Annotated in this window: 49 protein-coding genes and 1 pseudogene (1 of these 50 cut by a window edge); 19 read left to right on the top strand and 31 right to left on the bottom strand. The window is 70.7% G+C overall.

Going from position 1 to position 57,451, the window contains the following annotated elements:
* Together ACFO0C_RS32580 and ACFO0C_RS32575 are read right to left on the bottom strand one after the other, a co-directional pair.
* A protein-coding gene (locus ACFO0C_RS32580; protein ID WP_378070578.1) for a DUF4082 domain-containing protein crosses the window boundary here: on the bottom strand, window positions 1–512 show its beginning. 3,868 nt of this gene lie to the left of the window's left edge; the window shows 512 of its 4,380 coding nt (coding positions 1–512); it begins with the start codon at window positions 510–512; its stop codon lies beyond the left edge, outside the window.
* A 64-nt stretch (window positions 513–576) separates the two neighbouring features.
* Window positions 577–3,765, bottom strand: coding sequence for a N,N-dimethylformamidase beta subunit family domain-containing protein (locus ACFO0C_RS32575; RefSeq protein WP_378070577.1), 3,189 nt, complete (start codon window positions 3,763–3,765; stop codon window positions 577–579).
* A gap of 350 nt (window positions 3,766–4,115) precedes the next feature.
* On the opposite strand from ACFO0C_RS32575, the gene ACFO0C_RS32570 reads away from it, so the two are divergent.
* Window positions 4,116–5,060 (top strand): glycosyltransferase family 2 protein, encoded by a 945-nt coding sequence (locus tag ACFO0C_RS32570; protein WP_378070576.1) that lies wholly within the window; start codon window positions 4,116–4,118, stop codon window positions 5,058–5,060.
* A gap of 1 nt (window position 5,061) precedes the next feature.
* Here ACFO0C_RS32570 and ACFO0C_RS32565 read toward each other — a convergent pair whose 3' ends face one another.
* The 4 genes from ACFO0C_RS32565 to ACFO0C_RS32550 form a co-directional block, all read right to left on the bottom strand.
* Complete coding sequence (locus ACFO0C_RS32565; protein ID WP_378070575.1) at window positions 5,062–5,724, bottom strand: polysaccharide deacetylase family protein; 663 nt, start codon at window positions 5,722–5,724, stop codon at window positions 5,062–5,064.
* A 7-nt stretch (window positions 5,725–5,731) separates the two neighbouring features.
* The gene (locus tag ACFO0C_RS32560) at window positions 5,732–6,598 is read right to left on the bottom strand and encodes a glycosyltransferase (RefSeq protein ID WP_378070574.1); all 867 of its coding nucleotides are present in this window, start codon (window positions 6,596–6,598) and stop codon (window positions 5,732–5,734) included.
* Entirely contained in the window at window positions 6,595–7,881 is a 1,287-nt protein-coding gene (locus ACFO0C_RS32555) for a glycosyltransferase family 4 protein (protein WP_378070573.1), read from the bottom strand. The genes ACFO0C_RS32560 and ACFO0C_RS32555 overlap by 4 nt, the downstream gene beginning before the upstream one ends.
* A 256-nt stretch (window positions 7,882–8,137) precedes the next feature.
* Window positions 8,138–9,142, bottom strand: a complete 1,005-nt coding sequence (locus ACFO0C_RS32550) for a glycosyltransferase (protein WP_378070572.1) — start codon at window positions 9,140–9,142, stop codon at window positions 8,138–8,140.
* Between the two features lie 384 nt (window positions 9,143–9,526).
* Here ACFO0C_RS32550 and ACFO0C_RS32545 point away from each other — a divergent pair, with 384 nt between their 5' ends.
* The 5 genes from ACFO0C_RS32545 to ACFO0C_RS32525 all read left to right on the top strand — a co-directional run bounded on the left by ACFO0C_RS32545 (window position 9,527) and on the right by ACFO0C_RS32525 (window position 18,764).
* Window positions 9,527–10,486 carry a hypothetical protein gene (locus ACFO0C_RS32545; protein ID WP_378070571.1) on the top strand — a complete coding sequence of 320 codons (960 nt, stop codon included), beginning with the start codon at window positions 9,527–9,529 and terminating at the stop codon, window positions 10,484–10,486.
* Window positions 10,483–11,865, top strand: coding sequence for an O-antigen ligase family protein (locus ACFO0C_RS32540; protein ID WP_378070570.1), 1,383 nt, complete (start codon window positions 10,483–10,485; stop codon window positions 11,863–11,865). Before ACFO0C_RS32545 ends, ACFO0C_RS32540 begins: the two co-directional genes overlap by 4 nt.
* 237 nt (window positions 11,866–12,102) lie before the next feature.
* Window positions 12,103–15,954, top strand: coding sequence for a DUF4082 domain-containing protein (locus tag ACFO0C_RS32535; RefSeq protein ID WP_378070569.1), 3,852 nt, complete (start codon window positions 12,103–12,105; stop codon window positions 15,952–15,954).
* Window positions 15,955–16,071: 117 nt separating this feature from the next.
* On the top strand, window positions 16,072–17,295 hold the full coding sequence (locus ACFO0C_RS32530) for a glycosyltransferase family 4 protein (protein WP_378070568.1): 1,224 nt from the start codon (window positions 16,072–16,074) through the stop codon (window positions 17,293–17,295).
* Window positions 17,292–18,764, top strand: a complete 1,473-nt coding sequence (locus ACFO0C_RS32525) for a lipopolysaccharide biosynthesis protein (RefSeq protein WP_378070567.1) — start codon at window positions 17,292–17,294, stop codon at window positions 18,762–18,764. The genes ACFO0C_RS32530 and ACFO0C_RS32525 overlap by 4 nt, the downstream gene beginning before the upstream one ends.
* Before the next feature lie 74 nt (window positions 18,765–18,838).
* On the opposite strand, the gene ACFO0C_RS32520 is transcribed toward ACFO0C_RS32525, so the two are convergent.
* Window positions 18,839–19,963, bottom strand: coding sequence for a hypothetical protein (locus ACFO0C_RS32520; RefSeq protein ID WP_378070566.1), 1,125 nt, complete (start codon window positions 19,961–19,963; stop codon window positions 18,839–18,841).
* A 457-nt stretch (window positions 19,964–20,420) separates the two neighbouring features.
* Here ACFO0C_RS32520 and ACFO0C_RS32515 point away from each other — a divergent pair, with 457 nt between their 5' ends.
* From ACFO0C_RS32515 to ACFO0C_RS32495, 5 genes are read left to right on the top strand one after another with little or no spacing between them, the layout of a single operon-like run.
* Window positions 20,421–21,278 carry a hypothetical protein gene (locus tag ACFO0C_RS32515; protein WP_378070565.1) on the top strand — a complete coding sequence of 286 codons (858 nt, stop codon included), beginning with the start codon at window positions 20,421–20,423 and terminating at the stop codon, window positions 21,276–21,278.
* Between the two features lie 38 nt (window positions 21,279–21,316).
* Entirely contained in the window at window positions 21,317–22,882 is a 1,566-nt protein-coding gene (locus ACFO0C_RS32510) for an acyl-CoA ligase (AMP-forming), exosortase A system-associated (protein ID WP_378070564.1), read from the top strand.
* On the top strand, window positions 22,879–24,105 hold the full coding sequence (locus tag ACFO0C_RS32505; RefSeq protein ID WP_378070563.1) for a pyridoxal-dependent decarboxylase, exosortase A system-associated: 1,227 nt from the start codon (window positions 22,879–22,881) through the stop codon (window positions 24,103–24,105). Before ACFO0C_RS32510 ends, ACFO0C_RS32505 begins: the two co-directional genes overlap by 4 nt.
* Before the next feature lie 25 nt (window positions 24,106–24,130).
* Window positions 24,131–24,394: an acyl carrier protein gene (locus ACFO0C_RS32500; RefSeq protein ID WP_378070562.1), complete on the top strand. Its 264-nt coding sequence runs from the start codon at window positions 24,131–24,133 to the stop codon at window positions 24,392–24,394.
* 7 nt (window positions 24,395–24,401) lie between these two features.
* Window positions 24,402–25,322 (top strand): hypothetical protein, encoded by a 921-nt coding sequence (locus ACFO0C_RS32495; RefSeq protein ID WP_378070561.1) that lies wholly within the window; start codon window positions 24,402–24,404, stop codon window positions 25,320–25,322.
* On the opposite strand, the gene ACFO0C_RS32490 is transcribed toward ACFO0C_RS32495, so the two are convergent.
* The 7 genes from ACFO0C_RS32490 to ACFO0C_RS32460 are packed head-to-tail and all read right to left on the bottom strand — an operon-like array spanning window position 25,319 to window position 32,511.
* Window positions 25,319–26,335 carry a hypothetical protein gene (locus ACFO0C_RS32490; RefSeq protein WP_378070560.1) on the bottom strand — a complete coding sequence of 339 codons (1,017 nt, stop codon included), beginning with the start codon at window positions 26,333–26,335 and terminating at the stop codon, window positions 25,319–25,321. The genes ACFO0C_RS32495 and ACFO0C_RS32490 overlap by 4 nt on opposite strands.
* Window positions 26,332–27,582, bottom strand: a complete 1,251-nt coding sequence (locus ACFO0C_RS32485) for an MFS transporter (protein WP_378070559.1) — start codon at window positions 27,580–27,582, stop codon at window positions 26,332–26,334. The genes ACFO0C_RS32490 and ACFO0C_RS32485 overlap by 4 nt, the downstream gene beginning before the upstream one ends.
* A gap of 22 nt (window positions 27,583–27,604) precedes the next feature.
* Window positions 27,605–28,702 (bottom strand): DegT/DnrJ/EryC1/StrS family aminotransferase, encoded by a 1,098-nt coding sequence (locus tag ACFO0C_RS32480; RefSeq protein ID WP_378070558.1) that lies wholly within the window; start codon window positions 28,700–28,702, stop codon window positions 27,605–27,607.
* Entirely contained in the window at window positions 28,699–29,364 is a 666-nt protein-coding gene (locus tag ACFO0C_RS32475) for an acetyltransferase (RefSeq protein ID WP_378070557.1), read from the bottom strand. Before ACFO0C_RS32475 ends, ACFO0C_RS32480 begins: the two co-directional genes overlap by 4 nt.
* Complete coding sequence (locus ACFO0C_RS32470) at window positions 29,361–30,473, bottom strand: DegT/DnrJ/EryC1/StrS family aminotransferase (protein WP_378070556.1); 1,113 nt, start codon at window positions 30,471–30,473, stop codon at window positions 29,361–29,363. Before ACFO0C_RS32470 ends, ACFO0C_RS32475 begins: the two co-directional genes overlap by 4 nt.
* Before the next feature lie 8 nt (window positions 30,474–30,481).
* On the bottom strand, window positions 30,482–31,450 hold the full coding sequence (locus ACFO0C_RS32465; protein WP_378070555.1) for an NAD-dependent epimerase/dehydratase family protein: 969 nt from the start codon (window positions 31,448–31,450) through the stop codon (window positions 30,482–30,484).
* Window positions 31,447–32,511, bottom strand: coding sequence for a Gfo/Idh/MocA family protein (locus ACFO0C_RS32460; RefSeq protein ID WP_378070554.1), 1,065 nt, complete (start codon window positions 32,509–32,511; stop codon window positions 31,447–31,449). The genes ACFO0C_RS32465 and ACFO0C_RS32460 overlap by 4 nt, the downstream gene beginning before the upstream one ends.
* A gap of 299 nt (window positions 32,512–32,810) precedes the next feature.
* Between ACFO0C_RS32460 and ACFO0C_RS32455 the strand changes: the two genes are divergently transcribed.
* Entirely contained in the window at window positions 32,811–33,401 is a 591-nt protein-coding gene (locus ACFO0C_RS32455) for an acyltransferase (protein WP_378070553.1), read from the top strand.
* 15 nt (window positions 33,402–33,416) lie between these two features.
* Here ACFO0C_RS32455 and ACFO0C_RS32450 read toward each other — a convergent pair whose 3' ends face one another.
* The 5 genes from ACFO0C_RS32450 to ACFO0C_RS32430 all read right to left on the bottom strand — a co-directional run bounded on the left by ACFO0C_RS32450 (window position 33,417) and on the right by ACFO0C_RS32430 (window position 37,669).
* Entirely contained in the window at window positions 33,417–34,004 is a 588-nt protein-coding gene (locus ACFO0C_RS32450) for a GTP-binding protein (RefSeq protein WP_378070766.1), read from the bottom strand.
* On the bottom strand, window positions 33,985–34,323 hold the full coding sequence (locus ACFO0C_RS32445; RefSeq protein WP_378070765.1) for a DUF742 domain-containing protein: 339 nt from the start codon (window positions 34,321–34,323) through the stop codon (window positions 33,985–33,987). The genes ACFO0C_RS32450 and ACFO0C_RS32445 overlap by 20 nt, the downstream gene beginning before the upstream one ends.
* A complete protein-coding gene (locus ACFO0C_RS32440) occupies window positions 34,323–34,748 on the bottom strand; it encodes a roadblock/LC7 domain-containing protein (protein WP_109592918.1) in 426 nt (141 codons plus the stop codon). The genes ACFO0C_RS32445 and ACFO0C_RS32440 overlap by 1 nt, the downstream gene beginning before the upstream one ends.
* On the bottom strand, window positions 34,745–37,096 hold the full coding sequence (locus ACFO0C_RS32435; RefSeq protein WP_378070552.1) for a sensor histidine kinase: 2,352 nt from the start codon (window positions 37,094–37,096) through the stop codon (window positions 34,745–34,747). Before ACFO0C_RS32435 ends, ACFO0C_RS32440 begins: the two co-directional genes overlap by 4 nt.
* 147 nt (window positions 37,097–37,243) lie before the next feature.
* Window positions 37,244–37,669: a MarR family winged helix-turn-helix transcriptional regulator gene (locus ACFO0C_RS32430; RefSeq protein ID WP_378070551.1), complete on the bottom strand. Its 426-nt coding sequence runs from the start codon at window positions 37,667–37,669 to the stop codon at window positions 37,244–37,246.
* A 64-nt stretch (window positions 37,670–37,733) separates the two neighbouring features.
* Here ACFO0C_RS32430 and ACFO0C_RS32425 point away from each other — a divergent pair, with 64 nt between their 5' ends.
* Both ACFO0C_RS32425 and ACFO0C_RS32420 read left to right on the top strand, forming a co-directional pair.
* Complete coding sequence (locus ACFO0C_RS32425) at window positions 37,734–38,123, top strand: PPOX class F420-dependent oxidoreductase (RefSeq protein WP_378070550.1); 390 nt, start codon at window positions 37,734–37,736, stop codon at window positions 38,121–38,123.
* Between the two features lie 152 nt (window positions 38,124–38,275).
* Window positions 38,276–39,637: a M28 family peptidase gene (locus ACFO0C_RS32420; protein ID WP_378070549.1), complete on the top strand. Its 1,362-nt coding sequence runs from the start codon at window positions 38,276–38,278 to the stop codon at window positions 39,635–39,637.
* Between the two features lie 38 nt (window positions 39,638–39,675).
* Here the strand turns inward: ACFO0C_RS32420 and ACFO0C_RS32415 are convergent, their stop codons facing one another.
* Entirely contained in the window at window positions 39,676–40,644 is a 969-nt protein-coding gene (locus ACFO0C_RS32415) for an NAD-dependent epimerase/dehydratase family protein (RefSeq protein ID WP_378070548.1), read from the bottom strand.
* A 116-nt stretch (window positions 40,645–40,760) separates the two neighbouring features.
* Between ACFO0C_RS32415 and ACFO0C_RS32410 the strand changes: the two genes are divergently transcribed.
* Window positions 40,761–42,548: a phosphatidylglycerol lysyltransferase domain-containing protein gene (locus ACFO0C_RS32410; RefSeq protein ID WP_378070547.1), complete on the top strand. Its 1,788-nt coding sequence runs from the start codon at window positions 40,761–40,763 to the stop codon at window positions 42,546–42,548.
* Window positions 42,545–43,684 (top strand): alpha/beta hydrolase, encoded by a 1,140-nt coding sequence (locus tag ACFO0C_RS32405; protein WP_378070546.1) that lies wholly within the window; start codon window positions 42,545–42,547, stop codon window positions 43,682–43,684. Before ACFO0C_RS32410 ends, ACFO0C_RS32405 begins: the two co-directional genes overlap by 4 nt.
* Here ACFO0C_RS32405 and ACFO0C_RS32400 read toward each other — a convergent pair.
* From ACFO0C_RS32400 to ACFO0C_RS32380, 5 genes are all read right to left on the bottom strand, one after another.
* Window positions 43,671–44,471 carry a hypothetical protein gene (locus ACFO0C_RS32400; RefSeq protein ID WP_378070545.1) on the bottom strand — a complete coding sequence of 267 codons (801 nt, stop codon included), beginning with the start codon at window positions 44,469–44,471 and terminating at the stop codon, window positions 43,671–43,673. The two genes, ACFO0C_RS32405 and ACFO0C_RS32400, sit on opposite strands and share 14 nt — an antisense overlap.
* A gap of 10 nt (window positions 44,472–44,481) precedes the next feature.
* Window positions 44,482–45,576 carry a WXG100 family type VII secretion target gene (locus ACFO0C_RS32395; RefSeq protein WP_378070544.1) on the bottom strand — a complete coding sequence of 365 codons (1,095 nt, stop codon included), beginning with the start codon at window positions 45,574–45,576 and terminating at the stop codon, window positions 44,482–44,484.
* Complete coding sequence (locus ACFO0C_RS32390; protein ID WP_378070543.1) at window positions 45,576–45,857, bottom strand: hypothetical protein; 282 nt, start codon at window positions 45,855–45,857, stop codon at window positions 45,576–45,578. The genes ACFO0C_RS32395 and ACFO0C_RS32390 overlap by 1 nt, the downstream gene beginning before the upstream one ends.
* On the bottom strand, window positions 45,854–46,156 hold the full coding sequence (locus tag ACFO0C_RS32385) for an SAV_915 family protein (protein WP_378070542.1): 303 nt from the start codon (window positions 46,154–46,156) through the stop codon (window positions 45,854–45,856). The genes ACFO0C_RS32390 and ACFO0C_RS32385 overlap by 4 nt, the downstream gene beginning before the upstream one ends.
* Before the next feature lie 82 nt (window positions 46,157–46,238).
* The gene (locus ACFO0C_RS32380) at window positions 46,239–48,497 is read right to left on the bottom strand and encodes a DUF4132 domain-containing protein (RefSeq protein ID WP_378070541.1); all 2,259 of its coding nucleotides are present in this window, start codon (window positions 48,495–48,497) and stop codon (window positions 46,239–46,241) included.
* A 116-nt stretch (window positions 48,498–48,613) separates the two neighbouring features.
* Here ACFO0C_RS32380 and ACFO0C_RS32375 point away from each other — a divergent pair, with 116 nt between their 5' ends.
* Complete coding sequence (locus ACFO0C_RS32375; RefSeq protein WP_378070764.1) at window positions 48,614–49,564, top strand: endonuclease/exonuclease/phosphatase family protein; 951 nt, start codon at window positions 48,614–48,616, stop codon at window positions 49,562–49,564.
* A 249-nt stretch (window positions 49,565–49,813) separates the two neighbouring features.
* Here ACFO0C_RS32375 and ACFO0C_RS32370 read toward each other — a convergent pair.
* Both ACFO0C_RS32370 and ACFO0C_RS32365 read right to left on the bottom strand, forming a co-directional pair.
* Window positions 49,814–50,329 (bottom strand): annotated as a pseudogene (locus ACFO0C_RS32370) (carbohydrate-binding protein); the annotation flags it as partial.
* 479 nt (window positions 50,330–50,808) lie between these two features.
* Entirely contained in the window at window positions 50,809–51,432 is a 624-nt protein-coding gene (locus ACFO0C_RS32365) for a DUF4232 domain-containing protein (protein WP_378070540.1), read from the bottom strand.
* A 184-nt stretch (window positions 51,433–51,616) separates the two neighbouring features.
* Between ACFO0C_RS32365 and ACFO0C_RS32360 the strand changes: the two genes are divergently transcribed.
* Together ACFO0C_RS32360 and ACFO0C_RS32355 are read left to right on the top strand one after the other, a co-directional pair.
* Window positions 51,617–52,582: a glycoside hydrolase family 26 protein gene (locus tag ACFO0C_RS32360; protein WP_378070539.1), complete on the top strand. Its 966-nt coding sequence runs from the start codon at window positions 51,617–51,619 to the stop codon at window positions 52,580–52,582.
* Between the two features lie 49 nt (window positions 52,583–52,631).
* Complete coding sequence (locus ACFO0C_RS32355) at window positions 52,632–55,310, top strand: hypothetical protein (protein WP_378070538.1); 2,679 nt, start codon at window positions 52,632–52,634, stop codon at window positions 55,308–55,310.
* Window positions 55,311–55,359: 49 nt separating this feature from the next.
* On the opposite strand, the gene ACFO0C_RS32350 is transcribed toward ACFO0C_RS32355, so the two are convergent.
* From ACFO0C_RS32350 to ACFO0C_RS32335, 4 genes are all read right to left on the bottom strand, one after another.
* Window positions 55,360–55,695: a hypothetical protein gene (locus ACFO0C_RS32350; RefSeq protein ID WP_378070537.1), complete on the bottom strand. Its 336-nt coding sequence runs from the start codon at window positions 55,693–55,695 to the stop codon at window positions 55,360–55,362.
* On the bottom strand, window positions 55,692–56,174 hold the full coding sequence (locus ACFO0C_RS32345; protein WP_378070536.1) for a peptidoglycan-binding domain-containing protein: 483 nt from the start codon (window positions 56,172–56,174) through the stop codon (window positions 55,692–55,694). The genes ACFO0C_RS32350 and ACFO0C_RS32345 overlap by 4 nt, the downstream gene beginning before the upstream one ends.
* A gap of 62 nt (window positions 56,175–56,236) precedes the next feature.
* Window positions 56,237–56,854 (bottom strand): PilZ domain-containing protein, encoded by a 618-nt coding sequence (locus tag ACFO0C_RS32340; protein ID WP_378070535.1) that lies wholly within the window; start codon window positions 56,852–56,854, stop codon window positions 56,237–56,239.
* 37 nt (window positions 56,855–56,891) lie between these two features.
* The coding region (locus tag ACFO0C_RS32335; RefSeq protein WP_378070534.1) for a helix-turn-helix transcriptional regulator at window positions 56,892–57,451 on the bottom strand (560 nt) is incomplete at its 5' end.

Below are 57,451 nucleotides of genomic sequence, written 5' to 3'. Positions count from 1 at the left end.
ACGTCCACCCAGTAGTTGGCGCCCTCCCACGTGTTGGTGGGGAAGCCCCCGCCGGAGCCGTACCGGTAGACGCCGTTACCGCCGTCCTCCCCGTCGCGCAGCGCCCGCAGCGGTGCGTTCTCGACGCCGGCCGAGGTGAACGCCCCGGTGTCGCCCGCGTAGCGCCCGACCGGCGCGTAGTAGGAGGCGACGTACGTGGTGTTCGCGCTGATCGTGATCGGCGTGGCGAACGTGGCGGTCTGCCAGCCGGTGGCGGTCTCGCCGGTGAAGGTGACGGTGCCCAGGTTGGTGCCGGCCGCGCTCCAGAGGTTGCCCACGTGGGTGCCGGAGTTACCGGTGCCCTTGTAGAACCGCACGCCGGTGACCTGGCCCGCGACGTCCGACCGGAACTTGACACCCACCTCGACGGCCGAGGTGTCCGAGTCGGCCGGGGTCCCCGGCACCGAGGTGCCGAAGATGGTGCAGGGGCAGGTGGCGGCCGAGGCCGCCGTCGGGGAGACGACGGCGACCATGGCTGCTACCAGGACCAGACATAGGAGGAACGGACGTATTCGAGCTATGGACAAAGTGCGCTCCTCAGGTGCCTGGGGTGAACACGACGTCCACCCAGTAGTTGCTCGACTCGTAGCTGTTGGTGGGGAAGCCGCCCCCGCTGCCGTACCGGTAGACGCCGTTGGTGCCGTCCACGCCGTTGCGCAGCGCGTGCAGCGGACCGTTGTCGACACCGGCGGTCGCGAAGAACCCGCCGTCGAACGCGTACCGCCCGACCGGCGCGTAGTACGAGACGACGTAGGTGGTGTTCGCGGTGATGCTGACCGGTGTCGAGAAGGTGGCCTGCTGCCAGCCGGAGGCGCTCTCGCCGGTGAAGGTCACCGTGGCGAGCTGGGTGCCGGACGAGGACCACAGCCGGCCGAGGTGGGTACCGGTGTTCGCGGTGCCCTTGTAGAACCGCACGCCGGTGATCTGGCCGGCGACGTCCGAGCGGAACTTCATGCCGAGCTCGACCGCGGCGGTCTCCGAGTCACTGGCGGTGCCCGGGGTCGCGGTGGCCGGCCAGACCGAGCAGGGGCAGTTCGGCCCGGTCGGGGCCGCGGCCGTGGTGAACGTCCACGAGGTGCTGGTCATGGTGTTGCCTGCGGCGTCCTTGGCGCCACTGACCGTTGCGGTGTAGGTGGTGGAGGCGGCCAGCGCCGCCGACGGGGTGAAGGTGGCGGTCGTGGTGCCCGCGTTGTAGGCGGTGCTGCCGGCCACCGTGCCGGACGGGCCGGTCAGGGTGACGGCGGCCGTGGAGACGGCCTCGCTGAACGTCGCCGACACCGTGGTCGCACTGGCCACGCCGGTCGCCCCGGAGGCGGGGGAGCGGGTGGTGACGGTCGGCGCGGTGGTGTCCGGCGCGGTGTCGTTCGGGGTGAAGACGACGTCGACCCAGTAGTTCGCCGACTCCCACGACAGCGTCGGGAACCCGGTGCCGAACCGGTAGACGCCGTTGGCGCCGTCGACACCGTCACGCAGCGCGTGCAGCGGCCCGCTGTCCACGCCGCTCTCGGCGAAGTAACCGACGTCTCCGGCATAGCGGCCGTTCGGCGCGTAGTAGGACACGACGTAGGTGGCGCCCGCGGTGAGCGTCACCGGTGTGGCGAGGGTGGCCTGCTGCCAGCCCGTCGCGGTCTCGCCGGTGAAGGTCACGGTGGCCAACTGGGTGCCGGACGAGCTCCACAGCTTGCCGACGTGCGTACCACTGTTGCTCGGGCCCTTGTAGAAACGGATCGCGGTGACCTTGCCGGCCACGTCGGCCCGGAACTTCACGCCGACCTCGGTGCCGGTGCCGTCCGGGTCGCTGGGAACCGCTGGGACGTCCTCGGCGGTCCACAGGCTGCACGGGCAGACCCGCTGTCCCACCGTGATCGCGCGGGTCGCGGCGACGCCGATCCGGGCGCTGTCGTCGATCGCCCGGGCCCGGATCTCCAGGGGGCCGGAGCCGGTGGGTGTGAAGCTGAACGTCCAGGTGCCCCGCCCGGTGGCCGGTTTCCAGGTCGTCCCGCCGTCGGAGGAGACCTCCACGCCGCCGACCACGCCGCCGACGTCGGTGGCGGTGCCGGAGACGGTGACCCGCGAGCCGGACGACACCGTGGTTCCGGCGGCCGGGGCGGTGATGACCGCGGTCGGTGCGGTCGTGTCGGTGGAGGCGGTCGCGGCGGTCAGGCCGCTCTGGATGGTGGCCGGCTGCGCGCCCATGTCGGCGAACAGGTTGACCGTGGCCTGTTTCATCGGGGTGCTGGCCGCGCCGGACCCGCGGTCGTGGTTGCTGTCCAGGCCCCACGACCACTGGACGGTGCCGGCGCCGAAGACCAGGGCTCCGCTGGCCGCCCGGTACAGCGTCAGGTGGTGGGTGGCGCTGCCGGAGGTGTAGGACGAGCCGTGGTCGGTGAGGATCTCGACGCCGCTGGCCGTGGTGGTGGAGAGCTGGATAAGACCCTGCGGGCGGGCCGCGTTGACCAGGTCCTCGTCCCACTCGTACCCGACCGTGCCGGTGCCGAGGGTGGCGGTGGCGCCGGCCGCCTGGGTGGCGACCGTCGTGCCACGCCAGAGGCGCATCTTGCCGTCGGCCGCCGGGACCTCGAGGTTGACCGTGCCGGAGTTCACCTCGAAGGCCGTGCCGGTGAGGCTGTTCTCCGGGCGGCCGCCGTTCTTCGGCGGGCTGAACCGCGGGTCACGCCACGTGCCGGTCCATTCGGTGCTCGGGTCGATGACCGCGTTGGCGTGGGTCTCCTTGTAGCAGACCAGGGTGCGGTACGGCGTACCCGATCCGTCCACGCTGGTCTCCCAGCGGGTCTTCCAGAAGACCTCGTTGCCGCTGAAGAACGCCAGGTTCACGCCGGCGTCGCGGGCCGCCTCGACGTTGGCCCGCTGCTGGCCGGACCAGTACTCGTCGTGCCCGACCGACAGGAACGCCTTGTGGTTGCGCAGCAGCGAGCCGCGCCGGTCGCTGTCGATGCCGGAGAGGTAGCTGACGTCGTACCCGTTGGCCTCCAGGAACCGGACCATCGGGTACTCGGCGTTGAAGACCGCGTCCTCGGCACCGGTGCCGCGCGTGGTGATCGGCCGGTTGTAGGACACCTTGTAGGCGCGCCCGGCCGGGGAGCCCACGTAGAGGCTGTTCCCGCCGTACGTGTTGTACGCCTGCCAGGTCGTGTCGGACGTCTGGAACACCAGGTCGGAGCGGCTCGCGTCGTCACGGACGACGAACACGACGTGGCTGGCGCCGCTGGTGCCGTCGGTACGCACGAGGCGCGCGAAGTAGATGCCGGAGACCGCTGTCGACGGCACCGCCCACGACGCCGAGACGGCCCAGTTGCCGCAGTCCACGAGCCCGGTGGCCGGGACGGTGAGGCAGCTCGGCTGGGTCTGACGCCCGACCGGGTTGACCGTGGTGATCAGCCGGGCGCCGTTGCCGGCGTAGTAGCCCATCCGGTAGATGTCGAGCCGATACGACGTGGCCGTCGAGTTGATCTTGAAGTTGACCGTCTCGCCGACGTTGACGCTCATCTCCGTGGTGAAGCCCTGCAGTGCGGTGCTGCCCGAGCCCGAGACGTCCCACGTGGCCTTCGGGGTACCGGTCCTGGTGTTCTCGCACGCGACCGGATTGATCACCGGGGCGCAGGGATCGGCGGCCGAGGCCGGTGTCGCGGACGGCACGAACAGCGCCGCCGCGACGAGAGTGAGCACGAGCAGCGAGCGCCGTCGTAAGTATGTGAGATCTCGCAAGGAACACGCCTCCCTGCCGCGCGCCCCCGGCGTCACGGCCGTCGTCAACGCCGGTTCCGGCCCGGCGGAGCTGCAAAGATCCTCAGATAGGAGCACGACGATAGCTATCGACCCGCTGACACTCGAAGGGTCCGATGGGTCATTCGATCCTGTAGGCGGATGAGGCCCGATACCGACTTGATCCACCCGGCGGCCGAACGGCCTGCGCGTGCCGTCCTTTCGGGCATCCCGTTCCGGCCGGGGCGTACCGGGGTGACGGATTCCGACACTCGGCATGTCCGACCGGCGGTACCGGCTGTCCATGGCGGACGGCAGGATGATCGGCGTCCGTGTGACATGGGGAGGACAAGTTGGACAGCACGCCCGAAACCGTGGCGGTGGTCGTGGTCACGTACAACAGCGAGCGATTGCTACCAGATCTGATCGCATCGCTCGGACCAGGCCTGGAGGGCGTCGACTGGCAGTTGATCGTCGCGGACAACGCGTCCGCCGACGACTCGGTGGGCGCGGTGCGCAGGCTCGCGCCGGACGCCACAGTGGTCGAGATGGGCCGTAACGCCGGATATGCCGCCGGGATCAACGCGGGTATGGCGAAGGCCGGCCCGTTCACCGCGGTGCTGGTCCTGAACCCGGACGTCCGCCTGACGCCCGGCTGCATCGGCACCCTGCTCGGGGTGCTGCGCACCGAGGGGACCGGCATCGCGGTGCCGCTGCTGGAGGACGGTGACGGCGACCTCATCCACACGATGCGCCGTGAGCCGTCGGTGCGGCGGGTCGTCGGTGACGCGCTGATGGGCGCGGTCCGGGCCGGCCGGATTCCGGCGATGGGCGAGATGGTGACCGACGAGCGGCTCTACACGAGCGAGCGGGTCGCCGACTGGGCCGAGGGCTCGACCGTCCTGATCAGCGCCGAGTGCTGGAACCGGATCGCGCCGTGGGACGAGTCGTTCTTCCTCTACTCGGAGGAGACCGACTTCGCGCTGCGGGCCCGCGACGCCGGCCTGGCGACCCGGTTCACCCCGGCCGCGAAGGCGGTGCACCTGGAGGGCGACTCGAAGGTGTCGCCGGCCCTGTGGACGCTGCTGACGCTCAACAAGGTGCGGCTCTACCGGCGCCGGCACAACGCGCTGCTGGGTGCCGCGTTCTGGGCCGCGCTGCTGCTCCGGGAGGGCAGCCGTGCGGTGCTCGGCAAGGCTCCGAGCAAGCTCGCGGCGCGGGCCCTGCTGAGCCCGGCACGGCTGCGGGAGACGCCGGGGCCGGACACCGTCCAGCGCGACGCCGCCCGCAGCCGGTAGTTCAGCGGAGCCGCTTGACGACTCCGACGGCTTCCAGTTTCAGCCTGGTCAGCGCGCCGGGGCCCACCAGGGCCTCGGCGCGCAGCCCGTCCACGGTGTCCTCGCGGCGCAGGCTGTACCGCGGCTGCAACCAGTCCTCGGACCGGGCCCGCCGCCGGTCGCTGGTGAACACCCGCCGGTAGCCGAGCTTGCGCATCCGGGTGAGCAGTTCCCGGTCGTACCGGCCGAGCGGGCAGGCCGCCATGTCGACCGGCACACCGACGGCGTCGGCGATCCGCCGCCGGGCCGTCTCCAGCTCGTCGCGGCTGGTCTCGGCGTCCATGCCCCGCCACGGCCGGTGCCACATGCCGTGCGTACCGATGGTCATGCCGGCGCCGTGGAGCTTGCGCACGTCCTCCTCGCTGAGGCTGCCGGGCTTGCCGAACCGGGACGCGAGCACGTAGAACTCGGCGGTCAGGCCGCGCTCCAGCAGCGCCGGCAGACCGATCTCCAGATCCGAGGCGTTGCCGTCGTCGAAGCTGATCTTGACCGACGGCCACGTGCGGATCTCGTCGAGCACGGCGTGGAACAGCTCGACGCTGATCCAGTAGCGGTCCTCACCGAGCTCCAGCTGGCGCTGCGGCGTGCCGATGCCGTGGAAGCAGATGTTGATGACGTCGCTCATGACTTCCCTATCGCCTTGCCGCGGATTCGCTGTCGGAGAGCCGGGACGACTCGTCGCGTCCCCAGGCGGCGCCGCCGTCACCGGCCCGCTTGGCGGCCAGCGCGGCCCACACCGTGATGCCGACGTAGCAGGCCGCCGCGGGGGCCAGCCAGGGCCGGGGGAGGACCACGTCACGCAGCCAGGAACTGCGCGCGGCCGGGCGTACCGGCACGGTTATCTCCCCCCGGGCGGCCGCCGCCCGCATGGCGGCATTGCCGCCGCGGACCCGGATCAGGCGGCGGATCAGGTCACCGGTGCGCCGGGGGGTGGCGACCTTCGCGGCGTACGCGTCGACGTGCGCCTTCTCCTCGGGGGCGAACTGCGAGTCCAGGAACAGGTCGTCGGCGACCAGGGAGGGGAACTGCCCGAACCGCGACCGGCCCTCCCGCGACAGCGCCACCACACCCCGCCCGAACAGCCCGTCGCGCATCACCGGCAGCCGCCCGTGCACCGCGAAGTAGGCCCGCACCAGCAGCGGCCGGCCGGTGACGTCGAGCTCGCGCCCGACCGTCGCCGACGGCGTCCCGGACTCCAGCACCTCGGTCAGGGCCCGGACCGCCGCGGTGCTCAGCACGATGTCGGCGTCCAGATAGATCCGGGGGAAACCGACGGCTGCCGCGTCGCCGGCGTTGAGGGCGCCGGCTTTGCCCGGCTCGGGGAGATCCAGCACGCGTACGCCCGGACGGGCCCCGGCGACCGCGACGGTGTCGTCGGTGCACCCGTTGGCCACGACGGTCACGTCGAGCTCACCGGGCCGCGCGTCGGCCAGCAGCGTGTCGAGGCACCGCCCGATGACCGCTGCCTCGTTGTGGGCGGCGATGACGATACTGGTCACGGCTGGTCCACCCGGGTGGCGGCGTCGGAGCCGGTCCGCTGGCGCGGGATGCGCGGTGCGGCCGTGGTGTCCGGCGTCTTCGGCAGGCGCTTGGCCAGCAGACGCTGGAAGACCGAGGCGTACGGGCCGGACTGGTGCTCCCAGGACAGCATGCCGAGGAACCGGTCGCGGCCGAGCTTGCGCATCTGCTGCCGCCGCTCCGGGTCGTCGAGCAGCTCGTTGACGACCGCGGCGAACTCCGCGGGCGCTCCGGTCGGCACGTAGGCGCCGGCCTCGTCCAGGGTGCGCCGGGTCTCGATGCCGTCGGCGGCCACGACCGGCAGGCCACGGCCCACGTACTCGACGGTCTTGGCCATCGTGGAGAGCTGGTTCATCCGGGTCGGCAGGTCGGGCTGGATGGCGATGGTGGCCGAGCGCAGCACCTCGTCGACCTGCGTGCCGTTCAGCCAGCCGGTCAGCTCCACGACGTCCTCGAGGCCCTTCTCGGCGACCAGCGCGCGGACCGACGGCATGCTCTCGCCGTCACCGGCCAGCACGACCTTCCAGCCGCCGCGGCCGCGCAGCTTGATCAGCTCGTCGGCGGCCAGCACCACGCCCTCGACGTTGTCCTGCGGGCCGAAGACGCCGAGGTAGACGATCCGGTGGATGCCGTCGGCGGCGAGCGTCTCCTGCGGGTCGCCGTCGACGGCGATCTCCTTGAGCGACGGGCCGTTGCGGACCACGGTCACCTTGTCCGGGTGCACACCCTTGCGGACCGCGTTGTCCTTGAACGACTGGTTGGTCGCCACGACCTCGGTCGCGGTGCGCAGGGTCAGCCACTCCAGCGCGTTGAGCGTGCGCAGCACCCACTTGTTGGGCTCGCCGTCGCCGCGGGAGATGTAGACCTCCGGGCACAGGTCGTGGTGGTCGAACACCCACGGCCGGCCGATGGCACGCAGCAGCAGGGCGAGCGGCCAGTAGACGTCCGGCGGGTTGCAGACCTGCACGGCGTGGGCGCGGCCGGCCAGGATCTCACCGATCAGGCGGACCGCGATGCAGAGGAAGGACCAGCCGAACTCGACCGCGAAGGTGAGCAGGCCACTGCCGTACACCTTGACCGGGTACGGCTTGAGCCGGGTGTTGCGGCTGCCGGGGAGGACTTTCAGGCTCTTGTCGCCTCGCGGTGCGATGACCGTGACGTCGAAGCCCTTCTCCTCCAGCGTGAGGCATTCCCGGATGACGCGGCGGTCGCGTTCGGCCGGCAAGTTGGCGATGAGAATGGTGACGTGCGGATTGCCTGGCATCGTCTCGTCTGTCCTTCTGGGTCGATCGACTCGCTGGACACAGTGCTGGATCCGTCCGGCAGCGGCCAGTGGCTGTCCGGGCGGAATCGTGTCGTCCATTTCACTTAGACGGCCATCTTGATCCACAATCGGAGCAATGACCGTTTTGGAAGCCTTATCGGTTCCGTGGCCAAAGCGGCCTCAATGCACTGTAGATATCGACCGGTATGCACGTTCTATCGGCCCCGGGATGCCAGTGTCACATCACGGACAGTGATCACCGACGCAGCCCGCCGTAGAAGTCGAGCAGATCCGCCCGCAGCCCGTCCTCGTGGTACTGCGACAGCACGTGCTTCGAGGCGGCCTGTCCCGCCGAGGCCAGAACCGCCGGATCCACCGCGTGCCGAGCCAGCGCCGCCTCGACCGCGATCGCGAACGCCAGCAGGTCCGCCTCGGCGACCGGGGTGCAGAAGGCCGGGTCGAAGAAGTCACGCCCGCCCAGGCCGGTGAAGCCCACCACGTACGCCCCACTGGCCATCGCCTCGGCCGGCGGCAACCCGAAGCCCTCCCGCTCGCTGAAGCTCAGGAACACCGCGCAGGCGCGCAACGCCTCGGCGGTCTGCGCCTCGCTCATCCCGTCGATCGGCGCCAGCTCCCAGCCGTCCAGGACGCCCCGCCCACGCAGGATGTGCAGCAGCTGCTCCTGCTCCCCGGCCCGGCGCCGCGGCATGTAGCCGATCCGCCGGCCGGCCGGGACCGAGCCCGGATGGAACACCCGCTCGTCCACCACCACCCGGGCCACGTGAACCGGGAACTGCGGAAACGCGTACCGCAGCAGCGCCGCGTTGTCCTGCGACACGGTGAGCAGCGCCTCGATGCCCGGCACCCCGGCGTACGGCGCGCCCGCCCCGGTCCCGGCGAACGGCACCTCGGCGAAGGTCGAGTACGCGTTCTGGTTGAAGATCACCTTGCGGGCGCCGGCCGGCAGCGAGCCCAGTCCCGGCCCGTAGTACTCCGGCACCACCAGCAGATCGTCCCGGCCGAGAGTCACGTCACGTGCGGCCAGCACCCGGGTCTCGTTGCCGAACCACCCGACCCGGAACCCGGGCCGCTCGTGCAGCACCGCCGCGCCCACGCCGGCCGCGTTCAGCAGATCCACATGGCGGTAGATGACCCGGATCCCACCGGACGGCTTGTCGTCGTCCGGGCACAGGTAGTAAACGGTCCCGCTGCCCGCGGCGTCCGCGTCGTACCTGACCTCGGCCGGTGTGCGCCGGCGCATCTCGCGGCCGGACGCTACGCGCCGTAACGCTTCGCGAACAGGTTGGACGATGGGGTTAGGCATGCGGGAAACTCCACGAGGTGTCTGTTACGGCCGTGTTCCGGCCACCTCGCAACCCTTACGGCCCGAACGGCTGCGGACAACCACCGAACGTATCGGCGGAGGAGTCCAGTTGCCGACCGGTTCGTCGGCGGTGGATACCTTACTATCGATTTCGGCGCGTCGTTGTGACGTAAATCTTCGGTTCCAGCGTCCGGGCTCCCTTGGGGCACACTGGCGCTGTCAGGGCAGGTACCACTAGGTTCTACCCGCTGGTCGGCCGCCCGGGCCGCCCTTTCAAACGCACGAACGGTAACGGCAAGGGGAACTGTGGACCTCTGGGACATGACCAAACTGCTCTTTCGGCGTTGGTACTTCTCACTCCCGTTGCTCTTGGTGACCCTGGCCTGCGTCGCTGTCGCCGCTGTGACGGTGAAGCCCGACTACAGCTCGATCGGGCACATCCAGTTCATCCCACCCGTCGGCACCACCGCCAAGGACGGGACGAAGAACCCGATCAACAACCGGTGGTACGACCTGGGCTACGAGGCCCTGGCGAACGCCACCGTGATCGACGTGACGAAGAAGTCGGTCCTCGAGAAGATGGTCGAGGAAGGCCTCAGCGACAACATCACCGTCACCACCGACCAGGTGCCGCTGTTCGCGATCGAGGTCGTGGGCGACTCCCCCGAGCAGGCCACCGCCACGGTGCAGTATGTGCAGAAGGGCATCGCCGACGCGGTTCAGCAGCGTCAGGACACCCTGCGTGTGTCGGAGGCCGACACCATCACGACCCTGCTGCTCGACGACGGCACCGAGGTCGAGGAGAAGGGCTCCAAGATCATGCGGGTCATGGTCGTCGCCTTCGGACTCGGCCTCCTGCTGACCGCCGGTGTCACGATCGGCATCGACGCGCTGCTCCGCTGGCGCGCCGGCCGTCGCCCGGAGGACGAGGACGAGGCCACCGCCGGCTCGGTGGTCGGCTCGGTCCCGCAGTCCGGGCGCTCCGGCACGCAGATCTCGTCGAACTACGAGAAGACCCAGGCGGTCATCCCGCCGGCCCAGCCCGGGCCGAAGCCGAACGATCCGCAGCAGCCGGCCCGGCCGGCCGCCGGTAACGGCAAGCCGGGGCAGGCGCCCGCGCCGCAGCAGCGCCGTGCGGGCTCCGACGGCACCTACCGTTCGCAGCAGTCCGCCGCGGCCGGCAACAGCCCGGACCCGCGTCTCGAGCAGGCGCCGGCCGACGCGACGATCGTCCTGCCGCCGTGGGGCTGGAAGCGGGACGAGAAGGCCGAGCGACGGTGAGCTCGTCGACCGTCTCACACCCGGTCGATTTCGAACCGTCCCTGCTCGACGAGAACGTCTACTCCTCGCGGCGGTACCGGACCACGATCGACGTGGTCACCCTGGTCTCCATCTGTGTGGTGCTGCTCTACGTCCTGCCCGGCACGCTGATCGTCCCCAACCTGACGTACGCCGGTCGTCCCGCCCTGCTGCTCGCGCTGCTGATGTTCGCGTGGTGGTGCCTGGCCCGGCTGAGCCCTCGCCTGCTGCTCGTCGGCCCGCAGCCGATCCGGTGGTTCCTCGGGCTGTATCTGATAGCGAACCTTCTGTCGTACATCGCCGGTCTGCTACGTGGTCTGCCCACGCAGGAGGCCAATGCGCAGAACTTCGCGATGCTCCAGCTCTTCGAGTTCCTCGGGGCGGCGCTGATCGTCGCGGACGGTATCCAGAACTGGGACCGGCTCAACCGGCTGCTCCGGATCATGGTGTACAGCGCCGGGTTCATGGCGGTGGTCGGCATCCTCCAGGCGACCCTGAAGCTGGACGTCTCGGAGTACTTCGTCATCCCCGGGCTCGAGGTCAAGGGTGGTCTGGTCGGCTTCGGCACCCGCGGTGACGAGGGCCAGTTCCGGATCGCCGGCACGACCACGCACTACATCGAGTTCAGTGCGGTGGTCGCGATGATGGTGCCCTTCGCCATCCACGTGGCCCGGTTCGCCGAGACGAGGTTCCAGCGCCGGTTCGCCGCGCTCTGCGGGTTCCTGCTGGCCATCTCCAACCCGATGTCGATCTCCCGGACCGGTATCGTCGCGCTGGGCCTGGCCCTGGCCATCATGGTGCCGATCTGGTCGTGGCGGCTGCGCTACACGTTCATGTACATGGGCGTCGCCGCGGTGGCGGCGATCATGGTGGTCAAACCCGGTGTGCTCGGCACCCTCAAGGCGATGTTCCTCAACGTCGGCGTCGACCCCAGCATCGAGGGCCGCACCAACGACTACGCCCTGGTCGGGCACTTCTTCGACCAGCGGCCGTGGCTGGGCCGGGGTCCGCGGACCCTGCTGGCCGATCCGGTGCGGGACACCATCCTCGACAACCAGTGGCTCTACACGCTGGTGACCGGCGGGATCATCGGTGTGGTGGTGCTCCTGGTGCTGCACATCGCCGCGATCACGCTGGCCGTCATCGCGCTGCGGCGGTCGAAACGCGAGGAGGACCGGCACCTCTGCGTGGCCCTGATCTCGGCTCAGGCGATCGCGATCGTGGTCGGCGGGACGTTCGATTCGCTCTACTACACGACGTTCGCGATCACCTTGGCCCTGTTCATCGGGATGTGTGGCACCGTGTGGCGGTTCACCCATCCGGCCCGGACAGTGAGAACGGCCACCACCCGGCGTACGTGATCAACGGCGCTCCTAGGATGGGGGCCGTTTCATGATCAGCCGAGTCGCTCGACCGTTCCGCCGACCTCTGTTGAGGACAAGCGCGATGGGTGGCCAGGCCTGTCCGGTCGTATGAATATCTCGGCCGAAGTTGCGGTCCGCGACGTGGACGGGCGGAGCTACGCTCCCGCTGAAATTTGAGCTGAGCGTGTCGTATCGACGATACAGGCTGCGCATCGTCCAAAGGGGGCAGACGTCTTGAGGAACTGGAAGGCGTTGTTCGTGGCCTACTTGGCGCCCGACCGGAAAGCCTGGTCGAAGCGGCGCCTCACGGCGGCTCTGGGGGGAGCCGCCGTCGTGGTGGCAACGGGCATCGTCGTGCTGCCGGGAGTGGCGCAGGCTGATCCCTGCGACCCCGGCAACAACCCGATCGTCTGCGAGAACAGCAAGGACGGAACGCCCAAGTCGGTGTGGGACATCGACGGCGCGGGCGACCCGACCCTGCAGGGTTTCGCGACCGACATCAGTGTGAACGCCGGTCAGCGGATCGACTTCAAGATCAAGTCAACGGCCTCCGACTACGACATCGAGATCTACCGCCTCGGGTGGTACGACGGCGACGGCGCCCGCAAGGTCGACGACGTGACCCCGTCGGCCACCCTCCCGCAGACGCAGCCCGACTGCATCACCGAGACGGCGACCGAGCTGTACGACTGCGGCAACTGGGGTGTGTCGGCCGGCTGGGACGTGCCGGCGAACGCCGTCTCCGGTGTGTACCTCGCCCGTCTCGTCCGGGGCGACACCGGTGGCTCCAGCCACATCACCTTCATCGTCCGGCAGGACGCCAGCACCTCGGACGTCTTCTACCAGACCTCCGACTCGACGTGGCACGCCTACAACGCGTACGGCGGCTCCAGCTTCTACACCGGCGCGGCCAACGGCCGGGCGTACAAGCTGAGCTACAACCGGCCGTTCGCGGACCGGGCCAGCGTCGAGCGGCGCGACTTCCTGTTCGGCGCCGAGTACCCGATGATCCGCTTCCTGGAGCGCAACGGGTACGACGTCAGCTACACCACGGACGTCGACAGCGACCGCCGTGGTGAGCTGATCAAGAACCACCGGATCTTCCTCTCCGTCGGCCACGACGAGTACTGGTCGGAGAAGCAGCGCGAGAACGTCGAGGCGGCCCGCGACTCCGGCACCCACCTCGGCTTCTTCAGCGGTAACTCGATCTACTGGAAGACGCGGTACGAGCCGAGCAAGGACGGCTCGGACACCCCGTACCGGACCGTGGTCACCTACAAGGAGACCTGGGCCAACGCGAAGATCGACCCGTCCGAGGAATGGACCGGCACCTGGCGTGACCCCCGGTTCAGCCCGCCGTCGGACGGCAACCGCCCGGAGAACGAGCTGCAGGGGACCATGTACATGGTCAACGACGGCGATCTCGCGGTGACCGTCAAGTCCGACGAGGGTAAATACCGTCTCTGGCGGCACACGAACCTCACCGAGATCCCGGACGGGCAGTCGGTCGCGCTGTCGCCGCACACCGTCGGCTACGAGTCCGACGAGGACGTCGACAACGGCTTCCGCCCGCAGGGCCTGATCCGCCTGTCGACCACCACCGGCCAGGTTCCGCAGCTGGTGCAGGACGGCTGGGGCAACAAGGTGTCCGAGGGCGAGACCACCCACCACCTGACCCTCTACCGGGCCGCCAGTGGCGCCCTGGTCTTCAGCGCCGGCAGCATCCAGTACACGTGGGGTCTCGACGAGGTCCACGACGGTGAGCCGACCCCGACCGACAGCCGCATGCAGCAGTCGGTGATCAACCTCTTCGCCGACATGGGCGTGCAGCCGGCCTCGCTGATGGGCGGCCTGCACGCGGCGACCGCCTCCACCGACGACACCGCGCCGACCGTGGAGATCACCTCCCCGGCCGCCGGGACCAAGGTGGCGCGGGGCAGCCAGGTGACCCTCCAGGGCACCGCCGCCGACGTCGGCGGACAGGTCGCCGGTGTCGAGGTCTCCACCGACGACGGCGCGACGTGGCACCCCGCCACCGGTACCGCGAACTGGTCGTACAAGTTCTACGCGGCCGGTCTGAGCAGCCAGGCCGTGCGGGTCCGGGCCGCCGATGACAGCGCCAACCTGGGCCAGTCGCCGGCCGTTCGCGAGTTCGCGCTCTCCGGTGCGAACACGCTGTTCGGCAACCGGGTGCCGCAGACCCCCGCGGTCGCCGACGGCAGCCCGGTCGAGCTGGGCGTGCGGGTCAAGCCCGCGGTCGACGGTTACATCACCGGCATCCGCTTCTACAAGGGCGAGGGCAACACCGGGACGCACACCGGCTCGCTCTGGAGCGCCAACGGCACCCGTCTGCGGACCGGAACCTTCCAGGACGAGACGGCCTCCGGCTGGCAGACCCTGACCTTCTCCTCCCCGGTCAAGGTCGACGGGGGTACGACGTACGTCGCCTCCTACTACGCGCCGAGCGGTAACTACGCCGCCGACAGCTGGTTCCTGACGCAGAACTGGGTGAACGGCCCGCTGACCGCCCTGCGTGCGACGAGCTCGGCCGGCAACGGCCTGTTCAAGTACGCCAACGGCGGAGGGTTCCCGGAGGAATCGTTCGATTCCGCCAACTACTACGTCGACGTCACCTTCGGGGTCAGCGGCGATCTGCCTCCGACGGTCACCAGCACCACCCCGGTCGACGCGGCCGGCGCGGTGCCGACGGCCGTCGCGCCGACGGCGGTCTTCTCCAAGGCGCTCAAGCCGTCGTCGATCGAGTTCACCCTCACTCCGGCCGGCGGCACCGCGGTCACCGGGACCGCGGCGTACAACAGCACCGAGAAGAAGGTGACGTTCACCCCGGCTCAGCCGCTGGCCGCGTCGACGACCTACACCGCGACCGTCGCGGCCTCCGACGCGGACGACCGCTCGGGCGGCACCACCTGGTCGTTCTCCACGGCCATCGACGGCACGGTGCACTCGCTGTTCCCGACCGACGCGGTGCCGACGACCGTGGCCGTCGTCGACCCCGACAAGGTGGAGCTCGGCGTCAAGTTCCAGGCCAGCACCGACGGTGAGCTGGTCGGCATCCGGTTCTACCAGGGCCCGGGCAACACCGGTACGCACCAGGTGAGCCTGTGGCAGGCGAACGGCTCCAAGGTCGACTCGGCCGTGGTGCCGAACTCGACGGAGACCGGCTGGCGGACCGCCTACTTCGAGCAGCCGGCCGACATCGTCGCCGGGACCACCTACGTCGCGTCGTACTTCGCCCCGAACGGCAACTACGCCTTCGACGGCGCGTACTTCGCCGAGCCGATCACCCGGGGGCCGCTGAGCGCCGCGGGTGGTAACAACGGCGTCTACCGGTACGGCGACAGCGAGTTCCCGTCGCAGTCGTACAACGCGACGAACTACTGGGTCGACCCGCTGTTCGTGAGCGACACCGATGTCCCGGTGACGCCGTCGCCGAGCACGACGTCGGCCTCGCCGTCGCCCAGTGTGACCTCGCCGTCTCCGTCCCCGTCGCCATCGGTGCCGGAGAGCCCCTCGGCCTCGCCCAGTGCCGAGCCGAGCGGCAGCCCGTCGACGTCACCGAGCACGAGCCCGTCGCCCAGCACGCCGACGCCGGCGACCACCTACGGCGTCTTCGCCGACACGGACACTCCCGCCACCGCCGGCTGGGACGACTCCGATGCGGTCGAGGTTGGTATGAAGGTGGTTCCCGCGGTGGACGGCAAGGTCCACGGGATCCGGTTCTACAAGGGGGCCGGCAACACCGGCACGCACAAGGGCACGCTCTGGTCGCCCGGTGGCATCGAGGTGGCCACCGTGACCTTCCAGAACGAGACCGAGTCGGGCTGGCAGACCGCCCTGTTCGACGAGCCGGTATCGGTCATCGCGGGCTACCAGTACGTGGTCTCCTACCACGCGCCGGCCGGTCATTACGCCGTGACCGGGGGTGGCCTTGCGGACACCCGTACGGTCTCGGATCTGACGGTGCCGGGCAACGGCGGGGCCTACCGTTACGGGACGGGCGGCGTGATGCCAGGATCGTCGACGACCGTCAATTTCTGGGTCGACGTGGTGTTCGCACCCAACTGACCCATGGGTGATCCGATCGTGGCGCGGATGGCGGATGCCGTCCGCGCCACGGCCGCGCCCGGGCACCACTACCTCGGCGGACCGTCCGCCGGATCGCAACCGACTGGGGGAGACAGGGTGCGACTGATCGTCGGCCTGCATCATCTGGAACTCGGCGGGAGTCAGCTCAACGCACTCGACCTCGCCGTCAGCATGCGCGACTACGGGCATGACGTCGCCGTGTTCGGCAACTACACCGATCGGCCCGGTCCGATGGCGGACATGGTCCGCGCCAACGGCCTGCCGCTGATCGCGCAGCGGCACTCGGCCGAGCGGCTGGGCCGGACGATGCCCGCCCGGCCGGCGTTGTCCCGGGCACTGGCCCGTGCGGCCCGTGAGTTCCGGGCCGACCTGCTGCACGTCTACGAGTTCTCGGTCGGGCTCGATGCGTTCTACGGCGCGCATGTCCGGCGCGGTCTCCCGGTGGTGACCACCATCTACGGGATGCGGGTGCCCCGGTGGATGCCCCGCTACGGCGAGATCATCGTCGGCACCCAGCAGCTCGTGGACGAGGCCGCCGCGTTCCGTGCCCGTCCCACGCTCATCGAGCCGCCGGTCAACACCGACTCCGACGATCCGTCCGCCGTCGACGGCCCGGCCTTCCGGGCGCTGCACGGCGTGAGCCCCGACGAGATCCTGATCGGCGTCGTCTCCCGGCTGGAGCCGGACATGAAGGCCGAGGGCATCCTGCGTACGATCCGGGCCGTCGAACTCCTCGGCGATCCGCGGGTGCGTTTCCTGGTGGTCGGTGACGGGCCGTCGTTCGGCGACGTTGCGGCCGAGGCGGCCCGGGTCAACACCGCGCTCGGCCGGACCGCGGTGATCATGGCCGGGTCGATGGACGACCCGCGCCCGGCCTACGCGGCCGCCGATCTGATGGTCGGGATGGGCGGCTCGGCGCTCCGGGCGATGGCCTTCGCCCAGCCGCTCGTGGTCCTCGGCATCCGCGGGTTCTTCCTGCCCGCCGGGCCGCAGACGGCCGAGCACTTCCTGCGGGAGGGCTTCTACGGCATCGGCGACGGGGACATCGACGCGGCGCCGCTGGCCGCCGCGTTGCGCACGCTCGTCGACGATCCGGCGCTGCGCGCCGAGCGGGGCCGGTGGGGACGGCAGACGGTCCTGGACCGGTTCAGCCTCAAGGCGGCCGCCAAGACCCTCAATCAGGTGTACGAACGTGCGCTCGCCCACCCGGTGCCGACCGCTCGTCGCCTGAGCGAGGGTGCCCGGGTGGCCGGCCACAAGGCGGTCGCCGACCTGCTCTCCGATGGTGCGCGGCGCCGGGTGCGGCGGTTGCTCGGATGAGCGTCCAGGAGCCGCCCGCCGCCCCGCCCGAGGAGCCGGCGCTCTTCCAGAAGGCGTCCCGGGCGCTGGGCTGGAGTCTGGCCAGCACCCTGCTGAGCCGGCTGAGCACCCTCGTCATCGGTATCGCCCTCGCCCGGATCCTGGGGCCGGAGGAGTTCGGCACGTTCGCTGTCGCCCTGGTGGTGCTGACCGCCGTGCTGAGCTTCAACGAGCTGGGGGTGAGCCTGGCCATCGTGCGGTGGCCGGACGACCCCGAGGAGATCGCGCCGACGGTCGCCACCCTGTCCGTCCTGTCCAGCGTGCTGGTGTACGTGGCCTGCTGGTTCGGTGCCCCGGCGTTCGCGGCCGCGCTCGGTGACGAGAGCTCGATCCCGGTGATCCGGGTGCTCGCGCTCAGCGTGATCATCAGCGGTCTCGTGGCCACCCCGGTGGGCCTGTTGCAACGCGCCTTCAAGCAGAAGCAGAAGACCGTCGCCGACCTGGTCACCAACTGGACGAGCGCGCTGGTGTCGATCGGGTTCGCGCTGTCCGGCGCGGGTGCGATGAGTCTCGCGGTCGGTCAGTTGAGCGGGTCGTTCGCCGGTGCGATCCTGTTCTTCGCCTACGCGCCGCGGGGCCTGCGTTTCGGCTTCAACCGGGAGAAGGCGCGGGCGCTGCTGAGGTTCGGCCTGCCGCTGGCGGGGTCGAGCATCATCGTGTTCGCGACGACGAACGTCGACCGGATCGTGGTCGGCGCCGTGCTCGGGCCGACCGCGCTGGGCTATTACATGCTGGCGCTGAACCTGGCGAACTGGCCGATCACCATCTTCTCCCAGCCGGTCCGGGCCGTGGTCCCGGCCGCTCTGGCCCGCCTGCAGCACGACCGTCCGGCGATGCGGTCGGCGTTCCTGTCGGCGGCCGGGTTGCTCGCGGTGATCGCTCTGCCGGCCTGCCTGCTGCTGTCCGGTGCCGCCGGGCCGCTGATCCGGTTCCTCTACGGCGACGTCTGGGACCCGGCGTCGACCGTTCTGGTGTGGCTGGGCCTGCTGGCCGCGCTGCGGATCCTGTTCGAGCTGTTCTACGACTACTTCGTCGTCCTGGCGAGCACCCGCGTGGTCCTGGTCGTCCAGACCGTGTGGTTCGTGGCGCTCCTGCCGGCCCTCTACCTGGCTGCCGTGCACGGGGGCCTGTGGGCGTCCGCGGCGGTCCAGTTCGGGGTGGCCCTGGTGGTGGTGCTGCCGCTCTACCTGATCGACCTGCACCGTACCGGGGTGTCCCTGGGCACACTGCTGTCCCGGGTCGCACCGGCGTTGCTGGGCGGTCTGGTCGTCGCCGGGGTGGCGGTGGCCGTGACCCGTACGGGCTGGCCCGATCTGGTGATTCTCCTGGTGTCCGGGACGGTCACGCTGGGTGTCATGGCTCTGCTCGGCTACCGGCTCCGGCACGTGCTCCGGGAGCTGCGCTCGGCGGGTGTTCCCGCCGGGGGATGAGCCCGATTTAAGCCAGACTTAAGGTTCACCACAGACGCGAGAGGGGCCCGAAGCCCCTCTCGCGTGCTGTTCGATCAACATTCGTTAATGGTTTTCACCTGACCGGTCACCTTTCCGGACGACCAGTCATAAGTGACGGTGGCATTTCCGCTGAAGTTGTCGATGAGCCCGCAGGAAAGCTCGACCGGGCCGTACCCGAAACTGCCCTGCACGATTTTGTTGCCGGTCACCGAGGGGAAGTCGCCGCCGGTCAGCCGGAGCGCGTATCCGCCGCCGGCGAGCAGATTGTCCTGCACCGTCGCGCCCGCGTTGCCCTGGTCCGGGATGAAGATCGGAGCGGTCGGGCAGTCGTCGAGCCGCTGGTCGATCGTGTTGTGCCGGATGGTGACCTTCGGCCCGCCGTACGCCTGGATGCCGTCACCGTGCGGGTCGTCCGACGCGCACATTCCCGGCGGTACCGCGAGCTGGGCGAACGAGTCCTGGATGAGGACGTTGCCGGCGCCGCTGTAGTCGGAGGCGCCGACCCGCCAGCCCTCCATCCGGTTGATCACCTTGCAGCGCAGGCAGGTGTAGTCGGCGACGCCGAAGGCGTACTGGTCGTTCTCCGAGTACTGCTGGCCGGGCGGGTTGACGACCTCGGTGTCCTTGATGGTCAGGTGCCCGTAGACGACGTTGCCGTGGAAGTTGTCGATCGAGCCGTACACCCGGCTGTTGCTGATCGTGACGTCGGCCGCCTTGACCAGGATGCTGCCGGTCACCAGCTGGTCCTTGACCACCGTGCCGGCCTTCGTGATGGTCAGGCTGCCGTTGACGGTCTTCTTCGGCTTCCATCCGGCCGGAACGCCCGTGCAGGCCGCCGTGGGGTAGCGGGGCAGGGCGCAGCTGCCGCCGCCGCTGCTCGCGGCCTTGGTGGTCGCGGAGGACGACGGCTTGGCGCTGGACGCGCTGGGTGACGGGGACACCGGGGCGGACACCGACGGGCTCGCCGAGACGGACAGCGCCGACGGCCCCAGCGAGGGCTGGGTCAGCTGATCCGACTCCGGGATCCGCCCGTCGGCGACCGCGTCGGCCGCGCGATTCGGCTCGCCGTTCTTCAGGTACGACTGAAAAACGAAGGCGCCGGTGGCGGAAAGGACGACGAAAACCGTCGCAAGAACGGGTGCGAGCGCCTTCGGCCGGAATTTACGGCGATGTTTCATCTACTGCGATCTCCTCATGATGTGCCCAATTCCAGGGCGCTCATCGAGAGTGCTTCTGCATAGGACGACCCGAGCATCCTAGAAGATGCGGGGCGGTGGCAGCAGGCCCCCGGCCGCCGTGCTTAAGGGAGTGCCGGGAATCGGACCGGGAGGCGCCGGAATCATATTTGCTGGCAATTCTGCCGATCCCGGCGAATCGGGTGACATCTCATCCGAAGTGGAGGACTTGCGGTTCATCCGGGGCGGGGCGCCGAGTGGCCCACGGCCATCATCCGTTCGTCCGGTGCCAGACCCTCCGGAGTGGTCGTATCGACGATCCGGAGTGACGGAAAGCTGGCACAGCGACGGGCTCCGCGGCACGGTCACGGTATGGTCGGCGCGACCACGCAACCGGAAGGGCACAGACATGAATTCCACCCCCGGACGGCCTTGTCGGCCGGTCGGAGCGGCGAGCTAGATGGGAGTTCGGGTCAGCGCCATCACCGGCTCGGACGTGCCCGAGGTGGCGGCCTTCCTGCACCGGAATCTGAACGAGAACGTCTCCCCGGAGGCGTGGGCGCGGGCGGTCGATGTGCCGTGGAAGGTGGATGCCCCGAACCACGGATTCCACCTGCGCGACGACGACGGGAACGTCCTCGGGGCGTACCTCGCCTTCTACTCGGACCGGGTGATCGGCGACCGGACTCTGCGTTTCTGCAACCTCGGCGCCTGGTGCGTCCTGCCCGAGCAGCGGTTCCACAGCCTCAAACTGCTGAAGGCCCTGCTGGATCAGAAATGCGACGTCTACACCGATCTGTCGCCGAGTGGCAACGTGGTGCCGCTCAACACCCGGCGGGGTTTCCGTTTCCTCGACACCGCCACCCAGCTCGTACCGAACGCGCCGTGGCCGTCGCTGCCGGGCTCGGGCTCGGTGACCGGCGACCGTCAGGTGATCGAGCGCACCCTCACCGGCGTCCAGGCGCAGATCTTCCAGGATCATGCCGGCCTCGCGGCGGCCCGTCACCTGCTGCTCACCCGCGGTGACGAGACCTGCTACGTGATCTTCCGCAAGGACCGCCGCAAGGGCCTGCCTCTGTTCGCCTCGATTCTGTACGTGAGCGATCCGGAGCTCTTCCGGCGCATGTTCCGTCAGGTCTCCCGGCACCTGTTGCGCCACGGTGTGCCGGCCACGCTGGCCGAGCCACGGGTCACCGGCGGGCTGCTGCCCGGCGGCCGGCTGCTGGCCAACCCGCGCCGCAAGATGGTCCTCGGTGACGCCGTCGCCGACCAGGACGTCGACTACCTCTACAGCGAACTCGTCTGCCTCAGCTGGTGACCTCGCCGGTGCCCGTCACAAGGAAGAAGCAATCGCACATGCGCGTCCGTCTTCACGACCTGCTCCTCGACGCCGCCGGACGTCGTCCGGACTCCGCCGCCCTCACCTTCAAGGACCAGACGCTGACGTACGCCGGGCTCCGGGACCGTGTCCTCGACGTGGCACGCGGTCTGCGTGGTCTCGGTGTGGAGCGGGGCGACCGGGTCGCGGTGTGGCTGGACAAGCGCATCGAGACGGTCGCCGCGATCTTCGGGACGTCGGCGGCCGGCGGCGTCTTCGTGCCGATCAACCCGGTGCTGCGTCAGCGGCAGGTGGGGCACGTCGTCGCCGACTGCGACGCCCGAGTCCTGATCACCACCCCGGACCGGTTCCAGCTGCTGCGTGACGAGCTGGAGAACCTCAAGTCGGTCGAGCACGTCGTCCTGGTCGGCGCGGTCGCGGAGACACCGGCCGGTGCCCGTTACGCCGTCTCCGGCTGGGAGTCGCTGGCCACCCCCGGGACCGCGTCGCCGGACGCGGGCGGCATCGACGCCGACGTGGCGGCGATCCTCTACACCTCGGGCAGTACCGGGCGTCCCAAGGGCGTCGTGCTCTCGCACCGCAACCTCATCGTCGGTGCGGAGAGCGTCAGCTCCTACCTGGCCAACGACGCCGACGACGTGATCCTCTCCGTCCTCCCGCTCAGCTTCGACGCCGGTTTCAGCCAGATCACCACGGCCTTCGCCGTCGGTGCGCACCTCGTGCTGATGAACTACCTGCTGCCGAGCGAGGTGGTGAAACTCTGCGCCCGGCACGGTGTCACCGGCCTGACCTGTGTGCCGCCGCTGTGGTTGCAGCTGGTCGAGCAGAAATGGACGCCGGAGGCGACCGCCTCGCTGCGGTACTTCGCGAACACCGGCGGCCGGATGCCCCGGACCACCCTCGACCGCCTGCGCGAGACCTTCCCGGCCGCCCGGCCGTTCCTGATGTACGGGCTGACCGAGGCGTTCCGGTCCACCTACCTCGACCCGTCCGAGGTCGACCGCCGCCCCGACTCGATCGGCAAGGCGATCCCGAACGCGGAGATCCTGGTCGTCCGCCCGGACGGCACACCCTGTGCGGCGGGCGAGGAGGGCGAGCTGGTGCACCGCGGCGCCCTCGTCGCGCTCGGCTACTGGAACGACCCGGAGCGGACCGCCGAGCGGTTCAAGCCGCTGCCGGCCCGGGAGGGCGCCCTCGCCCCGGAGCTTGCGGTCTGGTCCGGTGACACGGTGGTCCGCGACGAGGAGGGCTTCCTCTACTTCGTCGGCCGCACCGACGAGATGATCAAGACGTCCGGTTACCGGGTGAGCCCCACCGAGATCGAAGAGGTGGCCTACGGCACCGGCCTGGTCCGCGACGCCGTGGCCCTCGGCCTGCCCGACCCCAAGCTGGGCCACCTGATCGTGCTGGTGGTCAGCCCGAACGAGGGCGCCGAGATCGACGAGGCCGTCCTGCTCGACCGGTTCAAGCAGGAGCTGCCGATCTACATGCTGCCCAAGCGTATCGAGGTACGCCCCGAGCTGCCCCGCTCGCCCAACGGCAAGTACGACCGCAACCTCATCCGCCAGGAGCTGAACTCGTGACCGAGCATCCCACCGTCGCCGCCTTCGGACGCCGGGACGGCCGGCTGACCGTCGGTGGCGTCCCCGTCGACCGGCTGGCCGATCGGGCCGGCAGCACCCCGTACTTCGCGTACGACCGGCAGCTGCTCACCGACCGCATCCGGCTGCTGCGGGAGACCCTGCCGGCGGGCCTGAACCTCAGCTACGCGGTCAAGGCCAACCCGATGCCGGCGGTCGTGCAGCACCTGAGCGGCCTGGTCGATTCGTTCGACGTGGCATCGTCGGCCGAGATGCTGGTGGCGCTGGACACCACGGTGCCCGCCCACCGGATCAGCTTCGCCGGCCCCGGGAAGACCGACGCCGAGCTGCGGCAGGCGGTGGCCGCGGGCGTCACCATCGAGGTGGAGTCGGAGAACGAGGCCGACCGGGCGACCCGGATCGGTGAGTCGGTCGGCGTCCGGCCGCGGGTCGCGGTGCGGGTCAACCCGGACTTCAGCCTCAAGGGCTCGGGCATGCGGATGGGCGGTGGCCCCCAGCAGTTCGGCGTCGACGCCGAGCGGGTGCCCGACCTGCTCAAGCGGCTCGCCGACGCGGACCTGGAGTTCCTCGGCTTCCACGTCTTCGCCGGCTCGCAGAACCTGCGGGCGGAGAGCCTGATCGACGCGCAGCGGCACACCGTCGACCTGGTGCTGCGGCTGGCCGAGGCCGCCGCGACCCCGGTGCGCTACGTCAACCTCGGCGGCGGCTTCGGCATCCCGTACACCGACAAGGACCAGCCACTGGACCTCGGCCCGGTCGGTGACAACCTCGCCACGCTGCTGAACGACCGGCTCCGCCCGAACCTGCCCGAGGCCCGCGTGGTGGTGGAGCTGGGCCGGTACATCGTCGGCGAGTCCGGCGTCTACGTCACCCGCGTCGTCGACCGCAAGGAGTCGCGCGGCAAGACGTTCCTGGTCGTGGACGGTGGCCTGCACCACCAGCTCGCCGCCTCCGGCAACTTCGGCCAGGTGATCCGCCGCAACTACCCGCTCGCGGTCGGCACCCGGTTCGGCGAGGAGCCGGTCGAGACGGTGTCGGTGGTCGGCTCGCTGTGCACCCCGCTGGACCTGCTCGGCAACGACGTCACCCTGCCCCGCGCCGACGTCGGCGACCTGATCGTCATCTTCCAGGCCGGCGCCTACGGCCTCACGGCGAGCCCGACGGCTTTCCTGAGCCACCCGGCCGCCGCCGAAATGCTCGTCTGATCCACAGAACTACGGAGGAACAACGATGGACCTGAACAGCTCGACCCTGCTCGACGAGGTGAAGGCGGTTCTCGTCGACACGCTCAGCATCCAGGACCGTGCCGCTTCGATCGGCGCCGACACGGAGCTGCTCGGCAACCTGCCGGAGCTGGACTCGATGGCCGTACTGGAGCTGGTCGCCTCGCTCGAGGAGCGTTTCGGCATCGCCGTGGACGACGAGGACGTGACCGCCGAGGTGTTCGAGACCCTCGGCAGCCTCACCGCGTTCGTGGCAGACAAGCGGAGCTGACACGCCCGTGCGCGGGAAGAAGTCACTGCTGGCAGCGCTCACGGCCGTCGTGGCCGTGGGCGCTGCTGCGTGGTGGTATGTGGACAGTTCCCCGAGCGGGGACACCAGCCCCCACTTCACCAACACCCGGAAGAAACCGGACGCGTTCCCCGACGCGGCGTCGACCGGGGTGCTGGACGGGACGGCGCTGAGCGCCTACGACGGGCCGTGCACCATCAAGGACTCCGGCACCGTCATCGAGGCGCGGGACATCAGCTGCCCGCTGGTGGTGCAGGCGTCCGACGTGGTGATCCGCAACAGTAAGGTCACCGGCACGGTCAAGGTCGAGGGCAAGGACAACTCGCTGCTGATCGAGGACTCCGACATCGACGGCGGCGAGGCATATCTGCACACCGTCGGCTTCGAGAACCTCACCGTGCTGCGCTCGGACATCTCCGGCGGGCAGAGCAGTGTCAACTGCTACCTGAACTGCCTGATCCAGGACTCGTACCTGCACGGCCAGTTCGTGCCCGAGGGCGAGGACTGGCACCTCAACGCCTTCCTGTCCAACGGCGGCAGCAACATCAAGCTGATCGGCAACACGCTCGCCTGCGACCGGCCCACCAACAGCGCCGGCGGCGGATGCACCGCCAACGCGTCGATCTTCGGCGACTTCGGCCCCAACAGCGACTACACCGTCCAGGGCAACCTGTTCGTCGCCTCGGACGAGATGTCGTACTGCCTCTACGCCGGATACGACAAGAACAAGAAGTTCGGCACCCAGACGCAGCGGATCGTCATCGAGGACAACGTCTTCCAGCGCGGCGGCACCGGTAAGTGCGCCACGTTCGGGGCGGTCACCTCGTACGACTCGGGTGGCTCGGGCAACGCCTGGCAGGACAACAGGTGGGACGACGGCAAGGCCGTCGCCGCACCCCCGGTCGGCTAACGGACGACGGCGGGCGACCAGGCGTCGCTGACGAGCACCTTCGGCTCGCCCGTTCCGTCGGCCGGCACCGCCCACACATCGCTGGAGGCCGAGGTCTCGTCGTCGCGCGGCAGCCCGTAGATCACGGTGCTGTCGTCGAGCCATTCGACCTGGTCGTCCACGCTGCGGGTCTCGGACAGGACGGTCTCCTGCCCGCTGCGCAGGTCGTAGACCGCAAGCCGCCACTTGCCCGGTGACAGATCCCCGTGCTTCTTGAACGCCACCCGTGTCCGGTCCGGCGACAGCGACGGGCACTCCACGTCACTCCGGATCGACTTCACGGTCCGCGCGGACAGGCTCCCCTCGGCCAGCCAGGTCTTCCCGCCCGACGACGCGGTCACGTAGAACGCGTCGTCGTCGAGGAACGTGACACCCCACAGGTTCTTGTCGGCCGCCGTGATCACCTTGCCGTCGACGGAGAGCGTGAACTTCTCGATGTCCCCGACCACCTCGCCGTCGGTGCGGGTCACCAGGGTGCGGGTGGAGAACTGCCCCGGGTTGGCGTAGGAGTCGCCGAAGACGAACGTCGTCGTGGCGACCAGCGACCCGTCCCGCGACAGCCTGGCCCGGCTGGGCAGCCCGGTCAGCGGCAGGTCCCGCACCGGCGCCCACGACGTGTCCAGCAGCTGCGCCTTGTACGTCGTCACGATGCCCCGGTCCGCCGAGAGACAGATGGCGTCGGCCGCCGTCGCGTACACCCGCTCGCAGGACGCCGTGGTGAACGCCCGCGGCCCGGCCGGGTCGCTCAGCGGGACCACGGCGACCTGCCCGTATCCCTGCCCGAGAGCGGTACTCCGGAAGACCATGTGCGGCTGGGACCGCAGCAGGGTGACGTCGCCGCCGGCCGAGACGGCGGGCGCCGCGGCCAGGCTCGCCGCCTGGTCGCGCCGCACGTTCCAGACGAAGCCGATCGACCCGGCCAGCGCGACCACCAGGATCGCCGCGAGCAGGGCGAGACGTGCCTTGGGGCTCACACGGTCTCCTCGGCCTTGTCGGCCCTGTCGATGCCACGCAGCAGCCAGGCGACGCCCGGCACCGCGATGAACAGTAGCCCGGCGAAGAGCAGCAGCGACCAGGACGGCCCCTGCAGGCTCCAGAGCAGGCCGAACGCGAGCGAGGAGCAGAATCGGGCCAGCGCCACCACGGTCTGTGCCGCCGCGATGCCGCTGCCCCGCGCCTCGTCCGGGACCAGACGGCTGACCAGGGCCGGCAGGACCCCGTCGGTCGCCGCGTAGAAGACGCCGAGCAGCATCAGGACGGCGAGGGTGAGACCGATCCCGCCGGTCGGCAGCGCCGCGAGCAGGTAACAGGCCAGTAGCGCGCCGTGCCCGGCGACCAGGACCCGGGCCCGCCCGACCCGGTCGGCGAGCCGGCCCATCGGCACGGCCAGCGCCAGGTACGCGATGTTCGTACCCACATAGAGCAGGGGGAAGTAGACGGCGGCGAAGTCGTCGCGTTCCTGGAGGGACAGGTAGAGGAAGCCGTCCCCGACCGTCAGCAGACCCAGCACCCCGGCGGCGAGCAACGGACGGCGCAGCGAGCGGCCACCGACGGCCCGGAAGGCACGCCGCAGCCCGATCCGGGCGGTTCCGGTGGCGGTGCGCAGGTTCGGCACGAACAGCACCAGAACGGCCACACCGATGATGGCGAACGCGAACGAGACGACCCAGATCGAGTCGTAGCTGCCCGGCACGGCGGCCAGCAGCGCGAACGCGACCAGCGGGCCGATCGCGGCACCGATGGTGTCCAGGGTGCGGTGCACGCCGAACGCGCGGCCGAGCATCTTCGGGTCGGACGCCTCGGCGATCAGCGCGTCCCGGGGCGCGGTGCGGAGCCCCTTGCCGAGCCGGTCGACGGTCACGACGGCGGTGATGGCGGCGAAGCCGGTGGCCACGAGCATCGCTATCCGGCTGAGCGCGGACGCGCCGTACCCGAGCACCGCGACCCACTTGGGCTGCCCGCCGCGGTCGCCGGCATAGCCGCCGGCGATCCGCAGGAAAGCACTGACTCCCTGGTACATGCCGTCCAGGAACCCGTAGGCGACCGGACTGAGCCCGACCGCCGCGGTGAGATAGAGCGGGAGGACCGACGCCACCATCTCCGACGAGACATCGGTCAACAGGCTCACCACACCGAGGAGCAGCACGGTGGACGAGACCCGTTTGACGGCGCGGCCCGCCCCGGCTGGTTCGTCGGATCCGGGACGGTCGCGCAGCGTCACGTACACGGTGTTACCTATCTGTTCAGGAGGCGAGTGCCTTGCCGAGCTCTTCGGCCACCCGAGCCTGCTGGTCCGGGGTGATCTGCGGGTAGATCGGAAGGGACAGGATCTCCGGGGCGGACGCCTCCGCGTTCGGGAACGACCCGCCCAGTGAAGCAAAGGCGCCGGTCCGGTGCACCGGGATCGGGTAGTGGATGGCCGCGCCGACACCGGCCGCGTTCAGCTTGGCCAGCACCTCGTCCCGGTTCGGGACACGGACGCAGTAGATGTGCCACACGTGCACGTTGCCGTCCAGCGTCACCGGGCGTACCACCTGCTCGAAGCCGGTCAGCAGCTCGTCGTAGCGGGCGGCGGCGGCACGGCGCTGCTCGTTCCAGCCGGCCAGGCGGGCCAGCTTGGCCCGCAGCACGACCGCCTGCAGGCCGTCGAGGCGGCTGTTCACCCCGACCAGGTCGTGGTGGTACTTGCGCAGGCCACCGTGGCTGCCGAGGGTACGGACCGTGGTGGCCCACTCCTCGACGGCGGTGGTGACCGCGCCGGCGTCACCGTAGGCGCCCAGGTTCTTGCCCGGGTAGAAACTGGTCGCGGCGATACCGTCGACGCCCGAGCCGAGGCCGTGGCGGGTGGCGCCCTGCGACTGGGCGGCGTCCTCGACGATGACGATGTCCCGGCCGGCGAGACCGGCCTTGAGCTGGTCGACCGGCGCGAGCTGGCCGTAGAGGTGCACGGGCGCGATCGCCCGGGTGCGCGGGGTGATCGCGGCGAGCGCGGCCTCCACGTCGATCAGATAGGTCCGCGGGTCGCAGTCCACCAGGACGACCTGGGCGCCGGTACGGGCGACCGCCTCAGCCGTGGCGATGAAGGTGTTCGCCGGCAGGATCACCTCGGTGCCCGGCCCGACACCGACGGCCTTGAACGCCAGCTCCAGCGCGTCGGTGCCGTTGGCGACACCGACGGCGTGCGGCAGCCCGGAGAACGCCGCGTACTCGCTCTCGAACGCGGCCACCTCGGCACCGCCGATGAAGGCCGTGTCGGCGATGATGCGCTTGAAGCCGGCCTCGACCTCCTCGGCCACCTCCGCGTGGGCGGCGGCGAGGTCGACGAGCGGGATGCGGGTCATGGGGTCTGCCTTTCCAGGACGGACGGGACGGTCGGGACGTTCTTCAGGAAGCGGGCCGGGCTGCCGGCCCAGATCTCGCCGGACGGGACGTCGCGCAGGACGACCGAGCCCATCCCGACCAGCGCCCAGGCACCGACCGTGACACCCTCGCGGATCATCGCGCCGGAACCGACGTACGCGCCGGTCTCGAGGACCGCCCCGCCGCCGAGCCGGACCCCGGAGGCGACGGTGGCGTAGGAACCCACCAGGTCGTCGTGGGTGAGCACGACCTGCGGCATGACCGCCACGTGCGCCCCCACCGTCACGTCGGCGGTCAGCACGGTGCCGGCCAGCAGCACGGTGCCCTCGCCGACGCTGCTGCCCGCCCCGATCGACACCGACGGGTGTACGACCGTGGCGTACCGGGCGGGGTCGAGGCCCAGCCGTTCCACGATCTGCTGCCGCACGGTGTAGTTGCGCGGGTTGCCGACGCACACCACGACGTCGGCCTCGAACCCGATCACACTGTCCACCGGGCCGAGGATGGGCAGGCCGGAGCGGACGGTTCCGTGCAGGTCCGGGTTGTCGTCGACGAACCCGAGGACCCGCCGGCCGCCCGCGAGAGCGGCCGCGGCCGTCTCCCGGGCGAACCCGCCCGCCCCGACGATGACCAGGTCTTTCACCGGGTGGCCAGCTCGCGCAGCACGCCGATGATGTGGTCCTGGTCTGCTTCGGTGAGCTTGTGGTGCAGCGGCAGGATCAGCGACTCGCGCGTGATCCGCTCGGTGACCGGCAGCGGGCCGGCCGTCATGTCCGCGTAGGCCGGCTCCAGGTGGGCCGCCATGATGCCGCGCCGCGCCGAGACGCCGCGCGCGGCCAGTTCGGTCAGGACCTCGTCCCGGCTCGCCCGGAAGCCGTCGAGCAGCACCCAGAACGACTGGTAGTTGGTCTGGCCGTAAGCCGGGTCACGGACCGGGACGAGCCCGTCGATGTCCGACAACAGCTCCTGGTAGCGGGCCGCGAACTGCCGCCGCTGCGCCACCAGACCGGCCAGCTTGCCGAGCTGCACCAGACCGACGGCGGCCTGGATGTCGGTCATCCGGTAGTTGTAGGCGGTCTCCAGGTAGGCCTCGAGAACCGGCTGCTTGCTGGCGTGCCGGTCGGCCGCGGAGACGTTCATGCCGTGCTCACGCAGACGCTTGAGCCGGGTGGCGGACGCCGGGTCGTCGACCGTGACCATGCCGCCCTCACCGGTGGTGATGAGCTTGCGCGGGTGGAACGACCACGCGGCGACCCGGGCTCCGGTGCCGGCCGGTGCGCCGTACGCCGTCGAGCCCGCCGCGCACGCGGCGTCCTCGACCAGCCCGACGCCCCAGCCGTCGGCGGCCTTGCGCAGCGCCGCCGTGTCGAACGGCACACCGCCCTGGTGCACCGCGATGACCGCACGGGTCCGCTCGGTACGCACCGCGTCGACCGTCTCCACGGTGAGGTTGCCGGTGGCCAGCTCCACGTCGGCGAAGACCGGCGTGGCGCCCACGTAGCGGACCGCGTTGGCGGTGGCGATGAACGACAGCGACGGCACGATGACCTCGTCGCCGGGCTTGATGTCGAGCAGCACCAGCGCCAGGTGCAGACCGGTCGTGCAGGACGACACGGCGACACCGTGACCGGCACCGACCACGGTCGCGAACTCCTGCTCGAACTTCGCGACCCGCGGGCCCTGAGCGACCCAGCCGGATCGGATCGCCTCGGCCGCGGCCTGCGCTTCCTCTTCCCCGAGGTCGGGGATCATCACGGGGATCACTTGGACGACCGCCACCAGTCGACCAGGCCCTGGAGGCCCTCGTGCAGGCTGAGCTCGGGCTTCCAGCCGAGCTTCTTCTCCGCCTGGGAGATGTCGGCCAGACGCCGGGTGACACCGTTGACCGCGCGGGCCGGGCCGTGCTCCGGGACCAGGTCCGACTTCATCACGGCGCTGAGCGCGGCGGCCAGGTCCTTGAGGCTGGTCTCCTCGCTGGCCGCGATGTTGAACACCTCGTCGGTGACGTCCGCCTTCGCCGCCAGGATGTTGGCGCGGGCGATGTCGGCCACGTGCACGAAGTCCATGGTCGCCAGGCCGTCGCCGAGGATCAGCGGGGGAGTGCCCGACTCGATGCGCTCCATCCAGCGGATCAGCACCTCGGTGTAGAGGCCGAAGATGTCCATCCGCGGGCCGTACACGTTGAAGTACCGCAGGGCGACGTAGTCCAGGTCCTTCATCGCCTTGAAGCTGCGCAGCGTGGCCTCGTTGAACGCCTTGGCCGCGCCGTAGAACGTGTCGTTGTTGTACGGGTGGTGCCGCTCGGTGGTCGGGAACTCCTCGGCCAGGCCGTAGACCGACGCCGACGACGACGCGACGACCTTCTTCACACCGGCCTCGGCCGCCGCCTCGATCACGTTGAAGGTGCCGTCGACCAGCACCTCGTTGGCCAGCCGGGGCTCCTCCGCGCACTGGGTGATGCGGATCGCGGCCAGGTGGAAGACCAGATCCTTACCCTCGGTGAGCGACCGCACCAGCTCCCGGTCGCGGATGTCACCCTCGACGAGCTTCACCGAGTCGCCCTGCGACAGCGCCCAGGCCAGGTTGTCGCGCCGGCCGCGCACGAAGTTGTCGAGGACGACGATCTCCGCGGCCCCGCCGCGCACGAGCTCGTCGACGACATGCGAGCCGATGGTGCCCGCCCCGCCGGTGACCAGGGCTTTCGAGCCCTCGATCGCTACGCCAGTCACGCTGTGTGCCCTTCGTTCAGCTTGATCATGGTTCCGCCCTCGGCGAGGCTACGCGAGGCGGCCTGGAGGATCTCCAGGACCCGGAGACCGGACCGGCCGTCGGTGAGGGCCGGGGTGCCGGTGGTGATGGCCCGCGCGTACTCGTCGACCATGGTCCGCAGCGCCTCACGCTCGGTGAGTGCCGGGGAGACCACGTCGCCGGACCGGTAGGACACCAGGATGTCGCGCCGCTGCTCGTCGCCGAGCTCCTCCGGGGAGGCCACGTCGACACCACGGTCGTAGATCGACAGCCGCTGGCTCGGGTTCAGGTCGTCCCACACCAGGGTCCGCTTCGACCCGCCGAAGATCGCGGTGCGCACCTTCACCGGGGAGAGCCAGTTCACGTGGATGTGGGCGATCGCCCCGGTGTTCAGCTGCAGCGTGAGATACGCCACGCAGGCCCGGCCGGCGCCGATGCCGTCGGCCCCGTGCGCGGCGACCGCGACCGGGCGCACCGACGGCGGCAGCACGAAGTCGAGGATCGACAGGTCGTGCGGCGCCAGGTCCCAGATCACGTCGATGTCCCGCTGGACCAGGCCCAGGTTGATCCGTACCGAATCCAGGAAGTGCAGCTCGCCCAGCTCGCCCGCGGCGAGCAGATCGCGGATCCGGAGCACCGCGGGGGTGTAGCAGTAGGTGTGGTCGCACATCAGCGTGAGGCCGCGCTTGTCGGCCTCCTCGACCAGCAGCAGGCCCTCCTCGTGGGTGGCCGCGAGGGGCTTCTCGACCAGCACGTGCTTGCCGGCGCGCAGCGCGGCCATCGCCACCGGCAGGTGCGTGCCCGCTGGTGTGGCGATCGCCACGGCGTCCACCGACGGGTCGGCGAGGACCTCGTCGAGGTCGGCGGAGACCTGGACCGTCGAGTAGCCGCCGAGGACCCGCTGGGCCCGCTCGACGTCGAGGTCACAGAGCCAGCGCAGCCGGAAGTTGGGGCTGCTCTGGAAGTTGCGGACGAGGTTGGGGCCCCAGTAACCGGCGCCGACGACGGCCACACCGATGGGAGCGGGGAGCGGAGAAGTCACGAGCATCCGTTTCGTCGGAGATTGGGCGGGAACGCGTCCGCGCAGAGTGGACGGACGGTGCCGACGCAGTCCGCCCGGAAAGCTATCGATCCGCCGCAACCGAGCGCCAGTCAGTGAATGGATTTCCGACGGAGCTGCGGGGTCATCGCGACCCTTCGGCTGATCGGGGTACGCCTGTCGGTCAGCGATCACGCAGCCCAACGGTCAGTTCGGCCGGGAACGTCGTTTTGCTGACATCGGTTCGGAGTCTCAGCAGCTAGCCTGTGCCCGATTCTCGCCGATCTTCCGGAAGGCTCCACATGACCGTCAATGTCGCCCCGACCGCCGATGTGGACGAGCGGGCCTCCATCGGCGCCGGTACGCGTATCTGGCATCTCGCCCAGATCCGGGAGAACGCCACCCTCGGCACCGACTGCAACGTCGGCCGTGGTGCCTACGTCGGTCCCGGCGTGGTCATCGGCGACAACGTGAAGCTGCAGAACCACGCGCTCGTCTACGAGCCGGCCCGCCTCGGCGACGGCGTCTTCATCGGCCCGGCCGCCGTCCTCACCAACGACGAGTACCCGCGCGCCGTCACCCCCGACGGCCGGCTCAAGACCGGCGACGACTGGACCGCCGTCGGCGTCACCATCGGTGCCGGCGCCGCGATCGGTGCCCGCGCCGTCTGCGTCGCGCCGGTCACCGTCGGCCGGTGGGCGCTGGTCGCCGCCGGCGCCGTCGTGACCAAGGACGTCCCCGACTTCGCCCTGGTCGTCGGTGTGCCGGCGCGCCGGGTCGGCTGGGTCGGCCGGGCCGGCCGGCCGCTGGTCGCCAAGGACGGAAACCTCTGGGTCTGCCCCGAGACGTCCGCCGAATACGTCGAGGAAGACGGCATCCTCACCGAAAGGTGACAGCCGGTCGGAGGATCACCGGCGGGCCAGCCGGCGCGCCAGGACCCGTTCGGTGAGAGCGACCAGGACGGTCTTGACCGATTCACGCTGGCGGGCGTCGCACTCCAGCAGGGGCATGCCCTCGGCGACGCCCAGCGCGTCGCGGATCTCGGACGGGTCGAAACGGCGGGCGCCCTCGAAGGCGTTGATCCCGATGATGAACGGGATGTCGTGCTCCTCGAAGTAGTCGATGGCCGGGAAGCAGTCCTCGATCCGGCGGGTGTCGACCAGCACGATCGCGCCGAGCGCCCCGTGCACCAGGTCGTCCCAGAGGAACGCGAACCGGTCCTGGCCCGGCGTCCCGAAAAGGTAGAGCAGCAGCGACTCGTCCAGGGTGATCCGGCCGAAGTCCAGGGCCACCGTGGTGGTCGTCTTCGCGGCGACCCTCGACGTGTCGTCGACGCCGATCGACCTCTCGGTCATCTCGGCCTCGGTCACCAGCGGCTCGATCTCCGAGATGGCGCCGACGAACGTGGTCTTACCCACCCCGAAACCGCCACTGACGACGATCTTGACGGCGACCGGTGACGGTGCCGCCACCGTGCTAGAGCGCCCGAACACGATCCCTGATCCTCTCGATCAACGCGGTGGTCAGTTCGCCGGGCATCTCACCGGCCCGCAACAGCCCCTGGGTCATCAGGTCCGCGACGATCACGCGGACCACACCGAGCGGGGCATGCAGCGCCGCCGACAGATCGGCCACCGACATCGGACGCTGGCACAGCTCGACGATCCGCCGGGCCTCGAAACGCAGGGGCGCGGACAGGGCGGCCGGTGCGGCGTACAGCTGGGTCTCGATCCTGAGTCCGTCGTGCAGTGGCTGGGTGCGCCCGCCGGTCAGCATGAACGGGCGCACCACCGGATCCTCGGCGTCGTGGTTCATCATCTCGGTAGCTGCTGCCGCGATTCGGCGATCAGGGCCGGCGTCAGCAGGTCACCGAAACGTTCGGCGAGCATCGAGATCTCGTACCCGACCAGGCCGAGATCGCTGTCCCCGGAGGCCACCACGCCCAGGCAGCTGCCCCCGGGGATCACCGAGATCACCAGGAAACCCCGGAGCATCTCGATCATGATCAGTTTCAGGCCGTCGAAGTCGTAACGGCGCGACGCGCTGCGGGCCAGGCTGGCCATGCTGGACACGATCGCCCCGAGCTGGTCGGCCTCGGCCCTGGCCAGACCGTCGGACGCGGCGATCAGGAGGCCGTCCGAGGAGACCGCGACGGCGTCGCGTACGCCGTCGGTCTGATGGACGAAGTTGCCGAGAAGCCAGTTGAACTGGTGCCGGTCGGCCTGGGCCTCGACGCTCACGAGATCTCCTCACTCACAGAACTCCGGTCCCGGTGGCGGGGCCGGGGCGGCAGCTCGCTCTCGGGCTGTAACAGGTTCACCGCATGCCGGTCGGCGCCGCGCTGAAGGCCCGAACGCAGGGCGGTCAGCCGGTCGCGGACCGCCTCGGGCGAGCTGGCGACCGGAACGGTCGGCTCGGCACTGATCGACGGGAGCTGTGCCGTCGTGTCGAGCTGCGACCGCTGGGCCCGCGGGGTGCGCCGCCGCAGGCCGTTGACGGTGTGCTCGGCGCTCTCCACGGGCCGGCGCGGCCCGGGCACGGTGGGCTGCTCGTCCAGGACCACGTAGTCGACCTGCACCGCGACCGGCTCCGTCCGGGGCTCCGGCGGCCGCAGCGACGGGAGCTCGACCGGTCGCGGCCCGGCCACGGCGGGCAGCCGCTCCGCCGGCCCCCTCGTCGCCGGAGTGCCGGCCGGGCTCTCCAGGGAGGCGGGCGGAGCGGCGAGCATCTCGGCCGGCAGGCAGACCCGGGCGGTCACCCCGGTCACCGGCGACCGGGCCAGCTGCACGCTGACGCCCATCTCGGCGGCGAGGCGGCCGACGACGTAGTGGCCGAGGAACCGGGCCGGTGCGGTGAGGAAGTCGCCTTCGCCGCGGAGCCGCTGGTTGGCGACCTCCAGTTCCTCCTCGTTCATCCCGACGCCCTGATCACAGACCGCGATCAGGTAGCCGTCGTCGACGATCCGGCCGTGCAGTTCCACGTCCAGGTCCGGCGGGGAGAAGGCGAGACCGTTCTCGATCAGCTCGGCCAGCATGTGGGCCAGACCGCTTGCCGCCGAACCGGAGACCATCGCCTCGTCGAGCCGGCGCAGCGAGACCCGCCGGTACTCCTCGACCTCGGAGACCGCTGCCCGGATCACGTCGGTCAGTGGCAACGGCCGGGACCACTGGCGGGGGCTGGCCGCGCCGACCAGCACCAGCAGGCTCTCCGCGTTGCGGCGCATGCGGGTGGCCAGGTGGTCAAGCTCGAACAGGTTGGCCAGGCCGGTGGGGCTGGACTCCTCCTGTTCCAGCTTGGTGATGAAGCCGAGCTGACGGCGCAGCAGGTTCTGGTTGCGGCGGCCGAGGTTGGCGAGCGACTCGGCGCCTGCCCGGCGCAGCTCGGCCTGCTCGGTGGCCAGCGCGTAGGCGGTCGCCTGTACCCGGTCGAACGCGTCCGCCACGAGCTGCACCTCGGAGCTGGCGCCGTCGGCCACCTGTACCGAGCCCGGTGGCCCGGTCGCGTCACCGGACACCGCTCGTTGCACGGCCTGCGGCAGTCGCTCGCCGGCCAGCCGGTTCGCCTCGGCGGCCAGTCCGGCCAGCGGGTTCGCGATCGAACGCGCGGCGACCGTACCCAGGTAGACCGCGATGCCGACGCAGATCAGGATCACGGCGGCCAGTCCGGCGAGCCGCAGATTCGCCTCGTCGAGAAGCTCCTGGGCGCGGGTCTCCAGGCTCGTCCCGATCGCCCGGGCCAGCGCGGTCATGTCGTCGAGCACCGGCCCGGTCGAGGTCCACCAGAGCTGGGCGTCGGCGCGCAGGGCCTTGCCGTCGGCGGAGCGCAGGGCCCGGTTCTCCAGCTGCTGGGCGCGTTTGGCCGGAGCGCTGGCCAGGAACTGGTCCTTGGCGGCGAGGGCGGCCGGTGTCGCGTACTCCTCGAATTCCGCGTAGGCGGCGTCCAGATCGGCCCTCAGCTGGACGTAGCGCAGGTATTCGCCGTCGGTGAACCCGCCGGCCGAGAAGACGCCGTTGAGGAAGGCCCGTTGCCGGGCGGTCGCCTCCTTGGCCAGGTTGAGCATCGCCAGTGACTCGGAGCCCAGACGCATGGTGGCGTCGGCCGCGTTGTCCAGCGCGAAGTAGACCTCGCCCAGCTCTTCGACGACCTCGTTGTAGTCCTCGAAGGTCTCGGTCCGCTCGGCGCCGCCGCCGTCCACCTCGCCACGGATCGAGGCCAGCGCCTTGGCCTGCTCCAGCGCGAGCGTGACCTGTCCGTCCAGGTCGCCGCGTTCGTCCACGACCCGCTCGACGGCGGCGCGCTGGGCGTCGACCCGCTGCCGGGCCGGGGCGATCTCGGCGGCGAAGTCCTGGTTGCCGGCGAGCAGGCCGACGGTGACCCCACGTTCGGTCTGCACCTCCTGCGCCAGCGCCTGCACGGCCAGGTCGAGGGTGATCGCATGCCCGGTCCGGGCGGCGAGCCGGTAGGTGGCGAACTCCTCGATCACCACCACCGAGAGCAGCAGCATCATGGCCACGACCGGCAACGCCAGCATGCGGACGATACGGCTCCGGATGGTCCGGCCCCGGTTGGTGCGTCCGTCCCGCCCCATCAGGTCTCCTCTGCTCTCGCGACGCGGGACAGGATTGACGGACGCAAAGATGGGGGTCAACACCTCTATCGGGCGACAAGGCCGCCGAGGGCTCGCCACCTCCGGTTCGGCGCGGGCCCTTTCGGGACGGGTCCTACGAACGAGTGGTCAGGCGGTGAGGGCGGCGATCGCGCGATCGAGCAACTCGGCCAGCTGCTTGCGCTCGGTGTCGGTGTAGGCGGCGGCGAGTGACCGCTCGACCCGGAGCGCGGCGGCGTCGGCCCCGGCGAGGAGCGCGGCGCCGGCCGCGGTGACCCGGTTGACCACGACCTTCTGGTGCAGCGGGGACTGGTCGCGCTCGATCAGGCCCTTGGCCTCGAGGTTGGTCAGCACGGTGGCCATCGTCTGCGGGGTGACCAGGGACTCCCGGGCCAGCTGGGCGGCGGACATGCCGTCGCCGCCGGAGAGCAGGAGCAACGCCGCGTACTGCGGGACGGTCAGGCCGAACTCGCGCAGCGCCGCCGTCTTGCGGGCGATCAGCGCCTGCTCGGCCCGCTTGATCACGAGGCCCAGCCGGTCGTCCGTCGCGCTCATGTGAGGCATTCTGCCACGGCCCCGGGTTGTCGACGATCACTGTCGTATGACAGAGTTCTGTCTTATGAGCATCATTCCGGACAGTCACTCCGACCTGCTCGAGCGCCCGCTCTTCGGGCACCTCGGCACCGTGCGCGACGACGGCGAGCCGCAGGTCAACCCGATGTGGTTCACCTATGACGGTGAGTTCCTGCGGTTCACCAACACGACCACGCGCCGTAAGTACCGCAACGTGACCGGCGAGCCGCGGATCAGTCTCTCGATCAACGATCCGGATCAGCCGTACCGCTATCTCGAAGTGCGCGGCACGGTCGAGCGGATCGACCCGGACACCGAGGGCGTGTTCTTCGCCGAGCTCGCCCAGCGGTACCGGCTCGACATCGCCCTGCCGCCCGGCGACGTCGCGCATCGTGTCGTCTACGTGGTCCGCCCGACGGCGGTCAGCTATCAGTAGGGCGGGCCGCATCCAGTTCATTGCTCTGTGTAAATATTGACCATAGGCTTTCTCTCGCGAAGATCGTCATCCTGACCGGGAAAGACGATCTCATTCAGCGAGGGGGAGTCTTGGAAACACCAGGTCAGAAGTCTTCACTGAGCCGGCGCCGGATGCTGACGATCGCCCTGGGCGGCGCGGCCGGGGTCGCCCTGCCCGCGCCCGCCTGGGCCGTCGGCGACCAGCGGCCGGGAGCGGTCAACCCGCCCGCCCTGACCGCGGGCGACGAGCGGGTCGCCGGCCGGGTCTCGGCCGAGCGGGCCCTGTGGCACCTGCAGGTGCTGTCCCAGGGCATCGGCCCGCGCATCGGCGGCACCCGTTCCGAGCGCAAGGCCGCCGACTACATCTCCGGGGTGCTCGACGGTCTCGGCTACGACGTGACGCTCCAGCCGTTCCCGGTGGCCGACAAGTTCCTGGCCCAGCTCGAGGCGCCCCGCGGCCTGCCCCGGGACCTGTGCTGGCAGGCCGGCGCGTCCCCGCACGGCGCCCTGGACGTGAAGGTCCGCGGCGAGGTGGTGGACGTCCACGCCGGTGCGGAGGCCGACTACCCGGCCGACGTGACCGGGAAGGTCCTGCTGGTCGACTACGTGGCCGCCGACCGGGAGGCCCTGGTCGCCACCGCCGTCGCCCGGGGCGCCGCCGCCGTGATCTTCCTGCCCGTCGACCTGGTCGAGCCGCGCCGGGCCGCCGCGTTCAGCCCCACCCTGCCGGGTTCGGCGACCACGCCCGTGCCGATCCCGGTGGTCGGCGTGGCCCAGGCGCAGAAGTACCGGCTGCGCGACCTGCTCGCCGCCGGCCGGCTCCGGCTCACCGTCTCCACCGTGGCGCACCGCGGCCTCACCTCGCACAACGTCATCGCCGAACGCCGCCGCAAGACCACCGGCGGACCGGTCGTGATGGTGAGCGCCCACTACGACACGGTGATCGGCGCGCCCGGGGCCAACGACGACGGCTCGGGCACCGTCCTCTGCCTGGAACTGGCCCGGGTGCTGCGCAAACTGCCGACCGAGGCGACGCTGCGGTTCGCCCTGTGGGGCTCCGAGGAGCAGGGCCTGATCGGCTCCCGCTACTACGTGTCCCAGCTCCCGCAGGAGGAGCGCGACCGGATCGTGGCCGTCTACCAGAATGACATGGTCGCCACCAGCTGGGACCCGGCCACCCGCTACTGGCTGCTCTCCTTCACCGGTCTGGCCAACCGCGCCACCGACGAGGTCACGGCGGCCGCGACCCGGCTCGGCTACGACCCGCGGATCTCCCCGGTCACGCTGCGCGGCTCCAGCGACCACCAGTCCTTCCAGGAGGCCGGGATCGCCGCCGCCAACTTCTCCTGGCGCGGTGAGGCGAGCCCGGCCCTGCTGGAGCCGCCCTACCACAGCCCGGAGGACACCATCGCCAAGAACATCAGCCTGGAACGGCTGCAGGTGTCGATGGAGCTGATCGGCTCGGCCGCGTACGCCACCGCCGGTCCCGCCTGACCTGCTCCGTGCGGGGGCGCCGGGCCGGGCGGCGCCCCTCACGGACGGATCAGGCCCTCGGCGCGCAGCCACGTCTCGGTTCGCGCCATGCCTTCGGTGAGGTTCACCTGCGGGGAGTAGCCGATCAGACGGCGGGCCTTGGCGATCGAATACGTGCCGGTCCGGGTGAAGTAGCGCATCGAGATCGCGTTGACCTCGGTCTCCGCGCCGGTCAACGTGATCAGGCGTCCGGCCGCCCGGGCCACCCCGACCGCCACGGGTGTCGGCGCGACGAGCGGGCCGCGGCGGCCGAGCATCCGGTAGTAGTGGCCGAAGAACTCCCGGCACGGCACGCCCACGCCGCCGGTCAGGGTGAACACATGGCCCGCCCCGGCCGGTGACAGCGCCGCCCGGACCAGACCGTCGACCAGGTCGTCGACGTACACCGGGCTGAAGATGCCGTTGCCCATCGCCGGCAGCAGGAATTGGTACTTTCTGATCAGCTGGACCGGCAGGACCGTCCACGGCCGCGAAGCCGGGCCGTAGACGTCGCCCGGCCGGATCACGGTCGCGGCGATCCGGCCCTCGGCGTGCGCCTGCAACACCACCTGCTCGCCGGCGATCTTCGTGTCGACGTACGGGTTGCCGTCCGGGCGCACCGGATGGTCCTCGGTCACGCCGTCCGGGAAGCCGACGTCGGAGAACGCCCGGATCGACGACAGCTGCACGAACCGGGTGACACCTCCGGCGATCGCCGCGTCGAGGACCTTGCGGGTGCCGGCGACGTTCACCGTCCACTGACCGTCGAGCCCGACCGCGTTGGAGACCACGGCCGCCGTGTGAATCACCACATCGGCGCCGGTGATCACGTCCTGCCATGGGCCGTCCGCGGTGATGTCGCCGGCGAGCACTCCGGCCGGCTCGTCGGCGCGCAGGTCCACCCCGTACACCTCATGGCCTTGTTTTTGCAGGTGAACGGCGGTGGCGCGGGCGATGAAACCGTTGGCGCCGGTGAGGAAGACGCGCATGCGTCGACGGTACCGGGTCTACCGAAAGGTGGAGTCCGCTCTGCTTCGGGGCGGATTCCATCGTTGCCCGGTGATGGCAGGCTCCAGGCGGTATCGGTCCGACGGGGGAGGGCGACGTGGCTCGCGGAAACGCCGAGTTCGAGGAGAGACGGCAGTGGGACTGGCGTCGCCGGGTGCCGGTCGCGTTCGGCATGCTCTACGCCTGCGTCGGGATCCTCGGGATCCTCGCCGCGATCGGCACCGTGGGGTCGAGACTGGCCGGTGACGCATCACTGTGGACCGGTCTGCCGGCGATGACGTCGGCGGCCGGCGGCGTGCTCTACCTGATCGTCGCGCGGGGCCTGAGCCGCCGCGAGCACACCGCCTGGGTGTGGCTGGTGTCGCTGCTGACCCTGCAGATCGTGCTGGCGGCGGCCGGCATCGTGACCGACACCGGTCATCCGATGCGGCACGGCGCCACCCTGCGCATCGCGATCAGCGCGCTGCTGCTGGCCGTCGCGGTGGCGGCGGGCGGCGAGTTCACCGCGGGCCGCCGCCGGGCCCGCCGGTCCACGACGGTGCTGCTGGTGTCGCTGGTGGCGGTGGGGCCGCTGGCGAGCTGGCTGATGCTGACCGTGTTCAGCCCGGGCACGTCCGCCGGTGGCGCCCGGCGGGCCTGGTGCGGCATCTGGTTCCTGGTGCGCTGGCTCGTCGGGATCCGGCAGCCGCATTTCGACGCGGCCCCGCCGGCGTGGATCCCGGTCACCGTGGGGGTGGCCGGGGCGACCGTCGTGGTGCTCGCCGCGTGGCTGAGTCTGCGCCCCAGCCGCCGGGTCGCCGACGACGACGGCGAGGGGGTGGCGAAGGTCCGTGAGCTGCTCGCCGCCCACGGCGACCAGGACTCCCTCGGCTACTTCGCGCTGCGACCGGACAAGGCCGCGGTCTTCTCCGCCAGCGGCAAGGCGGCCGTCTGCTACCGGCTGGTCAACGGCGTGAGCCTGGCGGCCGGCGACCCGATCGGCGCCTCGTCGGAGTGGCCCGGCGCGATCGCCGCATGGCGGGAGGAGGCGGTGGCGCACGGGTGGACCCCGGCGGTGCTCGGTGCCGGCCCGGCCGGTGCGCGCGCCTACGCCCGGGCCGGGCTGCGGGTCCTGGAGATCGGCGACGAGGCGATCCTGAACATCGCCGACTTCACCCTGGACGGGCGCCCGATGCGGACGGTCCGGCAGGCCGTGCAGCGTGTCCGGCGAGCCGGCTACCAGGTCCGCGTCCACCGGGTCGGTGACGTGGCGCCGAGCACGATGGAGGAACTCGCGGTCCACGCCGAACGGTGGCGCGACGGGCGTACCGAGAGAGGATTCTCGATGGCTCTCGGTCGTTTCGCCCATCCGGACGACCTGGAGTACGTGGTGGTCGAGGCCCGCGACGCGCAGGGGCGGGTGGTGGCGGTCCTCGGGTTCGTGCCGTGGGGGTCCGGCGGGCTCTCGCTCGACCTGATGCGCCGCGACCCGGACGGCCCGAACGGCCTGATCGAATTCATGATCGCCGAGCTGGTGGCGATGTCCGGGGCCATGGGTGTGCAGCGGCTCTCGCTCAACTTCGCGATGTTCCGGTCCGTCTTCGCTCGCGGTGAGCGGCTCGGCGCCGGACCGTTTCTCCGATGGTGGTACGGCGTACTCAAGCTCCTGTCGAGGTGGTGGCAACTGGAGTCGCTGTACCGGGCGAACCAGAAGTACCAGCCGACATGGCAGCCCCGGTTCATCTGCTACCCGCGAGGCCGCTCCTTCCCGAAGGTGGCGGTGGCCGCCGCCGTCGCCGAGGGTTTCGTGGCCGCACCGGCACTCCGCCGCACGACCGCACCGTCACCGCGCCGGCCCCAGGCGAGCCTGGACCGCAAGCAGCCGGCCGTCGGTGCGCCCCGATGAGCGGCATCGTCCTCACCGACGGCTGGGTGGTCACCTTCCTGATCGCCGTCACCGTGGCCGCCGCCGTGGCCACCGCCGCGTTCTGGGACCGCGGCCGGTTCCGGATCGTGCACCGGGCGGCCGGCCTGCTCATCGTCCAGCTGCTGCTCCTGGTGAGCCTGGCCGCGGTGGTCAACCAGCAGGCCAACTTCTACATCACGGTCGGTGAGCTGCTCGGGCAGGGCGGCGACACCTACGCCCAGACGCTCCCGGCCGGCGCGCCGCGACTCTCCGCCGACGGGGGCGGCGGCGAGGACCTGGACCGATGGATCGCCGACCATCCCGCCGCACCCGGGCGGGGCACCGTGGTCCCGGCGACCCTCGCCGGAGCCGAGACCGGCTACGCCCTTCCGTCGTACGTCTACCTGCCCGCCGGCTACCCCACCCCCACGGCCGCGCCCGCCGGCCTGCCGGTCGTGATGTTCCTGGCCGGTTACCCCGGCACCGTGGACAGCTGGCTCAAGAGCGTGGGCGTCGCGGACGCGCTGGACGAGGCGATCGCCGCCGGCCGGCTGCCCCCGGTGATCGCCGTCCTGGCCGAACAGGACCCGGTCCGCGGCCGGGACAGCGAATGTGTCGACTCGGCCCTCGGCGCCAAGGCCGACACCTACCTGACCGGCGACATCCCGGAGATCATCCACCGGCACTTCCGGGCCGCCACCGGCCGGCAGAACTGGGCTCTGGCCGGCTATTCGACGGGCGGGTTCTGCGCGGTCAACCTGGCGCTGCGCCATCCGGACCGGTTCGGTGCCGCGGCGTCGCTGGCCGGTTTCTTCCGCCCGCTGATCGACCACTCGACCGGCGACCTCTACCAGGGCGACCTGGACCTGCGCCGGGCCAACGACCCACGGATCATGATCGGTCAGTCGCGTCCGGCGCCGCTCAACCTGTTCCTCACCGCCGGCCTCGACGACCGGGCGGCACAGCGCGACCTGAAAGCCTTCGCCCCGCTGGTCAAGGCCCCCGATACGGCCCTGGTCATCGCCGACCGGCCCGGCGGCCACAACTTCACCACGTGGCGCTCGATCCTGCCCGACCTGTTCGGCTGGCTCGACGCCCAGTTCGGCGGCGGAGGCCGCACCCTCACCGGGCTGTGAGACGGTCCTGGCGGATCCGGTCGATCGCGGCCCCGGAGGCGAGTTCGACCCGGTGCCCCGGGTTGGAGTGATAGTGCCGCAACGTCCGGTAGACGGTCACCGGATCATCGACGAGCCACACGCTGCGGATCGCCATCGACGGAAGAAGGAGCCCTTTGCGTGGGCCCCGGGTGATCCAAGTGAAGGTGACGTCCACCGGCGCCGTCGCCACCGGCATCAGGATTATGAGCGGCGCGTCGTTGACCTCGGCGGGGACAACATCGGCGACCGCGTCCCACGGGAGCCGGTGGGTGAATCCCAGAGCGTGGTGCTCCAGCCGGGTCGGTGTGAGCCTCAGACAACCACGCCTGTTGAACACGAGCCGCACCAAATGCCCGCCGAGGTAGATCGCCGCGCCGAACGCCAGAATCGCCACGACGATGCCCGGGCCGCCACCCCCCAGCAGACCGCTCGAGCCGATGAGCACCAGCACCAGGACCATGAGAATCATGAAACTGCCCAGCCAGTAGGAGGTCCAGGCCGAGAAGGGGAACGTCACGGCCCCGTCCACGGCGGTCACCGCCGGCATCGACCTCCGCGGTCGCCACCACATGTGCACACTGAAACCGACGAGATGCCCGAAGAAAATGGCACCCGCGCTGAAACCGGCCACGCCGGCCAGATCACCGTCCACAGCTGAGACGACCACAAGGACCGCACTAACGACGGCCAGCAGAGCCATGAACCCGAAGGCGATCTTCGCCCCTCGTTGCAGGCCGGTTTCCTTCCAGGGCGAGTCATCGACCATCGGCGTCCCTTCAGAAGATCTTGTTCCAAAGTTCTTTGACTTCGCCGCCCGCATCGCTGAGCGCCTTTCCCACTATGGCCTGCCCGTCGTCGAACGTGTCCTTCACGCCTTCCGGCAGCCGGTCGTAGACGGCATCGGTGATACCGCTGGCCGCCAGGCCGCCGATCACGCCACCGATCGCGCCGCCGACGACGAGGCCGACCGGTCCGGCACCGATCGCTCCGGCGGCCGCACCGCCGAGAATGCCACCGCCGATGGATCCACCGATGCTGGCGAGACCGCCCACGACAGCTTTCACCGCCGGCTTGCCGTGTTGGATGTCGTAGCCCACGCCGGCCGCGGTGATCGCGTACCCGATGAGAGGAACCTTCTTGAGCAGGCCAGTGGAAAGGGAGGAGGCCCGTGCCTCGGTTGCCGCGGCCGCCAGTTTCTGTTCGGAGATCAGGTTGATGAGCGACTTGGAGTGGGCCGAACCGCCCTGCGACTTCAGATAAGCGGCTTCCAGCTTCTTGACCTGTTCCGCCGCTTCTTTCGCATCCGCCAGGAGAATGCTGATGTGTTTCTTGAGAAACCCTCCGTAGGTGCCGTTGGCCAGATCGCCGAAGGCGAAGAACCACTTCTGCCTTAGGTCGTCCATCATGTTCTTGAGGACGTCCAGCACGAATCGCCATACTGCGTTGCCGAGACCGGCCTCTCGTTCAGCGAGCGCGTAGGCCTCCACCTGCTGCTGTTGACCGGCGGGTGCCGGACCGGAACCGGGTTCCTGGATCACGTAGCCGTCGACCGTCAGGCCGCCACGCGCCGCGATCTCGCGCGCATTGGCCATGTGCTGTTGCGCGACGGCCAACTGGTCCGCGAACTCGGTGAGTCTGTCGGCGGCTCGCTCGATGTCAGCACGCAAGGTTTCGGCGGTTGCCGTATGTCCGGCGGCCCGCTGCTGAAATGCGGTGCCCGCCGCGCCCTGCCACCCGGTCCCGGCGTCGGCGCGGGCCGAATTCATCGCGGCGGCGCCGGCCTTCACCTCGAACGCCAGGTGGGTCCGCAGCCAGCGGGCGGTGGCCTGGACCGACTCCGGCCGGCCGTCGAGGCGGGTATCGATGGGCATCAGTTCGCTCCGTAGATGCTCTGGCCTGCTGCGACGTCCTCCTCGGCGTACAACCGTCCGGCCTCGGCCAACCGGTCACTGACGGCGCGCATGTCGGCCGCGAACTGGGCGGCGCCGGCACAGAGCCGAGCCAGCACGTCGGCGATCATCGGGGTGGCCAGGCCGGCGTCCGGCTGCGGAGGCGCGAATCTTCCGGCGGAGTCGACGCCGGCGCCGGCCTGATCCAGCCGGTCGGCGATCGCGTCGAGCATCACCAGGTCGACATCCAGATGGTCGGTCATGCCGGCTCTCCCCCCGCGCCTTTCCGAAGATGCTCGGGTATACACACGTCGAGCAGGATCAGTTCATAGCCGGTCGCCTCGCGGATCCTCTCCAGGTCCGTGGCGGGCAGGGCCGTCCACGCCTGATGCTCGCCACAGTTGTCGACCAGACGGTCGAGGGCCGAGTACACCAGCAGGGCCACCTGACCGGTCCGGGTCCGGCGGAGGTCGACGGTGAGTTCCGGGTCGCCCTCGGCGACCGGTGAACAGGGAACGTAAACGTAGGGAGGCAGTTCCTGCGGACGGCTGTCATCGGTCATGACGCTCTCCGATCGTCCCGATCACGACCACGCAGACTACGTACGCTCGTACTCAGGAGCCTGGATGAGTCCTTGATCCGACTCAGGCGCGGAGGGCGTGGAGTTCGACGAGCAGCTCCGACAACGCGGCGGGATCGGCAACCCCCAGGGGCGTATGCCGTTCCCGCTGCCAATGATCAGAATCGGATACGTCGACCCAGATCTCGGTGACCCGCTGCTCCACCGCCGGATGCAGGTAGGTCGACGTGGGCACCCCCGGATGCAACTCCACCAGCAGCGTCAGCCCACCGGGCAGCGCCCGCCGCAGCTGCGTGTGCACGTTCTCCGGAGTCTCGTACCCGTTGCCGCTCCACCACCGCCCACGGACCAGCGCCTCCACCTCGTCCTGCGGCACCGGCCCGAACCCATCCAGGCTCGTGGCCGCCCGCTGCTCCGCCGTGAGTGCCACCGCCGGCCGGTTCACCTGCGGGAACGGCTGCAGGATCTCGTAGTCGGCGATGATCTGCGCCCACGCGGTCAGTTCGTCACCGAGTTCGGCCGGGTGCACGATCCCGAGCGGGGTGTCCCCGTCGACGGTCACCGTCGTGTCGTGGACGTCGGCAAGACTGCCGTCCTCCGCCACCCGCAGCGCCCGGACCAGGCGGTTCGACCCGTCGTAGCAGCCCCACAGCAGCCGCCGCGCGATCGGCCCGAGGATCGGGTGCGGCAGCAGCACCCCGGTCAGGTCCCGGGCGGGGCGCAGCCGGTGGGCGTGCATCTCCCGTTCCAGCCGGGCGATCTGGGCCGCCGCGGTCACCCGCAGGTCCTTCTTGAACTGCAGGAACCACTGATACGCACCGGGATGGGTGTCCCTGACCCCGGGTTTCGGCGGCCGCGCCAGCATCCGCCCGTCGGGGCCGGTCACGTGTGCGGTCAGGTGCTCGTCGACGACCACCGGGAACGCCCGCGTCCCGTAGTCCACCCGCACCCCGGTGTCCAGCCCGTGCGTGATCGTCAGCCGGTCCGCCAGCTGCGTCACCGACAGCCCGCGCCGCGCCGCCGCCTGTGTCAGATAGTCCAGGGCCCGGTCGTTGGTCGACCCGCCCGACATGTTCGCCTCGATCGCCAGCAGATGTCGCAGCGACACGTCCGAACCCACCGTGGCCAGCACCGCGAACCCGTCGATCGCCCGCGCATACCGGCTCTTCGCCGGCCACGACCGGACCAGCGGACCCAGTCGCTCCATCGTCGTGTCGTCACCGACATGCGCCTGCGCGACGAGAACCCACGCCTCCGACGCCGGCATCCCGTCGGTCAGCCACTCGTCCAGCAGTGTCCGCCCGAACTCCGCCAGACTCTCCCGATCACATGCGGCCAGCAGCCGCTCCGCCTCCGGATCCAGCGCCGCCACCAGCGGCTGCGTCGCCGCCGACGACTCCACCGCGAGCGGCAGGCCACCGGGTGCCTCCGGATCACCGGGCGGCGGCTCCGGCGGATCCGCCAGCCGCGAGCGCGTCAACGCCCCGGCCACCGCGGCCACCACATCCTCCGGCACGGCTCCGCCGCCGGCACCGCGCACTTCCGGCAGGCGATCAGGGCGCAGCCATTGCGGTGCTTTCGCTTTCCGACCCATCGGGGGTACGAGTGACAGCTGCTCGTTCGCGGGAAGAGGCCCGTCCGGCGTCACGTCCGCAGCGCCGAGACCCAGAAGATCGGTGACCACGGTCAGCGCGCCCTGGCCGTACCCCTCAGCGGTTTTGCGCAGCATCGTCCCGTGACCGGCGGCCGTGAGGAAGCGGAGTGCGTCTCCCGCGTTGTGCCGGGCCCTGCCGAGGCGGCCCGCGGCGGCCGGGATCAGCGCCCGCGCCGCGGCCTCCGGATGGCGGGCCAGCCAGAGCCGGGCCCACAGCCGCGCCGAACCGAGGTGCCGCAACCAGCCCGCGACCAGGGTCGCCGCGTCCGGGGCACGCAGCGGCAGGACCAGCAGGCCGAGTCGGTCGGCGTTCTCACCGGCCTCACTCAGCGCGAACGGCATGGCGTCCAGCTCGAACCTGGCCAGCGCGACCCGGCCCAGATCGACCCGCTGCCGGTGCCGCAGCATCGGCGGGTCGGCGATCAGCGCGCGGGCCGGGCCGTCCGGGCCCTTCGCGATGAGCCACGAGATCTGCGCCGGGGACAGATCGGACAGACGGTTGGCGCTGGTCACGGCGAGCGGCCAGTCGGGCTGCTCCCGGCCGTGGTCGAGGGCGGCGGCCCGGGCGGCCCAGCGGTCGCGTTCGCCGTCGTCCCAGATCAGGGCCGGCTCGTCCGTGCAGAACAGCCCGTCGATCACGATCGGCCTGTCTCCGTTGCCCGCCGTCATCGTCCCGCCTCCCCATCGACCCGCCAGACCGTATCGGAGCAGCACCCCTCCGCCCTAACCCGCAAGAGTGACATCACTGTGCGTAACCATCTACTTGGTATCGTCGAGGGGTGCCGATGCGCGGGATGCGGGTGGTCGTCCTCTCGGTGCTCGCTGTGCTCTGCGGTTGTTCGTCTCCGCCGCCTGCCGTCTCCGCCCCGTCCTCAGCGCCGTCCCCACCGCCGGCCACCTCCTTCCACGGGCCGCCGGTGTCCGCGTTGGAGCGTCTCGCCGGCCCGGGTGAGCCGGCCGACCTGGACGTGATGAGTTTCAACGTGCGCTATGCCGGGCTCACCCCGCCGAACTCGTGGGCCCAGCGGCGCCCGGTGATGCGGGCCCTTCTCACCGCCGAGCGACCGGATCTGATCGGCACCCAGGAGGGCCTGGCCATCCAGTTGCGGGACATCGAGAGCGACCTCGGCCCCGACTACGACCGCATCGGTCTCGGCCGCGACCCGGGCGGCGTCGGCGAGCACATGGCGATCTTCTACAACCGGAGCCGTCTGAGTCCACGCAGCTCGGGCCACTTCTGGCTCTCCGGCACACCGGCCGTCCCGGGTTCGATGAGCTGGGGCAACCATCAGCCCCGCATGGTCACCTGGGCGCGGTTCACCGACCTGGCGACCGGCCGTGACTTCTGCGCCGTCAACACCCACCTGGACAACCACAGCGAACCCGCCCGCCGCCGCTCGGCCCAGCTGATCATGGACCGTCTCGCCACGTTCGCCCCGCTGCCGATCGTGCTGACCGGCGACTTCAACAGTGCCGCCGCGCCCGGCAGCGAGACCTACCGCCTGCTCACCACCGAGGCCGGCCTCCGCGACACCTGGCTCACCCCTCGGCGGGGCCCGGCCTGGGGAACGATCCACAACTACGCCCCGCTGATCCCGAACGGCGAGCGCGACGACTGGATCCTGACCAGCCCCTCGATCACGACGGTGGCGGCATTGATGAACACGCACCGTCAGGCGGGCCAGTACCCCAGCGACCACCTCCCGATCCAGGCCCGCCTCCACTTCCCCCCTTGACCACCCGCTTCCCCTCTCCGTGCTCGATCTGTGCGCTGACCAACGCTGGGCAGACCTTCTCCCCGGCGAGGCCGGGACCACCGGAATTCCGGAGAAGAGCGGACGGCCGCCGCAACAGAGTCGCCGGCATGAGCCGTTTTCAGCCGGAGACCGTCGAGGCGTCGGAAGGTGCGGGATGGCCGCCGGGCCGCGAGGTGCCCGTGGGAGGCGGCCGGTCGTGGGCTGGAGGCGGGTGGGCGGGCAGGGCGGTCAGTGACGGAAGGTGAACCAGTTGACGGAGACGAAGTCGGCGGACTGGGCGCTGCTGAAGGTCAGGTAGACGGTGTGGACGCCGGTGGGCCCGGCGACGTTGCCGGGTACCGAACGCCACGTCTGCCAGCCGCCCGTGTTGTCGATCGCGAAGTCGCCGATCGGTGTGCTCGACGGGCTGCCCAGCCGGACCTGCACCAGGCCGCTGCCGCCTCCGCTGAGTCCGGAGGCCACCCGGGCCACGAAGTCGATCGGCTTGGACGATCCGAAGTCGATGTTGTCGTAGCGCGCCCAGTCACCGCTGGCGATCGTGCTGATCGCCTTGCCGCCCTCGTCGCAGGCCACGACGGTCACGCCGCTGCGGGCGTCGAACGACTCGGCCTGCACGGTCGAGAACGCGTTGCGGACGGTGGCCTTCGCCGTCGTGGTCGTCGCGGCGGCGGTCGGTGCCGGTGTGGTGGTCGTGCCGCCGGGGCGGACGGCGCCGGCCGGCCCGGTGGTCCCGGTCCTGCCGCTCGTCCCGCCGCTGGTCCCGGCTCCGGGAGCGAGCGGTGCGTCACCGCCCTGTCCCGGCGCGGCGGCGGAGGGCTGCTGCTCGGCGACCGGAAGCGCCGCCTGCGACGTCGGCGGTGGTGGCGGAAACTGATCACCGGTGCCGGTGGTGCCGGACGCTCCGGGCCGTGAGGAGTCGTTGTCGAAGCCGGCCCACAGGGTGAGGGCGAGCAGCACCGCGAGGGCTATGAGACCGCTGAAGATGATGATCCACGGTGCGGCGGCCAGAGCCATCCCGCCGGGTGAGCGCCACGCTCGATGCCTGCTCGTCATCAATTCCTCAGGAAACTTAAGAGATAACCGTCGATCAGTCCGTGAACGAGCACACCCTAAACGAACCCTCAATCGGACCGGAACGGGATCCCCGCGACGCCCAGCGCGTGGCACGGGCGACGGGTGGAGTGTGGCCCGGCGTCCGTGAGGTGGGCGCCGGGCCTCGGAGGTCACCAGGCGACGACACCCTGGGCGGCCGGCTGGAACGTGCCGATGAGCAGGGACTTCATGGTGAGTCCGCTCTTCTCGGCGGCCGGGAGGCCGTCCAGTTTCGCCGCCGGGCCCTCGGTCGAGCGGGTCAGGTCGTAGCGGATGGTGTTGCCCACGCCGCAGGAGGCGTCGGCCTTGTCGCACGGGGTCCATTTGATGCCGGCGAACGCTGTGGTGCCGGGCGGGATCGTCACGTTCTCGGCCGGGCCCGGTTCGGGGACCGTCTTCGTGGGGACCTCGACGGGCTCGTCGGCCGCGTTCACCAGGGTGAGGGTGAGCCACCCGTTGACCGTGCAGGGCTGCTTCGCCGTGTTGGTGACGGCCACCAGCCCCCGCTGCTCGGTCGCCGACCCGCCGGGCTGCGCCGTGATCGTCACCTCGACGTCCTTGGTCCGGCACGCCGTACCGCCGGTTGTTGATCCGTCGGACGATGACGCCGGGGTGGCGCCGCCGGCCGCGGAGGTGGCCGGTGCCGAGGTGGCGGTGGGCGCGGCGGCCGGGGCCGGGGTGTCGCCGGAGTCGCCGCAGGCGGCGAGGGCGGACAGCAGCACCAGGCCGGGGACGGCCGTCTTCAGGGCTCGCATGTGTTTCCTGTCTGAGTGTCACGAATGGTCGACGGGACATACCGTGCCCGATGGTGTTCACCGCAATCCAGCGGGGCGGGGACCTGGCACGAACGTAGGAGGGACGGCGATTTGTCGCTCTGGTTGGGTTTTGTCGACTGTCGGACCGAGGGCGACCGACCCGCCGGCCGGGCACGCTGGGCGCGTGGAAGATGAGCAGCGTGACGGACTGGCCCGCCGCCGGGTGCTGAGCCTGATGACGATGGCCGTGCCGGCCGCGGTCCTGACCGCGGGCGTCGCGAGCCCGGCCGAGGCGGCCATCGACGGGGGAGGTCCGGTCCCCTTCCGGCGGGGTAAGGCGATGCTCGGCTCCTACCTCTCGCTGCGCGGCCGCACGCTCACCGAGAGCCTGGCGCTGCGCCGCCGCCAGCTGGGCCGGGAGCAGCGCATCGTGCACCGCTACTACCCGTGGTCGGGTTACGCGCCGATCAGCGAGCCCGAGGTGCCGTCGAGCGCGGTGCTCATGGTGTCCTGGGACGGCACCTTCCACAAGCGCATCACCAGCGGCAAGTCCGACCGCAACATCGCCCTGATGGCCACCCGGCTGGCCGGCATGGACCGGCCGATCATGCTGCGCTGGGGCTGGGAGATGAACGGCAACTGGTTCGACTGGGACGGCGTGCACAACGGCAAGAAGCCGGCCGGGTACATCAAGTCGTGGCGGCGGATGCACCGGATCTTCCGGGAGGAGGGCGCCACCAACGTCGCGTGGGTGTGGGGCCCCAACTGGAACTCGGGTCCGGACGTCGCCTGGAACAGGTTCCAGCACTACTACCCGGGTGACTCGTACGTCGACTGGGTGGGCGTCTCCGGATACAACTTCTCCAAGGAGTCGCCGAAGACCCTGTTCAGCCCGATCGTCGCGGCGTACGGCAAGCGCAAGCCGATCGTCCTGGCCGAGACGGCGGCCATCGGACACGGTAGGCACACCAAGGGGCCGTGGATCCGGAAGCTCTCCGCCTATGTCGACGCGACGCCGTCGATCGGGGCCGTCGTCTGGTTCGACACCGACAACCAGAAGGGCACGTCCCGTAACTTCCGGCCGGACACCGATGCCGACGCCCTGGCCGCCTACCGCAAGATGGCCCGCAAGGCTCGCTTCTCCGGCTGATAACGGCCATTAATCCGAATATTTGCATGCACCGACTAAGACGGAGTGCATGCGTAAATTTCTGGTCGCCGCCGTGGCGACGAGCACGCTGCTGCTCGGACTGACCGCGCCCGCCTCGGCGGATCCACCCGGACCGGCGCCGGGCGCTCTGCCGTCCGGCTGGTCGTTCGACAAGCGGTCCCTGACGTGGACCAGCGAGGACGTGATTCCGCCGGGGGACGCCGCGGTCGAGTTCTGGGCCGGTGACCGGCTGCTCGGCCGGGCCGCCGGTGCCGCCGACCTGCGCACGTTCACCCTGCGCGGCGGCGCCGTGGGCCGGCTGACCGACCTGCAGGTCCGGATCGGCGGCAAGCGGGTCGACGCCGCGGCGCCACCGGCCCGGAAGAGCCTGACCAAGGCCGCGCCGGCCACCGCGCCGGTGCTGCCGGCCGCCGGGATCGACCCCGGCGTCAAGGGGCCGTACGCGACGACGACCGGCGAATACTCGCTGCCCGGTGTGAAACTCTCGACCTACCCGTCCCGGGTCGAGATGGACGCCGTCGTGGTCGCACCGAAGGGCGCGCCGGGCAAGCGGCCGCTCGCGCTGTTCCTGCACGGCCGCCACTGGACCTGCTACGCCGGCGACGACCTGGAGTCGATCAGCCTGCAGTGGCCGTGTCCGGCCGGTTCCGCCGCGGTGCCGAGCCACCGCGGCTACCTCGAGGCGCAGCGCCTGCTCGCGTCGCAGGGCTACATCACCGTGTCGATCTCGGCCAACGGCATCAACGCGCAGGACAACGCCGACTCCGACGGCGGCGCTCAGGCCCGTTCGGCGCTGGTCCGGATGCACCTCGCCCGCTGGGCCGACTGGTCCGGCACCGGCCGCTCCGGCGCGCCCGCGATCGTGCGGTCCGCGCCCCGCGCCGACCTGTCCCGGGTGTTCCTGATGGGCCACTCGCGGGGCGGCGAGGGTGTGAGCCGGGCCGCACTGGACAGCCTCAACCCGCCGGCCCGCGACGACTATCGTGGCCGGGTCCGCTGGACGGTCCGTGGCCTGCTGCTGGTCGGGCCCACGATCTTCGGGCAGAACCCGCAGCCCGACGTGCCGTCGGCGACGATCCTGCCCGGCTGCGACGGCGACGTCTCCGACCTGCAGGGCCAGATGTTCGTCGACGCCACCCGCGGCGTCAGCACGGGCCGGGCGTTGCACAGCGCGCTCTACATGGTCGGTGCGAACCACAACTACTTCAACACCGAATGGACTCCCGGCCAGGCGGTCGGCCCGGCGTTCGACGACTTCCAGGCCGAGGACGACCCGCTGTGTACGGCCGGAGTCGCCCCCGCCAGACTCACCCCGCCGCAGCAGCAGACGGCCGGGGCTACCTACATCGCGACGGCGGCACGGCTCTTCGTCGGCGGCGACGACCGGGCCCGCCCGCTGCTGGACGGCACCGGGGTGCGCGCGCCCTCGGCCGGTCCCGCCCGGGTGCTGAGCCACGCCATCGGGGCGAACCGGACCGCCGCGATCGTTCCGGGCGCGACTCTGGCCGTACAGAATGCCCGTCTCTGTGAGCAGGTGCCGGCCCCGGCCGAGGCAGCCTGTCTGGGGTCGGACACCTTTGCGGCATCGCCGCATTTCGTGCCGTTCCAGGCGCCGGAGCCGGACCGTTACGCCGTCGCCCTCGACCGTCCCGGCACCGCCACGCTGAAGCCGGCGAAGGCGCTGCCGGTCGCCGGTTCGCGGGCGCTGGCGCTGCGGCTGATCGTGCCGCCGAACGCGCCCGCCACCGGGTTCACCGTCGCGGTCACCGACGACCGCGGCCGCCGCGCTGAGCTGGGCACGGCCACCGTGACCGGGCTGCCCGGCACCGACTGGACCACGTCCTACTGGGCGCAGGAGGTCCGGCTGCCGCTGCCGGCGGGCATCCGCTCGGTGGCCCGTCTCGACATCACCCCGCGTGGTGACGGGCCGGCCTGGCTGATCGACGCCTGGGGCTGGTCGCCGGGCACGCCGGCGCCGCGACCGGCCGCGCTCGACCGCGTCGACGTCGGCGAGATCACCGTCGAGGAGGGCGACTCGGGTACGGCCACCTACACCGTGCGGGTGCGGACGCAGGGGCCGAAGGCGGCGAAGGTCCGGCTGTTCCTGACCGACGCCCGCACCTATGAGACGACGAACTGGCTGGTCGACGTCAAGCCGGGAACCACCCGGATCCCGGTTCCGGTGAAGGTGCCGGGCAACACCACGTACGGCGGTGACCGCCGCTACACGCTGACGGCGAAGGCGGTCCGCAGCGCGGTCGTCGGCGACTACGACGGTGGCGTGGTCGTGACCGAGGACGAGCCCGTTCCGGACGTCACGATCACCCCGTCCGCGACCGCCGCCGAGGGGTCGCCGCTGACCTGGACGGTGTCGCTCTCCGCGGAGATCGACGACTTCACCTACCTGTTGTTCCTGACGCAGCCTCCGGCGACCGGGCCGGAACTGTCGTCGACCGACGTCGACCCGCAGTGGTTCACCGAGAACGCCTTCGAGGACCCGGAGCCGTCCCGGCCGCTGTCGGCGACGAACCTCCAGCCGTTCCTGGAGTTCCCGCCGGGCACGACATCGGTGCCGTTCACCGTGCCGACCGTCGCCGACACCCTGACCGAGGGCACCGAGCACGTCCTGTTCCAGGGCCTGTTCTTCCTGCCCGGAGCGTGGGAGCCGGTCTACCTGCCGCCGGCCGCCGGGACCGTCACCGACTGACACGCCGAGGTGCCCGGGACCGCGTGGTCCCGGGCACCTCCGGTCCGGTCTAGGCGGACGGGATGTCGATGCGCTCGGTCTGGTTCGCGCCGACGACCTCGATGCCCCTGGTGCCGATCAGGCCGGTCAGGTCGAGTTCGACGGCGTACGGGGCGAGGGCCGGCAGACCGATGACCGGCATCTGACCGACGACCTCGATGACCCAGTACTCCGGCCGCTGGATGTAGCGCACCGGGTTGAGCGTCACCTCGATGTTCATGTACGGCACCTGGCCGGTGACCACCAGCTTCGGCGGGGGTGCGGGATAGATCATCAGGGAGACGACGTCGGCCCGTTCGAAGCTGACGAGCTGGGACGACCCGGCCGGCGGGTCCTGGTCGCTCACTTCTCGACGTGCTGGAGGCCGACGACGAATTCGAGGGCCAGCGGCGGGGCCGTCCAGGTCTGCTGGCCGACCACACCGTCCACCGGAATGCCCGCCCAGCTCTGGAATGCCCGTACCGCCGCCTCGGTGTTCTTGCCGAAGTGACCGTCGGTGCCCTGCGGAGTCGTCACCCAGAGACCGGCCGCGCCCATCGTCAGGACCTGCTGGAGGGCGCGGACCGCGTCGCCCTCGGAGCCCTGCCGCAGCGTCGGCATCGCGGTGCCGTCGGGTAGTGCCTTCCACGTCGCCTCGTCGACGACACCGGTCGCCGGCAGGCCCTGCCCGGTCTGGAACGCCTTGGTCGCGGCCTCGGTCTTCGACCCGAACAGACCGTCCACGGCGAGCGTGGTGTCCGGGGTCCGTCGCAGTGCGCGCTGTGCCTGTTTCACCGTGTCGCCGCTGTCACCCGGCCCGACCTCCGGCATTTCCTCGTTGGCCATCACAGCTCCCGCCCACGCATCGATGAAAGTCGAACTCATCATCGGCGTCCGGCCTGCGGGGGTCAATCAGCGGGAGCTGTCAGGAATGCGCTGAGCCGCGCCCGGATGTGCGGGCTCACATCGACGAAGAGCAGGCGGACGTCGCCCAGTTCGTCCCCGCCACCGCCGACCTGGCAGGTCACCGCGACCGGGCCGTCCGGGAGCAGGATCTCGACGCTGACGATCGAACCCCGGGTCAGGTCCTCGGCCAGGCGCATCAGCGCGTCGTCACCGACCTCGTCCAGGTCGACGACCGCGTGCGCCCCGCCGACCGACAGGTTCATCGTCTGGCCGGGGAAGAGGTGACCGGCCGGCAGGGTCAGCACCACCGGCACCTGCACCGGGAGACGCTCGTTGCGGCGCCGCTCGATCCCGCCCGCCGTCTCGTCGACGCGCAGGTACACCCCGGGGATGCTGTTCGCGGGCTCGGGGACGACCGTTCCCTCGATGCTGAAACCGCGGCCGTTCTGCGTCCACAACAGGGTGGCGTCGACGCCGATCATGGCGAATCCGGTGAGCCCCAAGCGCAACGTGCCGTTGACCTCCCGGGTGACCCGGCAGGTCTGGACCGGGCCGCCACCGATCGACACGCTGACGCTCGGCACCGCCCAGGGCTGCGGTTTCTCAGTTGTGCTGGCCATGACAGGCACGTTATCGGCACCGTGGGGTCCGGCGCGGTCAATCGTTCGGGAGCAGACCGGCCTCGCGGGCCCGCAGGACCGTCGCCAGCCGGTCGGTGGTGCCCAGTTTCCGGTACAGCCGGGTCAGATGTTTCTGCACCGTGCCGGCACTGATCCCGAGCCGGCGGGCGATCGTCGCGGACGTCAGTGACTCGGCGAGCAACTCGAGGACGCTCAGCTCGCGGGGCGTGAGCAGCAGACCGGACGGGGCCGGCTCGGCCGGCGACAGCACCGGGACGCCGGTCATCTTCTCCAGCCACCAGGGCGAGGCGTCGCAGGCGGCGAAACCACGGCGGGCGGCGGCGATCTCACGGTCGGCGGCGGCCGGCAGACCCATGCTCCGGTACGCCACAGCCGCGTACACGTGGGATTGCGCGGCGTCCAGACGGTCACCGGCCCGGGCGAACGACCGTGCCGCCCGCTCGGCGTGGGCCGCGGCCGCCGCCGGATCGCGGCGCAGTGTCCCGTGGACCTGTGCCAGGTGGATGAAGCCCGCTCGCCGGGGCAGGCCGTCGACGGCGGGCAGGCGCTCGGCCCGCTCGGCCCACCCGGCGGCAC

This window comes from Actinoplanes subglobosus, assembly GCF_042650585.1.
Classification (GTDB): domain Bacteria; phylum Actinomycetota; class Actinomycetes; order Mycobacteriales; family Micromonosporaceae; genus Actinoplanes; species Actinoplanes subglobosus.
Note: the sequence above shows the minus strand (reverse complement) of the source record. Positions and strands in the feature narration are given on the sequence as shown.

Excerpts from the sequence above, each read along its gene's own strand:
- ACFO0C_RS32565 (WP_378070575.1), bottom strand. The coding sequence starts at position 5,724 with ATGAGCGACGTCATCAACATCTGCTTCCACGGCATCGGCACGCCGCAG.
- ACFO0C_RS32555 (WP_378070573.1), bottom strand. The coding sequence starts at position 7,881 with ATGCCAGGCAATCCGCACGTCACCATTCTCATCGCCAACTTGCCGGCC.
- ACFO0C_RS32550 (WP_378070572.1), bottom strand. The coding sequence starts at position 9,142 with ATGCGCCGGCGCACACCGGCCGAGGTCAGGTACGACGCGGACGCCGCG.
- ACFO0C_RS32545 (WP_378070571.1), top strand. The coding sequence starts at position 9,527 with ATGACCAAACTGCTCTTTCGGCGTTGGTACTTCTCACTCCCGTTGCTC.
- ACFO0C_RS32525 (WP_378070567.1), top strand. The coding sequence starts at position 17,292 with ATGAGCGTCCAGGAGCCGCCCGCCGCCCCGCCCGAGGAGCCGGCGCTC.
- ACFO0C_RS32520 (WP_378070566.1), bottom strand. The coding sequence starts at position 19,963 with ATGAAACATCGCCGTAAATTCCGGCCGAAGGCGCTCGCACCCGTTCTT.
- ACFO0C_RS32515 (WP_378070565.1), top strand. The coding sequence starts at position 20,421 with ATGGGAGTTCGGGTCAGCGCCATCACCGGCTCGGACGTGCCCGAGGTG.
- ACFO0C_RS32510 (WP_378070564.1), top strand. The coding sequence starts at position 21,317 with ATGCGCGTCCGTCTTCACGACCTGCTCCTCGACGCCGCCGGACGTCGT.
- ACFO0C_RS32500 (WP_378070562.1), top strand. The coding sequence starts at position 24,131 with ATGGACCTGAACAGCTCGACCCTGCTCGACGAGGTGAAGGCGGTTCTC.
- ACFO0C_RS32480 (WP_378070558.1), bottom strand. The coding sequence starts at position 28,702 with ATGACCCGCATCCCGCTCGTCGACCTCGCCGCCGCCCACGCGGAGGTG.
- ACFO0C_RS32470 (WP_378070556.1), bottom strand. The coding sequence starts at position 30,473 with ATGATCCCCGACCTCGGGGAAGAGGAAGCGCAGGCCGCGGCCGAGGCG.
- ACFO0C_RS32455 (WP_378070553.1), top strand. The coding sequence starts at position 32,811 with ATGACCGTCAATGTCGCCCCGACCGCCGATGTGGACGAGCGGGCCTCC.
- ACFO0C_RS32445 (WP_378070765.1), bottom strand. The coding sequence starts at position 34,323 with ATGAACCACGACGCCGAGGATCCGGTGGTGCGCCCGTTCATGCTGACC.
- ACFO0C_RS32435 (WP_378070552.1), bottom strand. The coding sequence starts at position 37,096 with ATGGGGCGGGACGGACGCACCAACCGGGGCCGGACCATCCGGAGCCGT.
- ACFO0C_RS32430 (WP_378070551.1), bottom strand. The coding sequence starts at position 37,669 with ATGAGCGCGACGGACGACCGGCTGGGCCTCGTGATCAAGCGGGCCGAG.
- ACFO0C_RS32425 (WP_378070550.1), top strand. The coding sequence starts at position 37,734 with ATGAGCATCATTCCGGACAGTCACTCCGACCTGCTCGAGCGCCCGCTC.
- ACFO0C_RS32420 (WP_378070549.1), top strand. The coding sequence starts at position 38,276 with ATGCTGACGATCGCCCTGGGCGGCGCGGCCGGGGTCGCCCTGCCCGCG.
- ACFO0C_RS32415 (WP_378070548.1), bottom strand. The coding sequence starts at position 40,644 with ATGCGCGTCTTCCTCACCGGCGCCAACGGTTTCATCGCCCGCGCCACC.
- ACFO0C_RS32405 (WP_378070546.1), top strand. The coding sequence starts at position 42,545 with ATGAGCGGCATCGTCCTCACCGACGGCTGGGTGGTCACCTTCCTGATC.
- ACFO0C_RS32400 (WP_378070545.1), bottom strand. The coding sequence starts at position 44,471 with ATGGTCGATGACTCGCCCTGGAAGGAAACCGGCCTGCAACGAGGGGCG.
- ACFO0C_RS32395 (WP_378070544.1), bottom strand. The coding sequence starts at position 45,576 with ATGCCCATCGATACCCGCCTCGACGGCCGGCCGGAGTCGGTCCAGGCC.
- ACFO0C_RS32390 (WP_378070543.1), bottom strand. The coding sequence starts at position 45,857 with ATGACCGACCATCTGGATGTCGACCTGGTGATGCTCGACGCGATCGCC.
- ACFO0C_RS32385 (WP_378070542.1), bottom strand. The coding sequence starts at position 46,156 with ATGACCGATGACAGCCGTCCGCAGGAACTGCCTCCCTACGTTTACGTT.
- ACFO0C_RS32380 (WP_378070541.1), bottom strand. The coding sequence starts at position 48,497 with ATGACGGCGGGCAACGGAGACAGGCCGATCGTGATCGACGGGCTGTTC.
- ACFO0C_RS32375 (WP_378070764.1), top strand. The coding sequence starts at position 48,614 with ATGCGCGGGATGCGGGTGGTCGTCCTCTCGGTGCTCGCTGTGCTCTGC.
- ACFO0C_RS32365 (WP_378070540.1), bottom strand. The coding sequence starts at position 51,432 with ATGCGAGCCCTGAAGACGGCCGTCCCCGGCCTGGTGCTGCTGTCCGCC.
- ACFO0C_RS32355 (WP_378070538.1), top strand. The coding sequence starts at position 52,632 with ATGCGTAAATTTCTGGTCGCCGCCGTGGCGACGAGCACGCTGCTGCTC.
- ACFO0C_RS32345 (WP_378070536.1), bottom strand. The coding sequence starts at position 56,174 with ATGGCCAACGAGGAAATGCCGGAGGTCGGGCCGGGTGACAGCGGCGAC.
- ACFO0C_RS32340 (WP_378070535.1), bottom strand. The coding sequence starts at position 56,854 with ATGGCCAGCACAACTGAGAAACCGCAGCCCTGGGCGGTGCCGAGCGTC.